The organism is Trichococcus pasteurii (assembly GCF_900112935.1).
Classification (GTDB): domain Bacteria; phylum Bacillota; class Bacilli; order Lactobacillales; family Aerococcaceae; genus Trichococcus; species Trichococcus pasteurii.
The window spans coordinates 420,803-478,473 of the sequence record NZ_FONM01000001.1 but is presented as its reverse complement, the minus strand read 5'-3'; the positions used below and the strand labels follow the sequence as shown (position 1 = coordinate 478,473).

The 57,671-nt window shown below is 47.8% G+C and carries 48 protein-coding genes and 1 tRNA gene (1 of these 49 cut by a window edge); 14 read left to right on the top strand and 35 right to left on the bottom strand.

The window, feature by feature from the left end; all coding sequences use genetic code 11:
• Positions 1-61: 61 nt before the first annotated feature.
• Positions 62-2,215, top strand: coding sequence for an amino acid ABC transporter substrate-binding protein/permease (locus BM184_RS02230; protein WP_177208507.1), 2,154 nt, complete (start codon positions 62-64; stop codon positions 2,213-2,215).
• The gene (locus BM184_RS02225) at positions 2,208-2,942 is read left to right on the top strand and encodes an amino acid ABC transporter ATP-binding protein (RefSeq protein ID WP_086942375.1); all 735 of its coding nucleotides are present in this window, start codon (positions 2,208-2,210) and stop codon (positions 2,940-2,942) included. Before BM184_RS02230 ends, BM184_RS02225 begins: the two co-directional genes overlap by 8 nt.
• Positions 2,943-3,268: 326 nt before the next feature.
• Here BM184_RS02225 and BM184_RS02220 read toward each other — a convergent pair whose 3' ends face one another.
• Complete coding sequence (locus BM184_RS02220; RefSeq protein WP_086942374.1) at positions 3,269-4,468, bottom strand: 3D domain-containing protein; 1,200 nt, start codon at positions 4,466-4,468, stop codon at positions 3,269-3,271.
• Positions 4,469-4,768: 300 nt separating this feature from the next.
• Here BM184_RS02220 and BM184_RS02215 point away from each other — a divergent pair, with 300 nt between their 5' ends.
• Together BM184_RS02215 and BM184_RS02210 are read left to right on the top strand one after the other, a co-directional pair.
• Entirely contained in the window at positions 4,769-6,307 is a 1,539-nt protein-coding gene (locus BM184_RS02215; RefSeq protein WP_086942373.1) for a Ppx/GppA family phosphatase, read from the top strand.
• Between the two features lie 51 nt (positions 6,308-6,358).
• Complete coding sequence (locus BM184_RS02210) at positions 6,359-8,500, top strand: RNA degradosome polyphosphate kinase (protein ID WP_245830612.1); 2,142 nt, start codon at positions 6,359-6,361, stop codon at positions 8,498-8,500.
• A gap of 62 nt (positions 8,501-8,562) precedes the next feature.
• Here the strand turns inward: BM184_RS02210 and brnQ are convergent, their stop codons facing one another.
• On the bottom strand, positions 8,563-9,909 hold the full coding sequence (gene brnQ, locus BM184_RS02205) for a branched-chain amino acid transport system II carrier protein (RefSeq protein ID WP_086942372.1): 1,347 nt from the start codon (positions 9,907-9,909) through the stop codon (positions 8,563-8,565).
• A gap of 299 nt (positions 9,910-10,208) precedes the next feature.
• On the opposite strand from brnQ, the gene BM184_RS02200 reads away from it, so the two are divergent.
• Positions 10,209-11,843: an ABC-F family ATP-binding cassette domain-containing protein gene (locus BM184_RS02200; RefSeq protein WP_086942371.1), complete on the top strand. Its 1,635-nt coding sequence runs from the start codon at positions 10,209-10,211 to the stop codon at positions 11,841-11,843.
• Between the two features lie 513 nt (positions 11,844-12,356).
• Here the strand turns inward: BM184_RS02200 and BM184_RS02195 are convergent.
• The 5 genes from BM184_RS02195 to BM184_RS02175 form a co-directional block, all read right to left on the bottom strand.
• Positions 12,357-13,106, bottom strand: a complete 750-nt coding sequence (locus BM184_RS02195; protein WP_177208506.1) for an acyl-[acyl-carrier-protein] thioesterase — start codon at positions 13,104-13,106, stop codon at positions 12,357-12,359.
• Between the two features lie 80 nt (positions 13,107-13,186).
• On the bottom strand, positions 13,187-13,945 hold the full coding sequence (locus tag BM184_RS02190; RefSeq protein ID WP_086942369.1) for an ABC transporter permease: 759 nt from the start codon (positions 13,943-13,945) through the stop codon (positions 13,187-13,189).
• 1 nt (position 13,946) lies between these two features.
• Positions 13,947-14,600, bottom strand: coding sequence for an ABC transporter ATP-binding protein (locus tag BM184_RS02185; RefSeq protein WP_086942368.1), 654 nt, complete (start codon positions 14,598-14,600; stop codon positions 13,947-13,949).
• Between the two features lie 193 nt (positions 14,601-14,793).
• Positions 14,794-15,561: a carbohydrate deacetylase gene (locus tag BM184_RS02180; RefSeq protein WP_086942367.1), complete on the bottom strand. Its 768-nt coding sequence runs from the start codon at positions 15,559-15,561 to the stop codon at positions 14,794-14,796.
• Positions 15,562-15,601: 40 nt separating this feature from the next.
• Positions 15,602-16,387, bottom strand: a complete 786-nt coding sequence (locus tag BM184_RS02175; protein WP_086942366.1) for an SDR family oxidoreductase — start codon at positions 16,385-16,387, stop codon at positions 15,602-15,604.
• Positions 16,388-16,607: 220 nt separating this feature from the next.
• Here BM184_RS02175 and BM184_RS02170 point away from each other — a divergent pair, with 220 nt between their 5' ends.
• Positions 16,608-17,738, top strand: coding sequence for an exonuclease SbcCD subunit D (locus BM184_RS02170; RefSeq protein ID WP_086942365.1), 1,131 nt, complete (start codon positions 16,608-16,610; stop codon positions 17,736-17,738).
• Positions 17,739-20,798 (top strand): SbcC/MukB-like Walker B domain-containing protein, encoded by a 3,060-nt coding sequence (locus BM184_RS02165; protein ID WP_086942364.1) that lies wholly within the window; start codon positions 17,739-17,741, stop codon positions 20,796-20,798.
• A 77-nt stretch (positions 20,799-20,875) separates the two neighbouring features.
• Here BM184_RS02165 and BM184_RS02160 read toward each other — a convergent pair whose 3' ends face one another.
• Both BM184_RS02160 and BM184_RS02155 read right to left on the bottom strand, forming a co-directional pair.
• Positions 20,876-21,289: a universal stress protein gene (locus BM184_RS02160; RefSeq protein WP_086942363.1), complete on the bottom strand. Its 414-nt coding sequence runs from the start codon at positions 21,287-21,289 to the stop codon at positions 20,876-20,878.
• Between the two features lie 221 nt (positions 21,290-21,510).
• A complete protein-coding gene (locus BM184_RS02155) occupies positions 21,511-22,635 on the bottom strand; it encodes a carbohydrate kinase (RefSeq protein WP_086942362.1) in 1,125 nt (374 codons plus the stop codon).
• A 223-nt stretch (positions 22,636-22,858) separates the two neighbouring features.
• Between BM184_RS02155 and BM184_RS02150 the strand changes: the two genes are divergently transcribed.
• The gene (locus BM184_RS02150; protein ID WP_086942361.1) at positions 22,859-23,482 is read left to right on the top strand and encodes an HAD family hydrolase; all 624 of its coding nucleotides are present in this window, start codon (positions 22,859-22,861) and stop codon (positions 23,480-23,482) included.
• A gap of 82 nt (positions 23,483-23,564) precedes the next feature.
• Here BM184_RS02150 and BM184_RS02145 read toward each other — a convergent pair whose 3' ends face one another.
• The 15 genes from BM184_RS02145 to BM184_RS02070 all read right to left on the bottom strand — a co-directional run bounded on the left by BM184_RS02145 (position 23,565) and on the right by BM184_RS02070 (position 40,185).
• Positions 23,565-24,224 (bottom strand): tetratricopeptide repeat protein, encoded by a 660-nt coding sequence (locus BM184_RS02145; RefSeq protein ID WP_086942360.1) that lies wholly within the window; start codon positions 24,222-24,224, stop codon positions 23,565-23,567.
• Positions 24,225-24,448: 224 nt separating this feature from the next.
• On the bottom strand, positions 24,449-25,627 hold the full coding sequence (locus tag BM184_RS02140) for a CapA family protein (protein ID WP_086942359.1): 1,179 nt from the start codon (positions 25,625-25,627) through the stop codon (positions 24,449-24,451).
• Between the two features lie 346 nt (positions 25,628-25,973).
• Positions 25,974-27,101, bottom strand: a complete 1,128-nt coding sequence (nspC, locus tag BM184_RS02130; protein ID WP_218150971.1) for a carboxynorspermidine decarboxylase — start codon at positions 27,099-27,101, stop codon at positions 25,974-25,976.
• 21 nt (positions 27,102-27,122) lie between these two features.
• Positions 27,123-28,334 carry a saccharopine dehydrogenase family protein gene (locus tag BM184_RS02125; RefSeq protein ID WP_086942356.1) on the bottom strand — a complete coding sequence of 404 codons (1,212 nt, stop codon included), beginning with the start codon at positions 28,332-28,334 and terminating at the stop codon, positions 27,123-27,125.
• A 251-nt stretch (positions 28,335-28,585) separates the two neighbouring features.
• Complete coding sequence (leuD, locus tag BM184_RS02120; RefSeq protein WP_086627076.1) at positions 28,586-29,173, bottom strand: 3-isopropylmalate dehydratase small subunit; 588 nt, start codon at positions 29,171-29,173, stop codon at positions 28,586-28,588.
• Positions 29,160-30,548 (bottom strand): 3-isopropylmalate dehydratase large subunit, encoded by a 1,389-nt coding sequence (leuC, locus tag BM184_RS02115; RefSeq protein ID WP_086942355.1) that lies wholly within the window; start codon positions 30,546-30,548, stop codon positions 29,160-29,162. Before leuC ends, leuD begins: the two co-directional genes overlap by 14 nt.
• A 15-nt stretch (positions 30,549-30,563) precedes the next feature.
• The gene (leuB, locus tag BM184_RS02110; RefSeq protein ID WP_086942354.1) at positions 30,564-31,610 is read right to left on the bottom strand and encodes a 3-isopropylmalate dehydrogenase; all 1,047 of its coding nucleotides are present in this window, start codon (positions 31,608-31,610) and stop codon (positions 30,564-30,566) included.
• Between the two features lie 18 nt (positions 31,611-31,628).
• Positions 31,629-33,185 (bottom strand): 2-isopropylmalate synthase, encoded by a 1,557-nt coding sequence (locus tag BM184_RS02105; protein ID WP_086942353.1) that lies wholly within the window; start codon positions 33,183-33,185, stop codon positions 31,629-31,631.
• Between the two features lie 642 nt (positions 33,186-33,827).
• Positions 33,828-34,826, bottom strand: coding sequence for an ABC transporter substrate-binding protein (locus BM184_RS02100; RefSeq protein WP_086942439.1), 999 nt, complete (start codon positions 34,824-34,826; stop codon positions 33,828-33,830).
• 449 nt (positions 34,827-35,275) lie between these two features.
• The gene (locus BM184_RS02095) at positions 35,276-35,851 is read right to left on the bottom strand and encodes an SOS response-associated peptidase (RefSeq protein ID WP_177208505.1); all 576 of its coding nucleotides are present in this window, start codon (positions 35,849-35,851) and stop codon (positions 35,276-35,278) included.
• Positions 35,852-35,954: 103 nt separating this feature from the next.
• Positions 35,955-36,641, bottom strand: a complete 687-nt coding sequence (locus BM184_RS02090; protein ID WP_218150966.1) for a DUF554 domain-containing protein — start codon at positions 36,639-36,641, stop codon at positions 35,955-35,957.
• A gap of 203 nt (positions 36,642-36,844) precedes the next feature.
• Positions 36,845-37,402, bottom strand: coding sequence for an NADPH-dependent FMN reductase (locus tag BM184_RS02085; protein WP_177208504.1), 558 nt, complete (start codon positions 37,400-37,402; stop codon positions 36,845-36,847).
• Between the two features lie 300 nt (positions 37,403-37,702).
• The gene (locus tag BM184_RS02080; protein WP_177208503.1) at positions 37,703-38,230 is read right to left on the bottom strand and encodes a biotin transporter BioY; all 528 of its coding nucleotides are present in this window, start codon (positions 38,228-38,230) and stop codon (positions 37,703-37,705) included.
• Between the two features lies 1 nt (position 38,231).
• Entirely contained in the window at positions 38,232-39,224 is a 993-nt protein-coding gene (locus BM184_RS02075) for a biotin--[acetyl-CoA-carboxylase] ligase (RefSeq protein ID WP_086942349.1), read from the bottom strand.
• A gap of 130 nt (positions 39,225-39,354) precedes the next feature.
• Positions 39,355-40,185, bottom strand: coding sequence for an aminotransferase class IV (locus BM184_RS02070; protein ID WP_177208502.1), 831 nt, complete (start codon positions 40,183-40,185; stop codon positions 39,355-39,357).
• A gap of 238 nt (positions 40,186-40,423) precedes the next feature.
• On the opposite strand from BM184_RS02070, the gene BM184_RS02065 reads away from it, so the two are divergent.
• Positions 40,424-40,954 (top strand): HD domain-containing protein, encoded by a 531-nt coding sequence (locus BM184_RS02065; protein ID WP_375152981.1) that lies wholly within the window; start codon positions 40,424-40,426, stop codon positions 40,952-40,954.
• Positions 40,955-41,154: 200 nt separating this feature from the next.
• Here the strand turns inward: BM184_RS02065 and BM184_RS02060 are convergent, their stop codons facing one another.
• The 7 genes from BM184_RS02060 to BM184_RS02030 form a co-directional block, all read right to left on the bottom strand.
• Positions 41,155-41,973 (bottom strand): cell wall hydrolase, encoded by an 819-nt coding sequence (locus BM184_RS02060; RefSeq protein WP_086942346.1) that lies wholly within the window; start codon positions 41,971-41,973, stop codon positions 41,155-41,157.
• Between the two features lie 502 nt (positions 41,974-42,475).
• Positions 42,476-42,546: transfer RNA gene (locus tag BM184_RS02055), tRNA-Gly, on the bottom strand.
• Positions 42,547-42,689: 143 nt separating this feature from the next.
• Positions 42,690-42,899 carry a heavy-metal-associated domain-containing protein gene (locus BM184_RS02050; RefSeq protein ID WP_086942345.1) on the bottom strand — a complete coding sequence of 70 codons (210 nt, stop codon included), beginning with the start codon at positions 42,897-42,899 and terminating at the stop codon, positions 42,690-42,692.
• A 38-nt stretch (positions 42,900-42,937) separates the two neighbouring features.
• Positions 42,938-45,403: a heavy metal translocating P-type ATPase gene (locus BM184_RS02045; RefSeq protein WP_086942344.1), complete on the bottom strand. Its 2,466-nt coding sequence runs from the start codon at positions 45,401-45,403 to the stop codon at positions 42,938-42,940.
• Positions 45,393-45,869, bottom strand: coding sequence for a CopY/TcrY family copper transport repressor (locus tag BM184_RS02040; RefSeq protein ID WP_086942343.1), 477 nt, complete (start codon positions 45,867-45,869; stop codon positions 45,393-45,395). Before BM184_RS02040 ends, BM184_RS02045 begins: the two co-directional genes overlap by 11 nt.
• Before the next feature lie 160 nt (positions 45,870-46,029).
• Positions 46,030-46,620, bottom strand: coding sequence for an Ada metal-binding domain-containing protein (locus tag BM184_RS02035; RefSeq protein WP_086942342.1), 591 nt, complete (start codon positions 46,618-46,620; stop codon positions 46,030-46,032).
• Between the two features lie 171 nt (positions 46,621-46,791).
• Positions 46,792-47,466 (bottom strand): deoxynucleoside kinase, encoded by a 675-nt coding sequence (locus tag BM184_RS02030; protein WP_245830632.1) that lies wholly within the window; start codon positions 47,464-47,466, stop codon positions 46,792-46,794.
• Between the two features lie 237 nt (positions 47,467-47,703).
• Between BM184_RS02030 and BM184_RS02025 the strand changes: the two genes are divergently transcribed.
• Both BM184_RS02025 and BM184_RS02020 read left to right on the top strand, forming a co-directional pair.
• Positions 47,704-48,675 (top strand): aromatic acid exporter family protein, encoded by a 972-nt coding sequence (locus tag BM184_RS02025; protein WP_086942341.1) that lies wholly within the window; start codon positions 47,704-47,706, stop codon positions 48,673-48,675.
• A gap of 408 nt (positions 48,676-49,083) precedes the next feature.
• Positions 49,084-50,184, top strand: a complete 1,101-nt coding sequence (locus BM184_RS02020; protein ID WP_086942340.1) for a 5-methyltetrahydropteroyltriglutamate--homocysteine S-methyltransferase — start codon at positions 49,084-49,086, stop codon at positions 50,182-50,184.
• 256 nt (positions 50,185-50,440) lie between these two features.
• Here BM184_RS02020 and BM184_RS02015 read toward each other — a convergent pair whose 3' ends face one another.
• From BM184_RS02015 to BM184_RS02000, 4 genes are all read right to left on the bottom strand, one after another.
• Positions 50,441-51,349, bottom strand: a complete 909-nt coding sequence (locus BM184_RS02015; protein WP_086942339.1) for a patatin-like phospholipase family protein — start codon at positions 51,347-51,349, stop codon at positions 50,441-50,443.
• 210 nt (positions 51,350-51,559) lie between these two features.
• Positions 51,560-52,927, bottom strand: coding sequence for an Nramp family divalent metal transporter (locus BM184_RS02010; protein WP_256212980.1), 1,368 nt, complete (start codon positions 52,925-52,927; stop codon positions 51,560-51,562).
• Positions 52,928-53,085: 158 nt separating this feature from the next.
• Entirely contained in the window at positions 53,086-53,979 is an 894-nt protein-coding gene (locus BM184_RS02005; RefSeq protein WP_086942338.1) for an EamA family transporter, read from the bottom strand.
• A 223-nt stretch (positions 53,980-54,202) separates the two neighbouring features.
• Entirely contained in the window at positions 54,203-54,703 is a 501-nt protein-coding gene (locus tag BM184_RS02000) for a GNAT family N-acetyltransferase (protein WP_086942337.1), read from the bottom strand.
• Between the two features lie 215 nt (positions 54,704-54,918).
• Here BM184_RS02000 and BM184_RS01995 point away from each other — a divergent pair, with 215 nt between their 5' ends.
• From BM184_RS01995 to BM184_RS01985, 3 genes are all read left to right on the top strand, one after another.
• Positions 54,919-55,617 (top strand): response regulator transcription factor, encoded by a 699-nt coding sequence (locus tag BM184_RS01995; RefSeq protein ID WP_086942336.1) that lies wholly within the window; start codon positions 54,919-54,921, stop codon positions 55,615-55,617.
• A complete protein-coding gene (locus BM184_RS01990) occupies positions 55,614-57,044 on the top strand; it encodes a sensor histidine kinase (RefSeq protein WP_086942335.1) in 1,431 nt (476 codons plus the stop codon). Before BM184_RS01995 ends, BM184_RS01990 begins: the two co-directional genes overlap by 4 nt.
• Positions 57,045-57,260: 216 nt before the next feature.
• On the top strand, positions 57,261-57,671 hold the 5' portion of the coding sequence (locus tag BM184_RS01985) for a polyphosphate polymerase domain-containing protein (RefSeq protein WP_086942334.1). Its footprint extends 276 nt past the window's final position; only the first 411 of its 687 coding nucleotides appear in the window; it begins with the start codon at positions 57,261-57,263; the stop codon falls past the right edge of the window.

The window sequence follows — 57,671 nt, the reverse complement described above, 5'->3', positions numbered from 1 at the left end:
GAGGCTTCATCGTAATCTCATGGTTATTCAGAAGGAATGCTGTTTATAAGGAGGAAAAAATATGTTAAGCAAGAAACTGCGACTAAAGTTGCCAATGCTCTTCATGGCTTTGGGCTTTTTTATTTTTGGCTCAGCCCAACACGAAGTAGTCGAGGCGACAGAAACACAAAAGTTTGTCATCGCAACAGACACCACTTTTGCACCATTTGAATTCCAGGATGCGAACGGCGATTTTGTCGGCATCGATATGGAACTCATCCAAGCAATTGCGGAGGACCAAGGATTTGAAGTGGAGATTCGTCCATTGGGATTCAATGCCGCGCTGCAGGCCTTGGAGACCAAGCAAGTTGACGGTGTCATCGCCGGCATGAGCATCACCGACGAACGGAAACAGACCTTCGACTTTTCGGAACCGTATTTTGAAAGTGGCGTGGTCATGGCAGTTGCCGATGACAGCGACATCTCAAGCTACGAAGATTTGGAAGGCCAGAACGTAGCCGTCAAAACCGGTACGGAAGGCGCAACGTTTGCCGAATCCATCAAGGATGAATATGGCTTCACTACCACCGTTTTTGAAGATTCCGCCAATATGTATCAGGATGTCCTATCCGGCAATTCCGTAGCGGCATTCGAAGATTACCCAGTAATGGCTTACGCAATCGAGGACCAAGGTTTGGCTCTGAAATTGGCTACAGACAAAGAAGCCGGCAGTTCATATGGTTTTGCAGTGGCCAAAGATACAAACCCTGAATTATTGGCAATGTTCAATGCAGGCTTGGCCAATCTGAAATCGGATGGCACTTACCAGGCCATCCAAGAGAAGTACCTTGGCGCATCCGCGGATACAAGTTTGGATGTCCCGGCACAGAACGGAAAAACCTACATCATCGCAACCGACACAACTTTCGCCCCATTCGAATTCCAGGATGCGAACGGTAACTATGTGGGCATCGACATGGATCTGATCCGCGCAATCGCTAAAGATCAAGGCTTCGGAATCGAAATCCGCCCACTGGGATTCAATGCGGCCCTTCAGGCGTTGGAAGCTAAACAAGTGGATGCCGTCATCGCCGGCATGAGCATCACCGACGAACGCAAACAGACATTTGATTTTTCCGAACCGTATTTCGAAAGCGGTGTGGTCATGGCTGTTGCCGCAGATAGCGACATCGACAGCTATGAAGATTTGGAAGGCCTGACCGTGGCCGTCAAAACCGGTACGGAAGGCGCAACATTTGCCGAATCCATCAAGGATGAATATGGCTTCACATTAGCGACTTTCGATGATTCAGCCAACATGTACCAAGACGTCATCGCCGGCAATTCCGTTGCGGCATTCGAAGATTACCCGGTTATGGCCTATGCCATCGAAGGCCAAGGCATCGCATTGAAACTGGCTACCGAAAAAGAAGCAGGCGGCTCTTACGGAATCGCGGTCGCAAAAGACACGAACCCGGAATTGCTGAACATGATCAACACAGGTTTGGCAAACTTGCAATCCAACGGTACTTATGAAGAAATCGTCAACGACTATCTTGGTTCCGACACAGAAGCAAGCAACACTTCCTTCTTCGGACTGATCCAAGAAAACTGGAAAACGTTAATGAAAGGTTTAGGTAGAACGATCCTGATCACTTTTGCATCCATCGTGATCGCATTGGCACTGGGTATCGTCATCGGCTTGTTCAGCGTTTCCCCTAACAAGGCATTGAACTGGATCGCAACCATCTACGTTGACATCATGCGCGGTGTGCCATTGATTGTTTTGGCATTCTTCGTATACTTCTCGATTCCGCAATTGATGGGACTCCGGATGAGCTCGACCGTTGCAGGGATCATCACACTGAGTTTGAATGCCGCAGCTTATCTGGCCGAAATCTTCCGCGGCGGTATCAAAGCGGTTGATGTCGGGCAGATGGAAGCAGGTCGCAGCTTAGGTTTGACTTACCAAACGACAATGAACAAAATCATTTTGCCGCAAGCGATCCGCATCATGATTCCTTCATTCATCAACCAATTCGTCATTACTTTGAAAGACACTTCCATTTTGTCGATCATCGGACTTGTCGAGTTGACACAGACCGGTAAAATCATTATCGCCAGAACCTACGCTTCCGGTAATATGTGGATGATCATCGGCTTGATGTACATCATCGTCATCACGATCCTTACGAAGATTTCCAAAAACCTTGAAGGGAGATTAAAGAATGGCTAACGCAAAAATAAATGTCACGAACCTGAAGAAAAGCTTCGGCAGCAACGAGGTTTTGAAAGGGATCAACCTTGAAGTCGCTGAAGGCGAAGTGGTCTGCATCATCGGCCCTTCCGGTTCCGGAAAAAGTACCCTACTGCGCTGTCTGAACAAACTTGAAGATGTCACCGACGGCCACGTGCTGATCGATGGTCAGGACATTACCGAAAAAACGACGGACATCAACAAAGTCCGCGAAGAAATCGGGATGGTTTTCCAACACTTCAATCTTTTTCCGCACCTATCAGTAATGGACAACATCACTTTGGCCCCGGTTGAACTGAAACGTGAAAACAAAGAAGCTGCAAAAGCAAAAGCACTTGAATTGCTGGAAACGGTCGGCCTGTCCGAAAAAGCCGACGCTTTTCCAAGCTCTCTATCCGGCGGTCAAAAGCAACGTGTCGCGATCGCACGCGCGTTGGCAATGAATCCGGAAATCATGCTTTTCGATGAACCGACATCCGCGCTTGACCCTGAAATGGTCGGCGACGTGCTTGAAGTCATGAAAAAATTGGCAAAACAAGGGATGACCATGGTTGTCGTTACGCATGAAATGGGCTTTGCAAGAGAAGTCGGACATCGCGTCATCTTCATGGATGGCGGATATATCGTCGAAGAAGGCACTCCTGCTGAAGTATTCGGTAATCCGCAACACCCACGTACGCAAGATTTCCTGAACAAAGTATTGTAATAGCACAAAAAACAAAGGTTGCCCTTTTTTTGGAGGGTAACCTTTGTTTTTTTGTGAAATGTGGAAAACGAGAATCGCTTGGCAGGAGAAGCATGCGTGAACGGATCGTAGCTCCGGGGAGCCTTTGCTTGGCCGGAGCTAAAAGACGACCGTGATGCGACCTCCGACGAAGGGAGGCTCGCCGGAGAAGCAGCCATTCCACCCCCTCAAATCCGGCCAAGCTTCGCTTCATCGGAGTTGAGGGGGTTGGAGCCTCGCTGACCAATCAAAATTAAAAAGAATCGGGCTGTCTCAATTTTTTCGTGAGATAGCCCGATTCTTTATTTTTATTGCAGGATGGTGATCGTCAAAGTCTGTCTGCCGAAAGAAAGTGCGGCGTTCAGGTCTTCCATGTGCAAGTCGATTTTGTTCCCTACGATCGCTCCACCTGTATCGCCGGCAATCGCGATGCCGTAGCCCGGTACACTGACCAGGCTTCCTAATGGAATCACGGAAGGATCAACTGCAATGACCATCGGATTGACCGACAAGTCGATGCCTGTAGCGGTAAAGTTGGATAGGCCCGCTTCGTGGCGCGAATAGGCTGTTGCCGACACGACCAATGTTTTGCCCTGCGCAGCCGGTGTTTCCGTCACAGCCGGAGTAGTAATGGTCACGGCAGGCGCGGTTTCAACTGATGCAACCGAACTGTCGGTGATTTGGCTTACAGGTGCTGTTGCGGATGATGCGACTGCGCTCTCTTGCACGGACGCTGACGCTGTAGACGATGCAGATTCGGCAACGGCACTGCTCGACTCCGCAATTTGTTGCTCTTCCGCTGCTTTTGCTGCGGCTGCAGCGGCATCAGCTTTGGCTTGAGCCTCTTCGGCAGCCAGACGGGCAGCTTCATCCGCGTACTCGGTCTTCACTTGCGACAACACTGTTTGATTGTCGGACAGAATGCCCTTCAGACTAGTCAACTCTGCCGCCAATGCAGTGGACTCGGATTTCAGACGGCTTTCAGCAGCCTTGACTGTCTGGATTTCCTCAGCCAATTGCTCTTCCAATGCTGTCAGTTTCTCCTCTTCCGAAATGGCAGTTTCAATCTGTTCATTGTCGGCAGCCTGCAATTGGCCGACTACATACGCTCTGCTGATGAAATCGGCAAAATTTTCGGAATCCAGCAACATCAAAATTTGGTTCGTCGTTGCATCCGAAGTCTGCAAGGCAACGAGCCGTGTTTTCAGTTGTTCTTTCCGCGAAGCGATCACTTCTTTTTGCGCTTCGATAGCTGCTCTTGTCTCGATTTGGCTCTCTTCTGCAGCAGTAATCTGCGCCTTCAGGTCATCGATCCCCATTTGTTTCAGGTTGATTGACGCTAATGTTTCACCGATTGTCACTTCCACAGAAGCGATTTGAGCTTCCGTCTGTTTTTCTTCTTGGGTTAAAGTATCTAAGGTGGAACCTTGAACTTGTGTAATGGAAAGGGTCAGACTTGCTGCCAAGCCGGCCAACATCAGTTTCCCTATACGCTTTTTATGATTCAAAATCTCACGCCTCTCTTTTCTCGTTGGAAAATGCTCCTTTATTATATCGAAATTCCCTTAACGAAGGGTTGCATTCCTTTTACTGTTACGTATCAAATGATTCGTTCAAGTCATATTCCGCCTTTTAATGCGCTGTTTTGTAACTTATCCGTAACATAAGTTTCCTCTCTGTAACAGAACTCTGTTTTGGTTATCTAAAACCGGCATCAGAAAAAGATAATTTTATGACAAATTTGCCGAATTCCAGTAAAATGGAAAGTGAGGAATCTTGGACGATCCGGGATTCAGAAGGAGACATTCATGTTACTAGAGAGAATAGGTTTAATCGATATCGGATCCAACACGATCCGTTTGGTCATCTTTGAAATCGATGAACACTTCACGATGTTTCAAGTCCAGAATATCAAGACCCCCGCACGCCTGTTTCAATATTTGGACAAAAAGAAAAAGATGTCCCAAACAGGGATTGACGTACTCATCAAAGTCCTGAAAAGTTTCAAATCTGTCGCTGACCAGTATCAAGTCAGCGTTCTGATGCCGGTAGCGACAGCCGCTATCCGCCAGTCCACCAACCGCGATGACATCATCGCGCAAGTACGCAAGAAAACCGGCATCGAAATGCTGTTGTTGCCGGAAGAAAAAGAAGCCTTTTATGGGAATTATGCCGTTCTGCATACGACCCAATTTCCTAGCGGCATCACGATCGACATCGGCGGCGGCAGCACGGAAGTCACTTACTATGAGAACAAAGAGCTCCAGCAATACCATAGTTTCCCGTTTGGGGTCGTGACTTTGAAGCAGATGTTCTTTGACGGCAAAGAACACAATGACCCGAAAGCGATTAAGAAGATGCAGGAATTTGTGAAGGATCAGTTCAAATCAATCAAATGGCTCAGCAAGAAACAAGTGCCGATCGTAGCCATGGGCGGTTCTGCCCGCAGCATCGCGAATGTCCACCAACGCCAAGTCAATTATCGGTTAGCGGGCGTGCATGGGTACCGCATGTACAAAAACGACCTCCAACGGACATTGGATTTGTTCCAGTCATTGAGCATCCCGCAGCTGCAGAACCTCGATGGGCTGAGCCGAGACCGCACCGATTTGATCATACCGGCGAACGTGGTGTTCAATACCCTCTTCGATGAGGTGAAGGCCCCTGTGTTTTTGTTCAGCAATAAAGGCTTGCGCGAAGGCATCGTGATGGAATATCTAAACAACAAGTACGAAAACAAAGCCTTCAGCGTTTTCAACATAGCGGCTCAATCGGTCAGCAGGATCGCCGCCAGCTACCACACGCTGGCGCATGTCGCGCAACAAAGGGTGAAGTTGGTCGATATGCTGTATGAGGAATTGTGCAGATTGGGGATTTTTGAAAAGAACCCGGAAATGGAGAAACTTTTGCATTTCGGAAGCTACCTTTATTACCTTGGGCAATTCGTCGAGACAGGCGCCAGTTCGCAGCATACTTTCTACATCATCTCCAACAGCGACTTGGATGGTATCAGCCACAAGGAACGGGTAAGCATCGCTTTATTGGCCAGCTTCAAAAACCGGTCGCTCGTCAACCAGTACCTGTTGGGCTTTACGGATTGGTACACTGTGACTCAGATCGATCAACTGCAATCACTGGGCGGCATCATCAAGTTTGCTGACGCCATCAACGACTCCCATATGGAAGTCATCCAAGACATCAAAATCAATAAGACAAAAAATGGTCACAACCTGGTGCTATATTATAAAGGTGACATTCTTGCCGAAGAGTATCGTGCCGAGCGCCAACGCAAACATATCGAGCGTTTGCTGAGCGGTAAACTTAACATTATATTTACAGAAATTTAACAAATATGTGCTATAAATAAAGCTTATAAATCGAATGAACGGATGTGTCATATGATGGAATCAGATAGTAAACCCAATCTTGCTCATGCAGATTATTATTTCAATCGAGAGTTGAGTTGGCTGGACTTCAACAAGCGTGTCCTCGAGGAAGCGAAAGATCCTCAGAACCCTTTGCTTGAACAGCTGAACTTTTTATCCATAGCAAGTTCCAATCTTGATGAATTCTACATGGTTCGGGTTGCCGGGTTACAGGACCAGTTCAAACTCGGCTATCATATCACGGACAGCAAAACCGATATGAGCCCCATTGAACAGTTGTCTGCCATCTCCAAGAAAAACAGCGAGAATATCGCTGTGCAATACAAGTACTATTATGAACTTCTGAATAAATTGGCCGAAAAGAATATCCGCATAAAAAAAATCAGCGATCTTTCCGAAAGCGAACTGGCTGTTATAGAAGAAACCTTCGACGAGCAGATTTTCCCCGCATTGACGCCTCTCGGGATCGATGCATATCGGCCCTTCCCTAACTTGAACAACAAATTGATCCACATTTTTGTCAATTTGGAAAAGAAGGATACGACCCGGGTTGCGATTGTGCCTGTTCCAGCTCCGTTGCAACGGTTCATTTTGTTGGATGAGGACAAAAACGACATCGGCATCGTACTGTTGGAGGATGTTGTGCGCCATTTCATCCATACCTTATTCAAAGGTTTCACTGTCACGAACAGCTTCAGTTGCCGGATCACCCGCAATGCGGATTTGGAATTGCATGAGGATGGAGCGGATGATCTGCTTGTGGTCATCCAGGATTACCTTAAGAAGCGCAAAAATGGTATGGCTGTCCGCCTTGAAGTCGACACACGCGATACGATCGAAACCCTGCAGGGAGACGTGCGCTTTTTGCAGACCGAATTGGATCTCGAGGATCGCGATGTCTATATGATCGATGGCCCGTTGGATCTTACTTTTCTCAGCAATTTGACCCGTCATCTGGCGGTTGCTTCGCCGGATGACGTATACCCTAGCTTCTCACCGGTCATACCAAGTGATCTGTCCGGAAAAAACATCTTTGATGTGGTTGAAAATCAGGATGTCTTCCTGCATCATCCCTATGACTCGTTCGATCCGGTCGTCGATTTCATCAAGAGCGCCGCTGAGGATGAAGATACGATCGCCATCAAACAGACCCTTTACCGGGTCAGCAAAGATTCACCGATCATCGAAGGTTTGAAGACTGCAGCCGAATCCGGCAAACAAGTCACTGTGCTTGTCGAGCTGAAAGCCCGTTTCGACGAAGAGAACAATGTGCAATGGGCGAAAGAATTGGAAGAAGCCGGTGCCCATGTCCTTTACGGGATGACCCATTTGAAGACCCACAGCAAAATCACGATGGTCGTAAAAAAACAAAATAACAGTATCATCCGTTATGTCCATTTGGCTACCGGCAATTACAACGATAAGACCGCCAGACTTTATACGGACATGGCCATCTTCACCGCAAACAAGGAAATCGGAGAGGATGCCACAAACTTCTTCAACTACTTGAGCGGCTATTCTGACCAACCGGAGTACAATCACTTGCATGTTTCGCCTTTCGAAATCCGTGATTCGTTCATTGAATACATCGACGATGAAATCGCCTCGCATAAACAATTCGGGAACGGGCATATCATCGCAAAAATGAACTCCTTGACCGACAAGCGCGTCATCATGAAACTGTACGAAGCCAGTCAAGCCGGCGTCCGGGTGGATCTGATCATCCGCGGCATCTGTGGCCTGAAGCCCCAAGTACCCGGCGTGAGCGAAAACATCCATGTCCGCAGCATCGTCGGCCGCTTCCTGGAGCATAGCCGAGTCTACTATTTCCATCATAACGGTGATGAAAATCTTTTCCTGTCTTCCGCGGACATGATGACCCGCAACATGATCAAACGCGTCGAGATAGAATTTCCGATTCTGGACAAAGCCATCAAGAAAGAAATCCTTTCGCTGATGGATGTCTACCTGGCAGACAATACAAAAGCACGCGAACTGCATCCGGACGGGACCTATCGCTATGTCCGGAACGATAATCCCAAGGTGGATGCACAAAAATATTTCATGGAGTTGGCGAACAAGGAAAAAGAAATCCCGACACTCTCTGAAAAAGATTCCTGGTTGAAAAAAATCCAACGCAGGTTCAAGAAATAACGGCAACAAAAGAAGAAGGCCAAGAGTTGCGTGCTCCTGACCTTCTTCTTTTGTTGCCGTTCTTAGGCTAATTTATTGTATTTTGAAACCGCCAAGCCGATTGCAAAACCGATCAGCGACGGAATCAGCCAACCCATTCCGATGTCGGATAAAGGGATCGCTGAATCGGTCCAGGCGATGACACCGTTCAGGCCGACAGCATCCTTGATTCCTTGCGGCAAAGCTTTCAGGAAATCCACGGTTGCGAATGGCAAGGTGAACAAGGTCGTCATCTGGTAGACAATCGTCCGGTCATTGAACTGGCTGCTCATGATCGACAGCAATATCAAAGTGATCGACAATGGGTAAAGGAACATCAACACTGGGATCGAGAACGCGATGATCTGACTCAAGCCCAGATTCGCCAAACCGAAGGAAATGGCGGTAAACAGATAGACGTACTTTTTGTAGTCCAATGAGCCCGGAAACATGTGGACGAATGTTTCGCTGATGGCCGTTATCAACCCGATTGCTGTTTTCAGACAGGCAACGGTGATGATGACCGCAAACAGGACAGCTCCGAAGATGCCGAAGTACTCGTTCGAGATTTGCGCCAAGGCGATGCCGCCGTTGTCGCTGATTTCAAAGATGCCGCGGCTCGTTGCGCCCAAGTAAACCAGCGAACCGTAAATGACAGCCATCAACAACATGCTGATCGTTCCGGATTTTATCGTGTCTTTGGCGATGGTCGTTGTCTTTGTGACGCCCAATCCTTGGATCGTCGTCACAACGATGATGCCGAAAGCCAAGGAAGCCAATGCATCCATCGTGTTGTACCCTTCCAAAAAGCCTTTGAAGAATGCGCCTGTCTGATAGCTCGCATCCACTGGTATTTCACTCGCAGTACCCATCGGCGCGAAAAATCCGAAGAGGATCAGGATCGAAAGAAAAACGAGGAAGATCGGATTCAGAACCTTGCCTACCCATTTCAATATTTCCGATGGCTTCAGGGAGAACCATAAGACCGCTGCGAAGAAAAGCAACGAGAACAGGAACAGCGTCATTTTTGTCATTGAAGGATCCAAATAAGGCGCAAAGGCTGCCTCGAACGAGACGGTCGCGGTACGCGGCGTCGCAAAGAATGGCCCGATCGTAAGGTAGAGTGCCGCTGTGAAGAAAACGCCGTATTTCGGATGGACCTTGCTCGCCATTTCCAGCAGGCTTTCTTTACCGGACAGCCCCATCGCCACGATGCCCAGAAACGGCAACCCCACTGCCGTCACGATAAACCCTAATATTGCCGGCAACAAATTTTGCCCAGCCAATTGCCCCATATGGACCGGGAAAATCAGATTGCCGGCACCGAAAAATAAGCCGAACAACATGGAGCCGATGTATATATATTCTTTATTCGATAATTTCTTATCCATTAAGTACCAGCCAACTTTCTGTTTCAATTTTGTTCATTCTATCATGGCGTTTCCCCTGTTACTATAATTGGGAGCGCTAACCCAGAAAAACTTACCAATTTCTCATTTTGTCAACTGTCCGGTAATCTATGACTGTCATCCAAAATTAATGGCAACATTACAACAATCTGCAACAAACGATTGCCAACAAAGACACAATCTCACTCGTTTTTTGTAAACACCGTGTTAAAATCCTTTTATTTTTTCAGGAATATGCTAGAATTAATTGACTATAAACAAGAATTGAGGAATGTAAAAAAATGATTACCGTATCAAATGTCAGCCTACAATTTTCCGATCGCAAGTTGTTTGACAATGTTAACCTAAAGTTCACTCCTGGTAACTGCTATGGCGTCATCGGTGCAAACGGAGCTGGAAAATCTACTTTCTTGAAGATTTTATCAGGTGTCATCCAGCCCACAACCGGCGATATCATTTTAGATCCAAATGAACGTCTAGCTGTACTGAACCAGAACCACTATGGTTTCGAAGAACATCAAGTATTGGACACTGTAATCATGGGGCATAAACGCCTTTATGAAATCATGGCCGAGAAAAACGCCATCTATGCAAAAACTGATTTCACTGAAGAAGACGGCATCAGAGCCGGCGAACTTGAAGGCGAATTTGCTGAATTGGATGGATGGGAAGCCGAATCCGATGCTGCAAGTCTGTTGCAAGGTTTAGGAATCGGTGAAGAATTGCACTACAAGCAGATGAGTGACCTTTTGGAGCCGCAAAAAGTTAAAGTTTTGCTGGCGCAAGCCTTATTCGGCAAACCGGACGTATTGCTGTTGGACGAGCCGACAAACGGTTTGGACAAAGAGTCAATCGAATGGTTATCCGAGTTCCTGATCAACTTCCCTAATACCGTCATCGTTGTTTCTCATGACCGTCACTTCCTGAATACGGTTTGTACGCATATGTGTGACGTTGACTTCGGAAAAATCAAACTGTATGTCGGAAACTACGACTTCTGGATGCAATCCAGTCAGTTGGCTGCTAAATTGGCCGCTGATTCCAATGCGAAAAAAGAAGAGCAGATCAAGGAATTGCAGGACTTCATTGCGCGATTCAGTGCAAATGCATCGAAATCCAAACAAGCAACATCCCGTAAAAAGACGTTGGATAAAATCACCTTGGATGATATTCAACCATCATCCCGTAAATATCCTTTCGTCGGCTTCACTCCGGAACGCGAAATCGGAAATGACTTATTGATGGTTTCGAACATCTCCAAAACAATCGATGGCGTCAAAATTTTGGACAACATCAGCTTTGCGTTGAACAAAGGCGACAAAGTGGCATTCACAAGCCGCAAAGATATTGCTACTTCCACCCTCTTCAAGATTCTGATGGGTGAAATGGAAGCTGATGGCGGTACTTTCAAATGGGGCGTCACAACTTCCCAAAGCTACTTGCCGAAGGACCACACGAACGAATTCCCGGTTGCCGACATCACCATTTTGGAATGGTTGCGCCAATTCGCAGGCAAAGAAGAAGACGACAATACCTTCTTGCGCAGCTTCTTGGGCCGCATGCTGTTCTCAGGTGAAGACGTCATGAAGAAAGTCTCTGTCCTATCCGGGGGAGAAAAAGTACGTATCATCCTATCGAAAATGATGCTTTCCAAAGCAAACGTCCTGGTGCTGGATGACCCGACGAACCACTTGGATCTTGAATCCATCACAGCATTGAATGACGGCATGATCGCCTTCAAAGGCGCATTGTTGTTCACTTCACACGATTACGAGTTCATCAACACTACTGCGAACCGTATCATCGAATTGACTCCAAACGGCGTTGTTGACAGAATGGAAACAACCTACGAAGACTTCTTGGCAGATAAAGATGTGCAAGCAAGAATCAACGCACTTTATAAAGAACAAGCTTAAACCAGCACGAAAAAAAGAGGAACAAACCGAGCATTCGGGTTGTTCCTCTTTTTGTTTAATAGAATATTTCAATTCCAAAAGTGCCTCACCTCTGGTGTTTTACAGGGGTGCAAAATATTCCATGCATCCCAAAACGTTGGCTAGCTTCACGGGTTAGCCCTTCTGAAAAGGGATAAAGGAACCCCTTGTCTCTACCGAGCCAAGGATACTATTCGACTAACCTGCTGACGCAGGAAGTCTCTCAGCAATTGCGCTCTACGATGCTCATTTGCATGGGACTCTTAGGGATTCATCCCTTAGACTCCCAGTACAAGGTGACCGTAGGGAACGTTGCAAGGCCAGATTTCCTAAATTGTCATGACTCTTGCGATTTCAATCGCTTAATCCTGTCATAAGGCCATCCAACCGGTCGCGCAGTGAGGCCCTCTGATGTCGCACTGTGACATCAGAGTACTTGACCGATTAGGTCACAGTGTTTCCTTAATCAGGGCTGAACGAACCCGTTCCGCTTTTCTATACTTTTTTCCAGATTATGTGGGCTTCGCAGGCTAGGTCTTCGCCGTTCAGGATGCGGTGCGCGGTGATGATTTCGCCGTTCTCCGCTTCTTTTGTCGACATGACGCTGGTGATGCTGTTGCCGTATTCGACTTCTTTTTCGTACTTGATCGTAACGGCAGCCATCTGGTGATCCATGATGAATTTCGGGTCGATCGTGTTGATGATCCAATCGAAATATTTCGCGTTGTTGACATGGCGATTGTAGTCGATATCCAGGTATCTGACGCGGAAATCCTGTTCCTTGCGGTTATCCGGCTCCAGTTGGATCGGTTTCTGCATGCGCACCATCGTCCGGATTTCATCAGCCTGATAAACGGCCAGCAAGTCTTTTTGGATCTGGACCATCTTACGGGTCTCGATGTCCATCATGACGAAGTTCGTCATGACTTCCACACACAATTGTTCACTTTCATCATAAGCCCGGAAGCGGCGATAGGTGAAGAAGCGGTTATAGCTCATCGCTTCCGTTTCCAGAATGATTTCTTCGCCTTGGTGCGGCATGCGTTCGATCTGCATGTCGTATTGCACGATGATCCAACTGAGTCCTCTTTCGGACATCTGGTCATTCGTGTTCCCGAGTGAATCGCTTTGTTGGCCCGACAGATCCATCATCAGGTTCACGAGCGAAGGCAAGGTGATCTCACCGGTGATGTCGCATTCATAACCTTTGATGCGATGGGTTCTGCGATAGATTAATCCGCTCAACGTTTTCCCTCCAAAATCAATTTTATAATAGAAAGGATACCATACTTTTCAGGGCGGACCAACCGAAAAACTGAGAAGCGTCAGACGCGCAGTTGCTGTCTGTCGTTGTAGAATTCTCGGTATGCTAAGAAAGAGGCGATGTAGGAGGAAATGCTTGTCGCCGCCACCAACATGAAAGTCACCATAATCTGATACATGATGGCCGTCATCGGTACGGTGCCGGCAAACATCAGACCCGACATCATGCCCGGCAAGGAGACGATTCCCACTGTTTTGGCGGAATCCAAGGATGGCTGCATGCCAGATTTGATCGTCTCCCTTAAGATGGTGCGCGAGGCTTGATTCGGAGTCGCACCGAGAGACAGTTTTTCCAGAATCTGTTGGCGCTGATCGCGGAACAAGGAATTCAGGTTACGGTAACACAAGCCGATCGTCGTCATCGCATTCCCGGCTATCATGCCGGTGATCGGCACAATCTGTGAAGGGATAAATTTGACGGACCCGGACAGGACCAAAATGGATAACGTCAAAATCGCTGAAGCAGAGATGGCGATGAGCGAAATCTTCAAAGAATTGGGGATGCTGCTGCTGCGTTTGTGGGCATTCCATGATGCATTGAAGACGATGACCGCAACCATCGCCAAAGTGACGATTGTGTTATTCACATTGAACAGATAGGTCAATACGTACCCGACCGCGATCAACTGCACAATGGCTCTGGCAATGCTGTACAAGATATCTTTGGCCGTTCCTAATTTTTCCTTGTACGAGATGTAGACTCCCACCATTACTAACGAAAAGCTCAACATGAGCGTGATTGGACTGACTTGTAGATCCATATTATTTTGCCTCCTCTTTCACGATTTTCCCTGCAACGATATGGATGTTCTTATCCGCCAAGCTGGACTCTTCCTCGTTATGACTGACCATAATGATCGTCATATCGGAATGATTCCGCATTTCCTGGAGCCATTTCCAGATGATCTGGCGATTCGCTTCATCCAAGGCGCTCGTCACTTCATCGAGCAAGAGGATTTTTGGTTGGAAAAGGACGTTGCGTATCAAGGCGACACGCTGTTTTTCTCCACCCGACAAGGTGTTGATTTCTTTATTCAGATATTCCTTCGGCAGCCCGACCGATTCCAAATATGCGACTGCTTTCTTTTCATCAAATTCCTCTTTGCGGATTTCGTAAGGAAAAGCCAAATTATCGCGGACGGTTTTTCCGAACAAAACAGGTGTCTGGAATGTGTAGGAAACCTCCTTGCGGTATTCGGTAGGTTCATATTCATCCAGCGATTTCCCTTGGTAGCGTATTTCCCCTTCGGTACGCGAAAGAATGGTCGCAATGATCTTCAATAATGTGCTCTTCCCGCTTCCGGATGGACCGGTTATCGAGAGAAACTCGCCTTCCTCCAACGAATAGGTGATGTCATCCAGAATGACTTTGCCATCCGAGACAAAACTCAAGTTTTCCATTTCCAATAATGCCATTTTTAAATTACTCCTTTATCATTCAATATGCAGCCGAAACGGTTTCGGCATCCAAAGGTCATTGTTAAGCTCGACTATGCTTCATCCCTCTATTCTATCACTGTTTTCCGCTTTGCGGTTAATGATAATTATTATAAATTAGTAATAAATACAAAAAGACAGCCCATTACCGGGACTGCCTTTCCTTTCATACTCATTCTTCCAACTCCGCGTACGAAATCAAATTGATGGCATCATCTTCACGGATGCGATCCGCAAAATCGGAGTGCATCAAGAACTCAGCCATGTAGGCCCGGTCCTTCTGAAGACTGCTCACGCGTTCCAGACTGGCATCGACATAGCCCGGATGGACGATTAATTCTACCGAGGTATCCGGCTTTTCCAGGACGGCCATGATGTCATCCAATTTCTCCATCACATCCATCCCCAATTCGGCCTGCGGTTTTTCGGCCGCAAAACCAAGGTCGAATTGACGGTCCGTATGCATCACCCCATGGCTGCCCTCGAAGTGATCCCGGATCGGCAGCTCGTACTGGATCGCCAAGGACAGGATGACTTTGTTGAGCGGCTCCAACATATGGACATGGTGATGCGAATCCAAATGCGTTGGTTTGATGCCTGCCTTCCGCACCTTTTCGATCTGCGCATGCCACTCCGCATAAACTTCGTCCAAATCCATCGAAGCCGCATGTTGCTGCACGTATTCCCTGGTGCGGAAGCGCCCTTCGGCACTGATGGTGGACGCATCAGCCAATAAAGGCTTTCCGAGCGTCAGATTCAGATGGACCCCGATTTCCAGATCTGGATGATCCGATGCCAATTCCACTGCATGATCGAATGCCGCTCCGTTCGCCAGCAAGGTCGTCGAGGTGGTGATGCCGTACAAAAAACTGTCGATGATGCCATAGTTCACGCCATTTGTGAGACCAAAATCGTCTGCGTTGATGATTACTTGTCCCATAAGTCATTCTCCTGTCTGTTTCGGATGAAACGGTTCGGCTTCAAATCGCTTTGACTGCCCCACCATCCACATAAAGTGTGCTGCCGGTGATATACGTATTCGCATCGGAAAGAAGGAAAACGACAGCTTTAGCGAATTCTTCCGGTGTACCGTAACGGCCCAATGGAATACCTGCAATCGAAGCTTTGTCGACTTCCGAAACTGTCAGCTCTTTCGCTTTGGCGTTTGCTTCATTCAGATATTTCAGGCGATCGGTTGCAATTTTCCCTGGCGCAACGACATTCACCAGAATATTATCAGGCGCCAATTCATCGGCAAGCGTCTTGCTCAAGCCGACGATGCCATTCCGGAATGTATTGGAAAGCACCAGATTCGGCAACGGAGTCTTCACAGAGATCGATGCGATATTGACGATGCGTCCGCCCTCTTTGCGAAGATCAGGCAGCACTTCACGGATGATCCGGATGTAGCTCAGCAGATTCAATTCGAACGCCTGTTGCCATGCTTCATCGGAAAAGGAATCGAATTTTCCGCTTGGCGGACCACCTGCATTATTCAGCAAGATATCAATTTTCCCGAATACTGCATGGGTCCTTGCCACCAGCTTCTGGATGTCATCAACTTTGGTGATGTCACATGGGAAATAAGCGACCTTTCCGGCATGCAACGCTTCCAGCTCTTCTTTCGCCTCAGCCAATTTGTCCTCGCTTCTGCTGGTGAGCATGACGTGCGCACCTTCTTTGACGAGTTCCTTCGCCACCGCCTTGCCCAATCCTTGACTCGAAGCGATGACCAATGCCACTTTATTCTTTAGCCCCAGATCCATTTCGGTTCCTCCTTCAACTGCTCACTTTTTGAATCCCATTACTTATACTATAGCCCAAAACCGCTGATGTCACTAGCATTTCCACTCGCGGCCCGCCGATTGTCCCTGATTTCCGGTGTGAGAATCTGTTATAATGTAAAATGAACTTATTTATCTGAACAAATAGAAACCCACAACTTTTTTATTACAAATACTAACCCGATCGACAGGAGACTTTCCCATGAGAATACTGCATACAGCTGATTGGCATCTCGGCAAAATCGTCAATGATTTTTCCATGCTGGACGATCAGCGCCATTACTTGATGAACCTGATTGAAACACTCAAAGACAAAGAAATCGAAGCAATCATTATGGCCGGGGACCTTTACGACCGCGCGTTGCCGCCGAAAGAAGCGGTGGCGCTGGCCAACCGGACACTGACCCGGATGGTGAAGGAGTTGGGTGTGCCCGTGTTCGTCATCGCCGGCAACCACGACAGCAACGAAAGGATCGAATACGCAGCCGATCTGCTGGCGGACAGCCATCTCTATATAGAAGGGACGATGAAAGAGGTCGTCCGCAAAGTTGCCTTCCAGAGAACCAATTTTTATCTGCTGCCCTTTGCGGATCATGTCTATGTCCGGGAAACGCTACACGACGACAGCATCAAAAATATGGAGGATGCCGTTCGGGCGCAGTTGGCGACCATCAAGGCAACAATGAACCCGGATGAAGTGAACATTCTGATAGCGCACGGCTATGTGATCCAGACCGGAAACGACACGAGCGAACCATCCGATTCCGAACGTCCGCTCAGCATCGGCACTTCCGAATACGTGGATGTGTCCCTGTTCGAGGACTTTGATTACGTCGCTTTGGGCCATCTGCACAAGGCCCAGAAAGTCAAAAACGACAAAGTCCGCTACAGCGGCTCGATCCTGAAGTATTCCAAATCGGAAACCCCACACCAAAAGCAGGCGACTATCGTAACGATAGAAAAAGGAAAACTCGAGATCGAACCGCTACGCATCAAGCCTTTGCGCGATATGCGCACAATCAGGAGCACGTTTTCCGAGTTGATGAACGGCCAATCCGACGATTACCTGTTCTTTGAACTGGAGGATACGGAATATGTGCTGGATGCGATGAACCAATTGCGACGCCGCTATCCGCAAGCGATGGGCCTCGAGTACGTCAGCCGGAGGGAAACCGAATCAGTGGCCCTGCAGCATAACCGGGAGGATCTCCAACAGCTATCGTACCCGGACTTGTTCAAGGACTTTTATGAGCAATACCGCGCCATGGAATTGGATGAATCCGGTCAAAAAATCGTTGCGGATATCTTTTCCGCTTTGGGAAGGAAGGATTAGATGAGACCCTTAAGATTAGAAATATGTGCCTTCGGGCCATACAAAGAAAAAATCGTATTGGACTTCACGCAATTCCAGAACCAAACGTTGTTTCTTGTGAGCGGGCCTACGGGTGCAGGCAAAACCACGATTTTCGATGCCATCGCTTATGCACTTTACGATGTCGCCAGCGGCAGCAGCCGGGAAAAGGATACGTTCAAATCGCAGTTCGCAACGGAAGAGTCGGTCTGCTACGTCGATTTGGAATTCGAATACAACGGAAAAGCTTACCGCGTCAGACGCTCCCCTGCCCAGACAGGTCCCGGGAAGAGCGGGAAAATCATCAATCTTTTGGCTGATGTCGCCTTTTATCACGACGACACCGTGACGACGAAAGCGCGCGATGCCAATGCAGAAATAGAGCAGTTGCTTTCCTTGAACTATGAGCAGTTCAAACAGATCGTCATGCTGCCGCAAGGGGAATTCAAGAAGCTGCTTGAATCGAACAGCAACGAAAAAGAGACCATCTTCCGGAATATCTTCGGGACCGAAATCCTGAAAAGTTTCCAGGAGGAACTGAAGGAAAAAGCCAAATCGCTCCAAACCCAAGCGGCTTCCGCTCAGGATTCCCTGCAGACCGCCTACTCCTTTGCCTCAGGAATTTCCGATGACTCCCTGCAGGAAGCACTCACATTACAGGATACCGAGCGCGTCCTCGTTCGGACCGCGGAACTGTTGGCGGCGCTCGAAGAAGGGCGCAACGCCAAAGAACTGCAGCTCACGTCTTTGCGATCACAAAGCCAATCCGCTTCCGATACCATCAAATTGCTGGAAGACATCTCTCAGCTGGAAGCCAGACTGAAGGTTCTTGAGGAGGAGGAAGCTTCTGTTGCCGGATGGAAAGAGCAATTGGAACGCCATGAACAAGCCGTCAAGTCTGAGGAAAAAAGATTGCTGTGCGTCACTGCAGCCACCAACAAGGACGTAAAGCAGGAACAAGCCAAACTCAATGACGGTCTCTTGGAACAATTGAATCAGGCTTCACGCGCTAAAAAGCCAGCGTTCAAAGCAGCTGAGCTTGCATTTTCCCTGATCCCTGGCTTGCGTGAGCAGGTCGACGCCGTGAAGGAGCAGGAAAAACAACTGATCGCATTGGCGAAGAAAGAGAAAGAACTGACCGGTTGCCAAAAAGCGTGCGACGCTGCCAGGCAAGAACTTCAGAAACATGCGGATCTAAAACAAGCGCAAAAAGAAAACCAGGAACATTGCCGGCAGAAGCTTGCGGAGGTGAAGCAAGCCCAAAAGGATGTTGCCATCATTCAAGATCAATTGAGTGCGTGCAGAATGAATGTGCTGCAATCCGAGCAGATCCACAAAAGGATCGTCCAAACCCAAAAATTGCTGGATGAACAACTTGCAAAAGGTGCGCGATTCCTGATCCTGGAAAAAGAATACAGGGCGATCGATCAACAGTTCAAGGACGAAACCCTCCTATACAACCGCAACATCGCCGGCATCTTAGCCGAACAATTGGTTGGCGGAGAGGCTTGTCTTGTCTGCGGTTCAACGGACCATCCCGCACCCGCGCAAAAAACGGCGGAGACCCTCTCCGATCAGGACCGGGAGCAGCTGGAGAAAAAACGGAATCAGGTATATGCGGATTACCAGCAAGCGACTGCCCAACTTTCCGGCATCCGAAAACAACTGGCCGATCTCTTCGATGAGTTCGCTGTCCCGGCTGAAAATTTCGAAATATACAAACAGGAACAGAAAGCAAAACGCGATCGCGAGATCGCGTCAGAAAAAACGCTGCTGTTGGAGATGACAGCTCAGCAGAAGGTTATTGACGAAGAAGAGGCCCTCATCAAGCAGCAAAACAACATCGAAGCGAATCTGCAGGAGATCGACCAGAACTGTCTTGCGCTTCAGAAAACATTGCATTTGAACGAAACTCTTTCCAGGGACCTGCTGGCCGATATCGAACAGGAAAAACAAGTTTTGGGCGACAAGGACCTCGCAACCGTGCAAAAAGAGATCCTGCAGCTCAACGAAAACATTGAGACCTGCACAAATGAATACAACAAGCTCAACAGCGAGCTGACTGAACTCGAAAAACGGATTGCAGTCTGCCTTGCCAACCGGACCACCTATGCGGCTCAAGTCGAAGAAGCCACAACGGCTTTGCTGGAAACTGAGACTATATACGCAAATGTGCTGGCTGCTGCCGGTCTGGAAGAACCTTTCAACCAGCTGATATTGGATAAGTCACTGTGTCTGGAAATCCAGAAACGGATACGCAGTCATGAAGACGATCTGAATGTCACCCTGACTCGCTTGCAAGATTTAAGAATAAGCGCAGCAACGTTGGATCCAAATCAAACCATTGTCTCCTGCTCCGATCAAAAAGTGCTTCTGGACAACGCCATCCGCGAGTCGGAAGAGCAAAAAGATCAGCTCGCTGGCGACATCCAAATGCTCAGAAAAGCGGCGCAAGAAATTGCTGCAATCTACAAAAAGCAGCAGCAGATCATTGCCGATTACCAGAAATACAGGACCTTGTCGGACATCGCCAACGGCACGAAGGAAACCGACTACATTTCCTTCGAACGCTATGTGCTGGCGATCTACTATGAAGAAATCATCGAAGCCGCCAACCTTCGCTTCCAACAGATGACGAACAACCGTTACCTGTTGTTGCGGAAGGAAGATAAAGGAAAAGGTTCTGGAGCCAAGGGTCTGGACCTGGATGTATTCGACCATTACACTGGCCAAACCCGCAGCGTCAAAACGTTATCGGGTGGTGAAAGCTTCAAGGCATCACTTGCGCTTGCTCTTGGCCTCAGCGATGTGATGCAAAGCCGCAGCGGAGGCATCCAGATCGATACGCTGTTCATCGATGAAGGCTTCGGCTCGCTGGATCCCGAATCATTGGATACCGCAATCGAGGCGCTGTTCTCCCTGAACAGTTGCGGCCGTTTAGTCGGTATCATTTCGCACGTCGAAGAACTGAAGACGCGGATACCTGTCCACATCGAAGTCGACCGCACCGCAGAAGGAAGCTGCGCTAAAATTATATTGTAGAAAAAAGGAAAGCCCAGCTACGGTTTCGTAACTGGACTTTTTTGCGTCTCCTGATTCGTTTGTTCAAAAGCGTCTGATTAATTTTCCCTTACAATTAATACATCACACGGCGCATGTTTGATGACATGATTCGTCACCGATCCGACCACCAATTTTGCGATGGTGCCCTTACCGGTCGCCCCCATTACAATCAAATCACAATTCCATTCTGCCACCAGCGTCTTCGCAATCATTTCCTTAGGATTGCCCGTGCGCATTTCCTTGTGCACCGCGACCCCATTTGCCCGTGCATATCTGTCAAATTCATCGAATAAAGAGTCCTTATCCTTCTGCAGCTGTGCGGCTTCTTCGGCATTGTCCAGTTTATCCAGTATCGCAACAAGATATAGCGCGGCATCGTTCCTTTCAGCAATATGGACCGCCTGTTTGAACGCCTTGATCGAAGCCTCCGATCCGTCCACTGGGATCAATATGTTTTTATACTGAACCATTCAAACTCACTCCTTTGGAATAATCAACCAGAAAACGCTTTCCTTACTCTTATTTTACTATACTTACGGAAGAAACAAAAGATTGGCCGCCCTTCGGTTGATAAATTTACAAACCAAAAAAGAGCCCAGGTGGCAGGCTCTTTTTTTGTTATTTCGTTACTCCAATGAAAATCACCTTGGTCGACTGCCGATTTTCACAACAGTTGAAAGCTCTTATACATCTAAATTTCTCTGCTTTCCAACTTGCCAATTTCTTTGACATCCTTGCGCAAAACTGCTTGGGATAGGTTCGGACGGACTTTATAGGCTGATTTTGATGACATTACTGCATTCACCAAGCCGGTCTGGATCATTTCCGTAATATCATCCGTCCTTAAGTAGGAGTAGACGATACCGGCACAAAGCGCTTCGTTCGTTCCCCAGATATAGGTGTCACTATCGTTGTTCTTCAGGTCATATACGTGCATGCCGTATTTTTCGCTGGCATAGCCGACGCTTTGACTGTTTTTGGTGATGATGACATGCTGCACCCCTTTATCCATCCAAAGCTGCAAAGCTTCCCGCAAGGATGCATCATCCTTGATTTCGATGCCGAAGTGTTTCTCGGTTTCGTCATGCTTCGTGATCAGCAATTTCAATCCCTTCAGATTTTCCGGGATATTATACAACTTCAGCATGGATGCGCAAATCAGGACGACAGGGATATTGTACTTAGCACCGATCTCAAGCAAGTGCTCTACGCTTTCTTTCGGACAATTTGAATCGATTATGATCGTCTTCGCCCGCTTCAAAGTCGCCAGATGTTTCAACAACCATTTCGGCTGCATGTATTCATAGATATCCATTTCTGCTAGTCCGATGATCATTTTACCCGATTCATCGATGACTTCCATAAAGGTACCGGTCGAAAAACCAGGGACCATTTCCACTTCGGAGGTCTTCATCAATGGGCGCATGGATTCCTCGATTGTATGCCATTCTGCATCGTCACCGACTAAAGATAGCATAACGACATCTTCCTGCAGCCTTCCCAGATTCTCAGCAATACTGAGCGCAACACCCCCGATTGACGTCTGTGAAGTGACATTGTTTGATTGTCCATGAACCAGACCGCCTTCCACAAAATAACGGCGATCGATGCAGGCAGCGCCGATGCAGACGATCGGTCGCGTGTCATTGATGACATAGGCTTTTCCCAAAAGGTATCCCCGTCTCACCAAGCCGGAAATGATATTCGCCACCGCGGGACGCGACAAGCCGATTTTTGTAGCCAAATCTTGCTGCGAAATGAAAGGATTTTCCTTTATGTAGCTCAGTATTTTTGATTCTTTTTCGTTTAAAGCCATGTTTCAATTCCCCTTACTTTATGAAAACTCGGCAATGCCGAAATTATTCTTTTAGCAACATTTCATGCTCCTAAAGGTATAGTATATAACCAATGGACCCAGTTTCCAAACGAACACGGCATATTGTAACCTTATTTTAATGCCTTTGCATCAGTCAGGGTAGTTTTATTACAATTCCAAGCTGTGTTATAATGACATGGACTATTTTAAGGGAGCTGTTAATATGATTCATACATTTATTTTTGACGTCGACGGTACGATTGTGGATACCGAAGATTCGATCTTCAGAGGTCTGGATGATGTCCTTCAGGAACACGCCGGCCGACCTGCCACACCAGAAGATATGCGTACGATTTTCGGCATACCGGGCATGGAAGGCTTGCAATCTTTAGGCTTCACACCCGAACAAGCTGCGGATCTGCATCCGAAGTGGAGTGCGCAGTCGAAAACTTATGCGGACAGCGTGAGTATCTTTGCCGGGATGGAAGATACGCTGCGCTATTTAAAGGAAAACAATCACCTGCTGGGCATTGTCACCTCCAAGACAAAAGAGAGTTACGAGCTGAACATCACACCCTACGGTTTGGATGACTATTTTGACGTCATCATCACATCAAGCGATACCGAAGAACACAAGCCTTCCGGACAACCTTTGACGGAATGTTTGCGCAGATTAGGCGTTTCCGAAAATGAAGCCATCTACATCGGGGATTCCATTTACGACAACCAGTGCGCACGCAATGCCGCAGTCGCTTTCGGTTTGGCGGAATGGGGATCGCATACGTCAGAAGGATTCGATGCGGATCACATCTTCAAGACACCTTCGGATATCTTATCGATTTTATAGAAAATGAAAGCAACCTGAAAACGGGTTGCTTTTTTCGTTTGAAGAATGGATTTGTGGGATAATAAGCCTTATATTGCAGTGCTCACCCTGCGTCCTCAACACGCTTCAGCTTTGTCAGCAATTCATCAGCAGCTTCTTCATTTTTATTTTTCATGTACAAGGCATGGCTTTCCAGATAGGAATCCCGGGCTCTTTCCAATTCATTGAGGGTGAAATGATAATCGCCCAGCCCGCGCATGATGCCGGCTTGGCATTCCTCGTCTTCGGATTTGTCGGCATACTGCTTCGCCTTGTCCAGATTAATTTTGCCCTTCATCGGATTCCGTTGCAGCAATGATAACACAGCTGCTTCATGATAACTTCGCGCTAATCCGCAATAATCGTCTGGAAAATGTGTCAGCCGAAAAGTGATTTCTTCCTCACACATCAGTGACGCCAAGTCGTATTCTTCCATGGAACGGGTATTCACCGCCAAAGCATGAAGATACTCAGCTTCCTTCTCCAAGTCTTTATTTTTTTTCGAATAAAACAGCAGCTCCTCGAGACATTCTTTAGCTCCAGCAAAATTTTCCTGCGCAGCATAGCACTTCGCAAGCTTATTTACGACTTTTTGGTATTCTTCCGATTCAGGATCATCCAATAAATATAAAGCATCGATGTATTTTTTCTCAGCATGAGCATAGTCGTTCGCCTGCATCGCAATTTCAGCGATTTCGATCAGTTGATGAACTTCTTTATCCATAGCGCATCCCCCTTATATCACAAAGAAACTGTCATCGCTTTCAAACTCATCTTAACATCATTCAGGTGGTTTCACAAAGGATAACTTCGGCAGCAAAAAAAGACGCCCTAAGCAAGAGCGCCTTTACATTCACGTGGTTTCAGGCAAAAGACTCCCAACCGAAATTTTGTTTGAACAATTCAGACCTCAAATATAAGTAAGGACCGTTTACTGTACTTCTTTGATTACTCCAACATTTCTGCGGGGATGACATTCTTCGCGAATGATAGATAATTATCCGGTGATATTTCCAGGCCTTCATAGCCGTTCAAGCCATGCTCTGAGGCCAACTGTTCCGAGTAGTCTTCCAATTTATAGATTTTGAAATCGCGCCTTGTGTTCTCTACATTTCCCGGATCCGCCACATAATGCGAAACGGTAGGCTCGAATTGGACATTTTCGACTGTCACCGTATCATCATCGGCAACAACAAAGTCGAAAGTGACCATGCCGCCGAGCATGTTGTAATCCGTCAGCGAATGTGCGATGAAATTTCCGAGTGAATAGACTACCAGGGTTTGATTTTGATTCGTTCCTGTAACCCACTCGATCGGCTGCAGGATGTGCGGATGCGTCCCGATAACGACGTCGACCTCCAAATCGGCGAACAGTTGTGCATAGGTGCGCTGCATCTCATTGACTTCCTGCGTGTTTTCGTCACCCCAGTGCGCTGAAACAATGACGGCATCACTGACAGTTTTGGCATTTGCGACATCCTGGCGAATCTGCTCTTCATCAAAATAGGCGACACGATAAGTGGTGTCGGGCTGGATGCCGTTCGTTCCGTAGGTATAGGTCAAGAAAGAGAACGTGACGCCTTCCCTTTTGATTGTCCGGATTTCATCCCGGTCCGCTTGACTCTCATAAATGCCCGCGTAGATGATATCCTTCTGTTCATTCCAGACCGCCAGGGAATTGAGGGCGCCGGGATAATCGTAATCCAAGGCATGGTTCGTAGCGCCATTGACCAAATCAAAGCCTAAATCGTGCATATCCTGCGCGATTTCAGGAGGCGTATTGAACGCGGGATAGCCGGAATAGGCGTAGTCATCCCCGGCACTGATTGTCTCTTGGTTAAGGAAAGCGATGTCGGCTTCTTCGATGTCCTCTGCCACATTTTCGTAGATAGGTTTAAAATCATAGGTGCCGTCCGCTAGTTCCGCATCCCGGAAGATGGAATCATGGATCAGGTTGTCCCCGACTCCGATGAAAGAAATGACTTTTTTCTCCTCATTTTCGGAAACTTCATCATTTTGTTCGGAAGCGGCTTTCAATGATACAACTTCAGAAACCGCATCCGGACCATCCGCGCACCCCCATAAACCCAGTACTGCCAACGACGTAATTAACATTTCTTTCCTCATGTCATTCCCCTCTCAATAGGAGTTCTGCGCAATATTCGACAATTTGATTATACCGGACCCTATCGGCCTTGTCACTTGAGGCAAATTCTTCGCAGCCATACTGTTGTTTTTAATGTCCGTGCATTTTTTCCCCGCAACTCCGGCGAGGCTTCTTTCGCCGGAGCAGACCGGTAATATTTGGTCTCTTCTTCGAGGAGACTTCTGCCTATCGGAGGAGACCAGCAGAATGGGGATCGCTCCTCCGGTCAAGCTTCCCTTGGCCGGAGGAGCGATTCGCCCCGACCAGTGCTGCTCGCCGGAGAACAGCAAAAAAGCTGCCTCATCAGAGACAGCTCCTAATTAAAATCTATAGTCGTGATTTGAAATCTTCGTATCCGAAGGTTTTGATGACTTTCGTGCCGCCTTTGACCGTATGGGCCGCGATGGCCGGCAGTTGGATGCCGTTGAATGTCGTATTCTTCACCATGGAATAGATAGCCATATCCGTGAAGATCAAGCGGTCGCCGGGCTGAAGCGGCTCATCGAAGGAATAATCCCCGATGACGTCCCCTGCCAAGCAAGTCTGTCCGCCCAAACGGTACGTGTGCGCCTTCTCATCCGCTTCGCCGGAACCGATGATGAACGGACGGTACGGCATTTCCAATACGTCAGGCATGTGGCAAGTCGCCGATGTATCCAGAATGGCCAGATTCATCTGGTTGTAGGTCGTCTCAAGCACACTCGCAACCAGAAAGCCCGCATTCAATGCGATCGCTTCGCCAGGTTCAAGGTAGACTTGCACAGCATATTTCTCTTTGATGTAGTTGACGATTTTCACCAATTTGGCGATATCATAGCCTTCTTTAGTGATATGGTGCCCGCCTCCGAAGTTCACCCACTTCATGCCGTGCAGGTATTTTCCGAATTTCTCCTCGAATGCGACCAAAGTCGCTTCCAAGGCATCGGAACCCTGTTCGCAAAGGGTGTGGAAATGCAGACCGTCCAACAGCTCGACTTGGCTTTCATCGAAATTGACGGCCGTCGTGCCCAGACGGGAAAACGGACTGGCTGGGTCATAAAGAGCATGGTCCTGAGTGGACAGCTCCGGATTGACGCGCAGCCCGATTTCGATCGGTCGGTCGCTGTTTTTCACCATTTCAGCATACAGCCTCACTTGGTTAGGGGAATTGAAGACGATGTGATCCACTATCGGGAGCAGCGCCTCCATTTCTTCCTTCTTGAAAGCCGGCGCAAAGACATGCGTCTCCTTGCCGAATTCCTCAAAACCCAGTTGTGCCTCGTGGACAGAGCTGGCGGTCGTGCCGTCCAGATACTCGGCGATCAACGGATAAAAGTGATACATCGAGAAGGCTTTCTGGGCCAACAAAATCTTGCAGCCCGTCTGATCCTTCACCGATTTCAGGATTTCCAGATTGCGGCGCAATAAGGTTTCATCCACCACATAGCTGGGTGTCGGCAAGGATTGAAAATCGATTGTTGTATCCATTCGTTCCTCCTAATCGACCAATGTCGGATTGAAGTCCTCTTGCCAAGGCAAGCCATAGACGTTCAATGCTTCCATGAATGGATCCGGATCGAATTCCTCGATGTTGTACACGCCTGGTTTCTTCCATTGTCCGGTCAAAACCATAGCCGCCCCGATCATCGCTGGGACGCCGGTTGTGTAGGAGACGGCTTGCGAGCCGACTTCTTTGTAGCATTCTTCATGATCGCAGACGTTGTAGATGTAATAAGTCTTCTCTTTGCCGTCTTTGATCCCCGTGAAGATGTTACCGATATTCGTTTTCCCTTTCGTGCGTGGTCCCAATGAAGCCGGATCAGGCAGTACGGCTTTCAGGAATTGCAGCGGCACGATTTGTTTGCCTTCGAATTCGATCGGCTCGATAGAAGTCATGCCGACGTTCTCCAATACTTTCAAATGCGTCAGGTAGCTTTCGCCGAAAGTCATGAAGAAACGGATGCGTTTGATGCCTTTGATGTTCAAAGCCAACGATTCGATTTCTTCGTGGTGCAGCAAGTACATGTCCTTCTTGCCGACCTGATCGAAATTGTACTCGCGTTTGATTTCCATCGGTTCGGTTTCGATCCACTTGCCGTTTTCCCAATAGCTTCCGTTCGCGGTCACTTCGCGGATATTGATCTCCGGATTGAAGTTGGTTGCGAAAGGATAACCATGATCGCCGCCGTTGCAGTCCAGGATATCGATCGTATGGATCTCATCGAAATGATGTTTTTGGGCATAGGCAGAGAATACGCTTGTTACGCCCGGGTCAAAGCCTGATCCCAACAACGCGGTGATGCCGGCTTTTTCGAAACGCTCGCGGTAATCCCATTGCCATTTGTATTCAAATTTTGCTGTATCTTCCGGTTCATAGTTCGCTGTGTCGACATAATCAGTTTTTGTTTCAAGACAGGCATCCATGATGGTCAAGTCTTGGTATGGCAAAGCCACATTAATCACGATATCCGGTTTGTATTCATTGATCAGCGCCACTAATTCAGGAACATTGTTCGCATCCACTTGGGCTGTCGTGATTTTGGAACGCCCAGCATAAATGCCGCTTTCGATCCGATCTTTGATTTCATCGCATTTTGACTTGGTACGACTAGCAATCATAAATTCTTCGAACACTTCTGAATTTTGGGCACATTTATGGCATACGACGTTGGAAACGCCACCGGCACCAATAATTAAAGCTCTACTCATCTTATTCATTCCTCCTGTAGGGAAAATTCATTCATCCATCCTGCGGGCCTTTTTCTGCAGATATCCTCAAATAGGGGCTTAACGACAGACAAGATATTATAACATAAAGCAGTATAGGATAATGTTTTTTTAGCGACAACGACAACATATCGTCATATTTGATAGACCTTGACGCAACTCCATCTTACCTTAATTCAAAAAAACAAGCGAGAACTTCCCTCCAATTGAAGGAAATTTCTCGCTTCTTTCATCTATGCGTAAATATTGTCCCATTTTGCTTCATACGCATCAATCTCATCTTTGTAGGCCATCGTTTCGGTGATGTCGTCGATGCCGTTCTCCAATTTGTGCTTCCAAGTTGGATCGATGGCGAAAGGATACTCTGCAGTGCTGGTTCTGACCACTTGATTCGGCAAATCGATTTGGATGGTTTCGTCTGCAGACAACTGCGCCAAAGCGTCGCGTTGCTCTTGCGGCAATTCGATCAACAACAGACCGTTTTTCAAGGAGTTCATATAGAAGATATCGCTGTAGCTGCCGGCGATGATGACGCGGAAACGGTAATCCTTCAACGCCCATGCGGCATGCTCACGGGAAGATCCGCAGCCGAAGTTATCCCCGGTCACGAGGATCGTTGCTTCTTGGCGGTCGGCATCGTTCAAAGGGAACTCCGGATTCGGATCGCCGTTTTTCAGGAAGCGCCATTCATCGAAAACAAAAGCGCCGAAGCCCGTTTTTTCAATCCGTTTCAGGAATACTTTCGGGATGATTTGATCGGTGTCGATGTTGTTGTTCATCAAGGCAACGGTCTTACCGTTATGTACTTTAATTGGCTCCATAAGTCACTGCTTCCTTTCTGATATCCACAAATTTACCGTTCACTGCAGCAGCTCCAGCCATGGCTGGGCTGACCAAGTGCGTCCGCGAACCCTTGCCTTGCCGGCCTTCAAAGTTACGGTTGGAGGTTGAAGCGCAGTGTACCCCTGCAGGCACTTTATCCGGGTTCATCCCCAAACAAGCCGAGCAGCCTGGTTCACGCCATTCAAATCCTGCATCGATGAAAATCTTGTCCAAGCCCAATTCTGCGGCAGCATCCCGGACTGTCCGGCTGCCCGGAACGACCATAGCTTGGATGTGATCAGGCACTTTTCCGCCTTTGACGTACTTCGCGGCTTCGATCAGATCGGACAGACGCGCATTCGTACAAGAACCGATGAAGACAAAGCCCAATGGAATCTCTTCAGCCGTTTGGCCGGGTTGCAGGTCCATGTAGTTATACGCGCGCTCGTCATTCTTATCCTGTATTTCAGGGAATTTCTCGCCGAATTGCACGCCCATGCCGGGGTTTGTTCCCCATGTTACATAAGGAGCCAAGTCGGAAACATCGATAGCGATGGAAGTGTCATAGACAGCATCCGGATCGCTCTTCAGGGTCTCCCAATCAGCGATGGCTTTCTCCATGTTTTCTGGTGCATAACGGCGGCCGCGCAGATAATCGTAGGTAGTCTGATCCGGCGCCATCATGCCGATTTTGGCACCGAATTCGATGGACATGTTACAGATCGTCATCCGTTCTTCCATCGTCAAGGCTTCCACTGTATCCCCGTAGAATTCAATCGCATAGCCGCTCCCGAAGGCTGTCCCGTAAGTAGCGATCAGGTGCAGGATGATGTCTTTGGCATAGACGCCCGCAGGCAATTTTCCGGTGATTTTGACGCCCATCGACTTCGGTTTCTTCTGCCAGATGGACTGCGTTGCAAAAACATGCTCAACTTCCGAGCTGCCGATTCCGAAAGCCATCGCTCCGAAAGCGCCATGCGTAGCCGTATGCGAATCTCCGCAGACGACAATCTTTCCTGGTTGGGTTGCGCCCAATTCCGGTCCGACCATGTGCACGATTCCTTGGTTGGCTGTGCCGATGTCCATCAACGGGATGTTGAATTCTGCGCAATTCTTCTGCAGCGCTTCAATCTGTTTCTTCGAAATAAGGTCTTTGATGTTGAAGATATCTTCCGTCGGCACATTGTGGTCGACCGTTGCGATCGTTTTATCTGGGCGTCGGACTTGGCGGTTGGTTTCGCGCAAGCCGTCGAAGCCTTGCGGTGAAGTCACTTCATGGATCAAGTGCAGATCCACATACAACAATTGCGGTTCACCTGCTGCTCCTGTAATGACGTGTCTGTCCCAAAGTTTATCAAAAAGTGTTCTGCTCATACTATGTACTCCCCTTCACTTTTCCAAAATGGCTTTCACTTGTTCAGTAAATGCTGTCGTTGTCGTCGTGCCGCCCAGATCAGCCGTCAGGAAACCGGCATCCATCACCTCGGAGGCTGCTTTTTCAAGCGCATCCGCCTCTTCATGCAGCTGGAAGCTTTGACGCAGCATCATGGCAACGGATAAGATCATCGACATCGGATTCGCGATGTTTTTACCGGCGATGTCCGGTGCGGAACCATGGATCGGTTCATATAAGGATGGACCGGATACTGCATGGCTTCCGGAAGGCAGCATGCCTAATGAGCCTGTGATGACGGATGCCTCATCGCTCAGGATATCCCCGAACATGTTTTCCGTTACGATAACATCGAATGAAGTCGGATCTTGGATGATTTTCATCGAAGCCGCATCGACATACAAATGATCAACGGTAACTTCCGGGTATTCTGTTGCGATTTCATTTACTGTTTTACGCCACAGTTTGCTGCTGGCCAATACGTTCGCTTTATCGACGGAAGTCAGCTTTTTGCTGCGCGTCATCGCGATGTCAAAAGCCTGGCGTACGATCCGATCGATTTCGCTCTTCTTATAGAAGAGTGTATCAGTCGCTTCCTCATCGTTCCAATGCTTCGGCTGGCCGAAGTACAGGCCACCTGTCAATTCACGGACAACGATGAAGTCAGTGCCTTTTACCCGCTCCGTCTTCAACGGGGACAGGTGGGCGATGCTGTCGCTGACCGCAATCGGGCGGATGTTCGAGAAAAGTCCCAACGTCTTACGCAATTGCAAAAGGCCATCTTCCGGTGTTTTCTCGGCTTTTTCCCATTTCGGTCCGCCGATTGCGGCCAACAGGATTGCATCAGCTTCAGAACAGCCTTTGATCGTTTGTGGTGGAATCGGATCGCCGGTTTCATCGATGCCGGCTCCTCCGAATGGGTAAACCGTCACGTTGAATTCATGATGAAATTTTTTGCCGAGTGTTTCCAGCAAAGTCAATCCGCTTTCCATTATTTCTGGTCCAATGCCATCTCCGGGCAATGCTGCAATCGTATAATTCATCTTACTTTTTCCCCCTCATCAGAAATGTGCTGATACTTTTTCTATTGTCTGTTTATTTTTTGCTTTCCCGCTCGCTTGGATATACGCTTTCGCGGATGCCGTCAGGACGTCGAAGTCGATGCCTGTGCCGTTATAGCTCTTGCCGTCCTCATCCTCCACGACCACGTGCACTTCTGCTTGCGCATCTTTCCCGCCCGTGATGGCTTCGATATTGTATTCCTTCAAAATGATTTCTTGCTCCATAATGCGGTTTATGGTGTTGTAGATTGCTTCGATGCTTCCCGATCCGGTCGCGGAATCCTGCATCTTCGCATCTTTATTGCCCTTGTCCTGGATGCCGACGATTGCCGCTTGAATGCCATCCTTCACAAACTGCACTTGCAGACGTTTCAGCTCGTAAGCAGATTCGTCCTCGATCGACTTGCCGACCATCAGCGCATGGATGTCCTCTTCGGTCACGTTCTTCTTCTTGTCAGCCAACTCCTTGAAGCGTGCGAACAATATTTTGATTTCTGCCGGATCGGTGATTTCATAACCCATTTGCGCAATCCGATCCACGAAGGCGTGACGGCCGGAAAGCTTGCCCAACGGCAACGAATTATGCTCCACGCCGACCAATTGCGGTGTGATGATTTCATACGTTTCAGGATTTTTAAGCACGCCATCCTGATGGATCCCGGACTCGTGTGCGTAGGCATTGCCACCGATGACGGCTTTGTTGCGCGGGATCGGCATGCCGGAAAGACGGCTGACCAAATCGCTTGTGCGCTTCGTTTCCTTCAGTACCATACCCGTTTCTTTTTCATAATAGTTTTTGCGGATGTGAAGAGCGACTGCAACTTCCTCAAGTGCCGTATTTCCTGCGCGCTCTCCGATCCCGTTGATGGTGCCTTCTACCCGAAGAGCGCCATTTTCGACTGCAGCCAAAGCATTTGCTGTTGCCATACCCAGATCATCGTGGCAATGGGAGGAGAAGATGACGTCATCAAAGCGGGTTACGTTTTGCTTCAGGTATTTGAACAGATTGCCGAATTCGGTCGGATTGGTATAGCCAACGGTATCAGGAATGTTGATGACCGTTGCGCCCTTTTCGATAGCCAGATTGACGACTTCAACCAGGAAATCCCAATCACTCCTTGTTGCATCCTCAGGGGAGAACTGGACTTTCTCGAATTTTGATTTGGCGTATGCCACATGATGTGCAACAGAGGCTAGCACTTCTTCTTTGCTCATTTTCAGTTTGAATTCCATATGGACGGGACTGGTTGCAATAAAAATGTGGATCTGTGGATCTGTTGCATCCTTCAAGGCTTCATGAGCCGCATCGATATCCTTTTCGTTGCAACGCGCAAGTCCTGCTACCGTCATGTTTTTGACAGCGCCGGCAATTGCTTTTACTGCTTCAAAGTCGCCTTCTGAAGAAATCGGGAACCCTGCCTCGATAACATCGATCCCCCATTTTTCCATCTGCAAGGCAATCTGCACTTTCTCTTTCGTGTTGAAGTTCACGCCAGGCGTCTGTTCCCCGTCGCGCAGGGTCGTATCAAAGAATTGAATGTACTGTTTTTCGGTCATGGTCTTTTCCTCCGGTTCATTTTTCGTTTATTGGTTTCATTAAAGAATCATAAGAGTAAATTTCGAAAAAAAATGCATCCACAAATAATGGATGCATTTCGAAGGTCAATAAATAATCGCTTCAGCCCCATTATTTGTCAATGCCAAGCAGGGCTCAAACGACTGATATTCCAGTGTCCAAGCCCTGCTATAATAATAAGCCGTTGAAAGAAGGGGTAGTCCCCATGATTACGTTAGCTGATACGTTTGCATCTTCCATGACGATCCCCTCCTCTTTTTTTGTAGCCTTCTAATTTTTCATTAAGTTTTATTATCGTATTCTCATTTTATGCAATGTGTCTTCTTTTGTCAACCCCTTTTCCCATTTCCTTACAAAATCATGTGACACCCCGCGGAACCGGAAGAGCGCTGTGGTTTGCGATGGATTGTGGTCCTCAACTCCGGTCAGGCCCCTTTCACCGGAGTTCGCCGGTAACTTTCGGGCTCTCCTCCGACGAAGCCTCGCTCATCGGAGGAGGCACCCTAAATATTAGGCGAACTTCGGCGAGGTCCCCGTTCGCCGGAGCAGAGCGCTTATATCCTGGACAGCACAAAAAACGAGGCTGTCCCGCTAAGTGGGCAGCCTCGTTTTTTGTGCATAGATTATTCCGGCAATTTGATGCTGTCCGGATCGATGCCCAGTGCTTCAGCCATCTCTTCATTTATTACCAATTGAAGTGTCTCAGGGAATTGGACAGGCAATTCGGAAGGAAGCTTGCCTTCTTCCAAAATCTGCAAGGCCATTTCTCCTGTCTGGCGACCTAATTCTTTGAAGTCGATTCCGTAAGTTGCCAATCCGCCAGCTTCCACCATTTCAGTCGCACCAGGAATGACCGGTATTTTGGCTTCCATAGCGATTTGGCCGACAGTAGCCATCGTGCTGGATAAGGTATTGTCCGTTGGGATGTAGATTGCATCCACTTTTTGTACCAATGACTCCATCACTTGTTGGACATCATTTGTGGAAGTTACAGTCATGATTTCAACGTTCACGCCTGCTGCTTCCAACAAGGCTTTCGCTTGATCGCTCTGTACAATGGAATTCATTTCGCTCGAGTTAAAGATGATGCCGACTGTTTCCGCACTAGGTACGATCGACAACAACAATTCGATCTGTTTGTCCATCGGTGCTTGGTCGCTTGTTCCGGTGATGTTCGCGCCTGGTTCTTCGGCACTTGCCACAAGTCCGGCATCGATCGGATCAGTTACGGCAGTGAACAGAACCGCATTTTCTTTTTCAGCGTTCGCTATTGCTTGTGAAGCTGGTGTCGAAATCCCTAAAATGAGGTCGTTGCTGCCGGCCAAACGCTCGGCCATACTCTGCAGGTTGGCTTGGTCTCCTTGGGCATTTTGATAATCCACAATCAGATTGTCGCCTTCGACATAACCGGCTTCCTCCAAAACTTCCAAGAAACCAGTGCGTGCGGCCGACAAGGATTCGTGCTCAAGGATCTGCAGGATACCGATGCGCACAGCATCCGCTGATGCTGTTGAGCTTGCTGCGGAAGAATCCGTCGCTTCATCTGTACCGCTGGCGCATGCACCAAGCAATAAGGCAGAAGTCAGCGCCAATGTTGTCGCTACTTTCTTTTTCCAATCCATTCCAATCATTTCATTTCCCCCTATTTTTTAATTTGTGCGAGAACTGCTTATGCAAGCAATTGTTTGTTCCGAATACGCAAAAACCCATTCAGATACGATTATCCAAATGGGCTTTTGCTATGGTAAGTTTATGGAAACTCAACAGCCCAAATAGATTTTTTCATCTATCTATGGGGCTTGTCACATCACGCAAAAATGCTTCAGCCATCATAGATACAAACAAATTTTTTGTTCATTGTTTGCATCCATGTCTGGCATGTCTACAAACAGCACCTAAAGTAGCTAAAGTCAAAGCTGAGAATGTGATTGTGTTCTGTTGATTGCGTTTGCATAAATTCTCCTCGCACGTCATTTATTTGTTGCTTTCAGTTTATAAGAATCAGATAAGGATGTCAACGGTGAAATTAAATTAAGATGAGTATATTCTCATTTTGAAATATTATGAATGGTCATTGCAGCAGCAACAGGTGTGCAGTTGGTTTCAGCAATTTCCATACCTGTTTCGGATCGGCCTTCTGATCCAGATATAAGGCTTCATCTTCAGGATCCAGTATCACCGGCATGCGATCATGGATGGCACGCATCTGATCGTTGGCGGCAGTGGTGATGATGGAAAAAGCCGTAAAAGGTTTCCCATTTTCATCCTGATACGTCTTCAATATACCTGCCATCGAAAAAATCGGGATATCCGATACGGAAATTTTTCGTTTCAGCTTTTCTTCGCCAACTTTTTCCCATTCGAAAAATGCAGTCGCCGGCACCAAACAGCGCGCTGTCCGGAAAGGTTGGCTGAAAGTCGGCTTTTCGAGTATGGTTTCTGCTCTGGCGTTGATCAGAGGGCGCTTAGCGAAAGGCTCCACAAATCCCCAGCTGTGATGAACAAGCTCGTTGCCCGGCACTATCAGCGGTGTGCTGTTGGTCGGAAATATTTCCCCACGCACTTCGACGTCCTCTGCCATCTCCCCCAACAGGTATCTTTCCCATAACTCCCTCTTTGTCGCTTCAAGCGCATAACGTCCGCACATAGTCCAGTCTCCCTTCCGTTGGCTTTCCTTGATACCGATTATAAGGGAGACAGAGGCGTTATACAAAAAAGACGCCCCATTGGGAACGTCTTTTTTCAGTCGATCACATAAAAAATCCGAAAAGGATCGGGAAAAAGACCGCGGGCGCATAATTCATGATTTTCAGATCAGTCAGTTTCAACATATTCAAAGCCAGACCGACAATCAACAGAGAGCCAACACACGTCATTTCATTGATTACAGAATCATTCAGAAGCGGCGCAAGAACATTGGCAAAAAGCGAAATGCCGCCTTCATAAACGAGAATCAAGCCGGCTGAAAGGAGAACACCGACGCCCAAACTGGATGCCATCACGATGGCTGCGATACCGTCGATCAAAGCCTTCGCGAAAAGCGTATCATGGTTTCCTGTCAGACCGCTCTGCAAAGCGCCGACAATCGCCATCGCGCCCACACAGAACAACAAGCTTGCCGTCACAAACCCTTTTGAAACCGAAACCCCTTCGTCAGGTGAAGCAACCTTCTGCCCGATCGTATCCCCGAGCTGATTGATTTTTTTATCCAAATCGAGCCCGTCGCCGACCAAAGTGCCAGCAACCATCGACAGAATGGTGATCAGAATATTTTCGCCTTTCAACATACCACTGATCCCTATGTATAATACGCACAGCGCCAAAGCGTTCATCACCGCGCTGGCTAATCTATCCGATAAACCTTTCTTCAAAACCAACCCGATGCCGCCTCCCAAAACGATGGCAGCGCTGTTGACCAAACTTCCCAACAAAACCACTTTATCCCCTCCAATTGTTATTGCATGTATCTTGATTACGTGATCCAAAGGCTTGCGTGCCCGCAAGCTCAGTACGTATCAGTATAGACGCTCGCTTTCAGAAAATCAATGGACGAAAGGTGAAGGCTGCATTTATCCGAAATGCGAAAAGACCGCCATGCACGCATGGCGATCCCCTCTCATCATTCTTATTCAGCTTGCTATTAACGGATTGTTTTCAGTGCTCCGGACCATTTGATCAATTCGTCCAACATCGCTGTTGCATTTCCTGCATGATAATCATTCGGCACAAAATTGCTCATGTTCTCGAAATCAGTCATCAATGAAAAGTTTACTGTTGTGTGCACTGTTGCTACGCTCAACTCGCCTAGGATAACGCGCATGTTTTCGTGTGCGCGGGCCCCGCCCAAGCTTCCGTAGCCTACAAATCCGGCTGCTTTATCGGCAACTTCAGGCTTCAGGAAATCCAATGCATTTTTCAAAGCGCCACCGACTGCATGGTTGTATTCAGGAGTCACAAACACATATCCGTCGAATGAAGCCATTTTTTCCGACCAAGCTTGGATCGCTGCGCCAGCTGCTGCTTGGCGGTCTTCCGGTAATTTAGCGCCCAATAAAGGCAAGTCATAGTTTGCTAAAGCTACGATTTCATATTCGATGCCGCCGTCATTGCGTTTTTCGGCAAATTCATGGATCCATTCTGATACAGCTGCTGAGTTTCTTCCTTCACGTACGCTTCCTGAGATAATTCCGATTTTCATAGTTGTTTTCCCCTTTTCGTCTGTTGTTATTGTTGTATTTTTATTTCCAAATAAAGCATTACTAATTCGAGATATTATAGATGTGTTTTCCAATTTTTTTCCTCCATGCACTTGTTTTTCAATGAAGGACTCTCCTTCACCTCTCTTACATTTCGTAAGCTTGATATCATTATGCCACATCCCGGAATGTATTTCAAGTTATATATTCACGAATTCGAGATATTCTTTCAAATAAAAACATCCAATCCCGTCAGACAGCGGTGTTGGATGTTTTCTTAGTTATTTATTTTTTAATCTAAATCAATGTTGGAATGCGCGGACACGACCCTTTAAGCGATCTGCAAGGATGACTGCCAACAGTCCCTTCGCGATATCCCCCGGGATGAACAACAGCATTCCCATCTCGAAGATTTCTTTCACTCCGAACGAATTACCCATGAAGCCATTCAAAATCATCGCAAGGTAAGGCAAGCCGATTGCATACATCACGATTGTTCCGGCTATGGCCGCAGCGCCGTACGAGAACTCATTCCCGTCTTTTTTGTGGACAAGATAGGAAATGAGTGTAGCCGCGGCGATGAAACCGAAGACGAAACCGAAGCTCGGGCTCACGAAAGATTGGAAGCCGCCCAACAATACTTTCATAATCAGATGCAGCGTTTGCGCAAAAAAAGCAGCTCGTGGGCGCAGAAAAAAGCCGGTCAGCAAAACCAACAATGTCTGCAACGTAATCGGAACAGGCCCTACCGGTATGCTGATGAAGTAGCTGACGAATGTCAAAGCCGCGAATATGCTGATTTGGGTCAAATCTCTTGTTGATAATTTCATGTTATTTTCCTTCTCTCTTTTTGATTTTGATGCTGATTTCGCCATATGTCAGGGTTTTTGTTTCCCCATTCGGCAATGCCACAACCAGTCCGCCGTCATCGTCGATTGCGATCGCTTTGGCTTCGATTGTTTCAGTTCCTTGTGGGAAAGTGACCTGTTCACCCAAAACAAAACAGCGTTTGCGGTACTCGTCCAGGTAGGAACGGGAAGCCAATTCCGGGTAAAGGACATAAAAACGATTGAGTATTTCAGCGGCCATTTGGTTCCGTGTCACCGCGGCATTTTTTGAATCGAACAACGTGCCGGCGATCGACTGGATTTCATCGGGAAAATCCGTTTCAGGCGCCCGGAAATTCAAGCCGATTCCTAAAATGATCGTTCCGATTGTCCGCGATTCCATGTCCATGATCCCTTCGGTCAGGATACCGCAGACTTTCCTGCCATCCAGGAAAATGTCGTTTACCCATTTGATCTGCGGATTTTTTCCCGTCAATATTTCAATCGCTAGGCAGACGGCGACGGCAGCGGCTGTCGTGATTAAGGTGGCGTTATCCATATCCGCAGCCGGCTTTAAAACCAAACTCATGTACAGGCCCGATTCGCTCGGCGAGTAGAAAACTCTCCCTAAACGGCCTCTGCCCTTTGTCTGCTCTTCCGATAAGATCACGCCTTCGAAAGTGGGATCTTCATTAACGATCCGTTTGGCCTCCAGGTTGGTCGAATCGATCGTTTTGTGCGCGATGATCCGGTGGCCTTTCAGCGCTTCCGACAGCAGCGGTACGATGGCCGCCTCCGATAATAGGTCAGTATCAATGGATAACTGATACCCTTTATTCGTAGTTGCTTCTATTTGATAGCCTTCTTTTTTCAGGCCATTGATCGCTTTCCACACGGATGTTCTGGAAACTTCCAATTTATCAGCCAAATCTTGGCCGGAAATGCTTTCGCCTTTATGCTGCTCCAGAAACTGCAGGACTTTCTCCTTTGTTGACATCCTTTCCCTCCATTCTCTTCTATAAAAAAACCACCACTTGAACCGAAGTGATGGTCTCAATGCTGTATTCAGTTTAAACGCTAGCCAGCTCTTTGTCAACCCGTTCACACCAAAGGGTAACAATGTTTTTTTAGTGTTTATTTTCTTCCTTATATGCTCTGACCATTTCGGCATAATCCGCCATGATCATCTGCACGACCGGATTGTCCATTGTCGGAATCGCAACCGCTCCGATTTTCGATATCGGCAGCACATTGTTGCCTGTGCCGGAAACGAATGCTCCTTCCGCATCCTTTATCCATTCGACAGGGATAGACGTTTCATTGATTGGAATCTGCCGTTTCCCACAGATTTCGAACACTTTCTTGCGGACGATACCCAGCAGAACCGCCTTTGCTGGAGGTGTGTACAACTCTTTCCCTTTCACAAAAAAGACATTCGTGCGGCTGCCTTCCGTGATTTCCTCATTTCCATCCACAAGCAGCAGTTCATAGACCCTTTTATCTGCCCGTTCTTGCAGTACCGCTTTTTGATAATCCGACCGTACAAGCTTGATGTTCGGGTCCAACCGTTCGATACGGAAGAGGCTCGTCGCGATACCCTCTTCATAATAGTTTTTTGGAGGATAGACGCTCTGGGTGAAAAAGATCCACAACATACTCTCGCCTTTTGCCGTTTTACCAAGGATGAACTTGAGGTTCTGCTCCCCAACTTGATTGGCGGCTATCAGGCGATAGACGCGGTCCTCGATAGATTCTGCAGTCGCAGGCAACGGCAGGTCCAGATAAGCCGCGGACCGGAAAAAACGATCCAAATGATCCTCCAAAAATATCGCAATCCCATCTTGGACACGGATGACTTCATATACTGTCCGACCTTCAAATTCCGGATATTTTCCGCCGTCCTCATTTTTGATGAGGTCATCGTTCAATAAGTAAAAAGGTCCTTCCACTTTCTCCACATTCATTGCCCCTTCCTGTTCTTATATCCCCTATTCTACTCCGGAATCCCAAAAAGTACACGTCCATTCGCAAAAACGCGGATGTGACAGCAAAATGACAAAGACTTTAAAAATTGGTAAAAGTGAAGAAAAACACAACGAGTCCCTTCCTTTTTTTCTGTTGTGGGTGTATAGTATGGGCATCATGAAAAATACAAACAAATCTACTAACATAAAGGATGATAGAATAAGCATGCAGATGCCACAATCCCATTGGAAAAATGATGCTGAATATGTTGCTTTGGTCGAAGATCTCATCTATCACGAAGAATTATTGCATATGGAGACCATTACCCACCACCACTTCACCAATCGTTTGGAGCATTCTATCCGCGTATCCTATAAGAGTTATCAGCTTGCAAAAAAATGGAATCTGGATGCCCGATCCACTGCGCGTGCCGGTCTGTTGCATGACTTCTTCCATGAAGACCGCGATGCTGTCGCACAGCTGAATATCGGTTCCCATGCAGACGCCCATCCGAAAATTGCCTGCGAAAATGCTTGCCGCATCACTGAAATCAGCTCATTGGAGCGCGATATCATCCTCAAGCATATGTTCTTGGTAAGCCGTTGCGGCCTGCCACGTTACAAAGAAAGTTTTGTCGTAACCTACGTGGACAAATATGTCGCGATCAGAGAGGTTGTCGAGCCAATCAAAGAAATTGCAGGTTCTCGTATCCGCAACCTGGTTTCCAAATTGAGTCCGGTAAACCTGAACATCAACATTTAATTGCAAACACAAACAGAAGGCCAAGAAAAATTCCGCTTTATCGGAATTCCTCTTGGCCTTCTTTCTATATACTATATCAGTAGATTAACCATCACAAAGAGATTGTGATTCGGTTGTAAGTATAGAGCTGTCGCACCAAAAAAGCTGAACCCGCAAAGGGTCCAGCATTCTATTTGTACTATCAGTACTGTATATATTGTTTAGAAGAATACGTTTGTTACGCCATCGCCTGAAGCGCGGAAGCTCTCAGCTGAGGTTGAACGGTAACCGTTCAATACTTCGTTAACTGCTTGGATTGTTTCAGCAGAAGGCACTTGTGCTGCAGCTGATCCGTTGGAAACTACTGAGAACTGACCTGATGCGTACAAGACAGCATCGATTGTAGTTCCGCCCCAGATTCCGGAATCAACACGGTTCATGATAACAGAAGCAACGTTCAATTTTTCTTGGTAGCTTGGGCCTGCTTCAGCTTGGACTACTTGATACAAGAAATAGCTTGCTTGATAAGTCGTTGCTGCCGTTTGTGCTACTGGAGCTGGCTCAACATATGTTTCTTCAGCTGGTGCAGCAACTGGTTCTGCAACTGGTGCAGCTGCTTGGACTTCTTCAACAACTTCAAGCGGTGTTTCGACTTCAACTGCTTCTTCGGAGCTGACATCGTAGCTCTTCACTTCTGAGTCTTGTTCAACAGTCACGATGTTGTGGTCCGCTGACAATACGATTGAGTTGCCGGCAATGATTAAGTCTGCATTTCCGATGCTGTTGACATCGACTAAGGCATTCACTGATACGTCAGTAGCCAATGCGATTGCTGATAAAGTATCGCCCCATTGGAAAGTGTATTTGCTGCCGCTCTCCAAGTTTTGGATATCCGCTTTGATTTGATCTGCCGTACGTGCTGTCCAAGTGGATGAAGTATATTCTGTTGCGTTTGCTTGTGTAGGATTCGCTGTTGCCATAAAACCGATGGCTGCTAAAGTTGCGCTCGTTACGAATAATCTAGATTTGAAGTTTTTCATGTGTTTTGTCCCTTTCTTCTCTTCGCAATGTTTTCGTATTGCAATTTATACTCTTCATGACCTTTTTTATTTGATAAATGAAGTATTTACCCAGGTCTCGATCGGAGTTCTTTCAACAGAGACAATCCTATCACGAATCAAACAGCTAAAGTTAAAAATCCCTTCTTTGTTATTCCATCTTAACGTCACTGTCTCAAATAAGTGTTTATCTTACAAACATAAGTCAAATATTACGCTGTCGTAATATAGAAAATCAACTTGTAACAATTGAGATGATAGATGTCAATTTTCACAATCTCTATGTCAAAAAACATGTAGACCTTTGATTTATCAACTATTCCAGCTGTAACATTCCCCTCAATGTGTGTCATTTCTCAAGCGGTTCCAGCCCATTCTCCTTATACTGGCTAAAAATTATTACAAAACATTTGCTTATTGTAAACAAAAATAAAAAAACCTTACCGAATTCATCGGTAAGGTTAAGATACATGCAATATCAGAAAGCGGGCGACGGGAATCGGACCCGCGACATGACCTTGGGAAGGTCGCATTTTACCACTAAACTACGCCCGCATGCTGGTCTGTTCGACCGGACTGCATGTTCCATTCTACTCCTAAATTGTGCTCACGACAATAGCTAAACAGAAAAAATGTGCAAATTTGTGCGAAAAAAACTCCCTCAGCAATCGATGAGGGAGCCCGTGCATTATTTCAGCTTATTTGCTGCCGGTTACTTTGAATTTCGTATCGGCCAACACTTCATTAAAAGTTGCTTCGGAAATATCTTGGTTCATTTGTACTGTCGCTTTCTTTCCTTCCAAATCAACGGTTACCTTTTCCACACCTACAATCGCAGAAAATTTCTCTTGGACTGTTGCTACGCAACCATCGCACTTCATTCCTTCCAACATCAATTCTTTTTCCATAATCGTTTCCTCTTTTCTATATAATATAATATTTTCCCTTACCGTTTTGAAACGGAAGGTTTGAACCCTTTCAGACGTAATGCATTCAACACAACCGACACCGAGCTGAAACTCATCGCTGCTCCGGCGATCATCGGATTCAGCAAAGGTCCTCCGAAGACGTGCAGGATTCCCATCGCGACAGGAATGCCCAGGACATTATAGGCGAATGCCCAGAACAGATTCTCCTTGATGTTTTTGATGGTGGCTTTGCTGAGTTCAACGGCTGTGGCAACTGCCATGAGGTCGCTCTTCATCAGCACGATATCCGCTGATTCGATGGCGACGTCCGTCCCTGACCCGATGGCGATCCCGATATCGGCTTGGGCCAATGCCGGTGCATCATTGACGCCGTCTCCGACCATAGCAACTTTACGGCCCCCCTTTTGCAGCTTCTTTACTTCTTCCGCTTTGTCTTCAGGCAACACCTCACTCAAGACACGGTCGATGCCTACCTGATTGGCGATGGCTTGCGCCGTACGCTTATTATCGCCGGTGATCATTGCGATTTCGATGCCCATCCCACGCAGTTTTTTGATTGCCGCAGCACTGCTTGCTTTCACCGTATCGGCAACAGCGATGATGCCGGCCAATTCCCCATCCATTGCGATGTACATCGGTGTTTTGCCTTGTTCAGCCAGTGTGTGGGATGTTTCAGCAAATGAACCGAGTCCGATTGCATGTTTCAGCATCAACTTTTCATTTCCAAGCAAAAGCTCTTTCCCATCGATTGTGACTGCAATACCGAAACCTGGCAGCGCATTGAAGGCGGATGGTTTCAATAGAGACAACTCTTTCTCCTCAGCATCGCGAACGATGGCTTCTCCGAGCGGATGCTCCGATCCTTTTTCGGCCGATGCCGCCAGCAGCAACAGTTCATCCGGATCGATCCCATCACGGACCAGCACATCCGTCACTTTTGGTTTGCCTTCAGTGATCGTCCCCGTCTTATCGAAAACGATTGTCTGGATTTTATGCGTCACTTCCAAAGCTGTCCCGCTTTTGATCAGCACACCGTTCTCGGCCCCCTTACCGGTACCCACCATGATGGCAGTCGGAGTCGCCAAGCCCAAAGCACAAGGACAGGCGATAACCAAGACCGATATCGTGATGGTGAGCGCGAAAATCCAGGATTCTTGTCCCAAGAAGTACCAGGCAAGCCCAGCCAAAACAGCAAGCAGGATGACGATCGGAACAAAGTAGCCCGAAATCGTATCAGCCAGCTTTGCAATCGGTGCTTTTGAACCTTGGGCATCTTCCACCAATTTGATGATTTGCGCAAGGGCAGTATCTTTCCCGACTTTTTCGGCCCGGTACTGGATGGTTCCGTTTTTGTTGATGCTGCCACCGATGATGGCATCCCCAGCTTTTTTCTCCACCGGCATGCTTTCGCCTGTCAGCATCGATTCATCGACGGACGTCAGGCCTTCCGTCACTTTCCCATCGACAGCCATTTTCTCGCCGGGACGTACGACCAAAATGTCGCCAACCATGACGGCCTCCAGTTTGATTTCCTGCTCATTGCCGTCACGGATGACACGGGCTGTCTTAGGCGCCAAGCCCATCAATTTTTTGATGGCCTCAGAGGTCTTGCCTTTTGAAACGGCCTCGAAGTACTTCCCGAGCGTGATCAGCGTCAAAATGACGGCTGCCGATTCGTAATACAAATTCATGACAAGCTCATTGTTCCCTCCGATTGCTGCAAAGGTGCCATACAGGCTGTACAGAAAGGCCGCGCTTGTTCCCAAAGCCACCAGCGAGTCCATATTCGGGTGTCCTTTGAATAAGGACTTGAATCCTACTGTAAAAAATTTCGTCCCGAGCACCATCACCGGAATCGTCATCAAGAGCTGCGTGAGCGCGAACGTGACCGGATACATAGTCGGATGGAGGCTCATCGGCAATGGCAAGCCCAACATGTGGCCCATCGCGAGATACAGAAGCGGAACCGTGAATACAGCTGAGAGCCAGAAGCGTCTCCACATATTTTTGATGTGCTTTTCTTTTTTTGCTTGGTTTTGGTCGCTTTCTTCTACTGTAGCATTCTCTTCGATTGCCTTGTAGCCCGCTTCAGCCACTACTTTTTCGATATCCCCAGCATGAAGTACTGTCGGATCGTAGGAAACGACCATTTTTTCGGTAGCCAAGTTCACGGATGCATCAGCGACACCGGCAACTGCTCTGGTCACTTTTTCCACGGTTTGGGAACACGAGGCGCAACTCATGCCTTCGATCAGAAAAGTCTTTTCTTTCTTGTTTGCCACCAAAACGTAGCCAGCGGCATCGACTGCATTCTTCAGAATTTCTTCGGAAAAATGGCTTGCATCAACAGCAACCGTCAGTTTTTCGGTCGCCAAGTTGACTGTAGCTTCCTTCACGCCTACGACTTTGGCAGCCGCTTTTTCCACGGCTTGTGAGCACGATGCACAACTCATGCCTTCTATGTCATAACTTTTATTTTCCATCTGGCGATTCCTCCTTGTGTACGCAACCGTTTTGTTTACAGTTGCACTGTCCTGGCGTGCACATGCATTTCACTTCGGCGACTGCCGTCAGTTTTTTGGCGGCGATAACCTGTTCCAACAGCGCAACATCGGCATGGCTCAGTGTTGCCCTTTCGATCAGTTCCGCTATCGTGCTGCCGACTTTTTTCGTGCAGACGTGCGCCAAAAGATCTTCGGTGGCACCGCCGACGCTTTCCTGTTCGGAAACGTTTGCGCTGTATATGAATTTATTGCCGATCGGTTCTGTTGCCAACAACCCTTTGTCGACGAGTCTTCCGATCAACGTTTTGACGGTGGCTTGTTTCCAATCCATTTTTTCCTGCAAAACCGAGATGATCTCCCGACTGGTAGCTTGCCCGTTTGTCCAGACAACGCGCATGACTTCCCATTCAGCATCGGTAATCTTCTTCTGCGTCAGTTCGGCCATTTCTTTCACCCTTCCATTGTTGATTCTTGCTTCTGAAATAAGTTTACATCTGTAGACGTTTTATGTCAAATGATTTCCACCAAAAATAAAAAACAGCCGGTTACCGTTGCTCGGTTAACCAGCCGTTTTGCTCTGAAATATTTTTTACTTTAGCAAGCCGTCAGGGCTGTTGAACTCTGTCGCGATTGCGCACGCGTCTGCGGTACAAAGTCGGTGCCAAGCCTTCCTTTTCCTTGAACTTGCGGGAAAATTCCGCTGCGGATGGCATTCCGACCAGGTCGGCTATTTGCTTAATGAAGAGTTTTGTATGAATCAACAAGAAGCGCGCTTGATCCATCCGGACGCGATCCAAATAATCCATCAGCGAAACACCATAGATCCGGATGAAAACCTGCTGCATTTCCGATGAGGGACCATGACAGGCTTCAGCAATGCTATTCACGCTCAGCGGGTTTGGATAATGGCTGTGGATAAAGCGCTCGGCCTGACCGGCCCACTCCAGATCCGTAACTGCCTTCCCGTTCGGCCTGCATCTGCGGCAAGGACTGTAGCCGTGCATCTCCGCAGCCTCAGCTGAAGTAAAGATGCAGACATGATTGAATTTCGGAATCCGGTTAGGACAGGACGGCTTGCAGTACAGTTGCGTATTCCTGTCCGCATAATAGAATTTTCCATCAAAATGTTCATCCCGTTCATTGATTGCTTGCCATTGCTCCACGTTCACTGCTTGTTCTGCCCTATCCGCCGCCATCGTCTGGTTCCATCCTCTTCAACCGTCATTTATATCCGCTTCCCATTATAGTACAGAAAGCTTGGATATGCTTCAGTCCGCCGCAAAAAATTTATGCCGTTGCGCGCAAAAAAAGCAGCCGCACCGACATCGGCACTGCTGCTTTTGATGATGACTTATGCGATTGGTCGCTTAGCCCTTGCTGCTTCCGGCACAAGTCAATTCGGCCTCTTCGCCGCGGGCTTCCAAGAGTGCTTTTTCGATGATGCTCATGACCTTCTCTTCATCGCCGCTGTTATTGACGATGTCAAACGTATCGATGTTGATCCTGATCTTAGGACTTTGATCGTATTCCTGATACCATTGCTCATAATTTTTGAAAAGTAATTGATAGTAGGCCAGCAATTCTGAATCATCCTCGATCTGCTCAAACTCTCGGCCGCGCTTGCGGATACGCTCCAAAATCGTTTCGAAGGCCCCATCCAGATAGATCAACAAATCCGGCGCTTTTTTGGGCATGCCTTCCAGTTCTTCCATCATGTTCGCCAACAGGTCATTGTAGATATCCATCTCTTCTTTTGAGATATTGCCTTGCAGATGATTGACCCTCGTGAACAGAGCATCCTCATAAATGGAACGATCCAGGACATTGTTGTCATCAGTCAATGCAGCCTTGATGCTGCGGAAACGCGTATTCAAGAAGTATATTTGAAGGCTGAACGCCCATTTTTGCGGATTATCATAAAATTTATCCAAGATCGGGTTGTAATCGACGCTTTCGAAAAAGGCCTCCGTCCCCAATCTTCTTGAAATCATTTCAGTATAAGTCGACTTTCCAGCACCTATCATTCCAGCCATTACCAGCACGCTCAATCATATCCCTTCCTTTTATGTTATCTGATTATTTCCGTATTTTTATGCAACTTCCAATCCGCTGATTCGCGGAACAACATTCAGTATCATACCATGCCCGCAAATCAAGATATAGTGTTTCTTTGATTAGAAAATCTATTATTGACGTAATAAAGCCAAGGTTTTCCTGCTTCCGAAAACACTGGTCAAAATCATCAAAATCCACTATCCTAGAAGAAAGGAGTGTCGCCCATGAGTTTGAACCATCGCACCATTAAAATCGCTTTTGCGACCGTCATCGCCATTCTGATTGCGCAATTTTTTCAGTTGAATTATTCCGTTGCAGCCGGGGTCATCGCGATCCTCAGCGTGCTGGACACCAAAAAATCATCCGTTCTCACGGCACTGCAGCGAATTGTCTCCACAGTGTTGGCATTGACGATCGCCACGATCCTGTTCCGCCTCTTCGGCTTTCACATCGTCGTGTTCGGCGTCTATCTGCTGTTTTACGTACCGTTGGCCTACCGTTTCAATCTTCAATCCGGCATCGCGCCGTGTTCGGTGCTAGTGACGCATCTGTTGCTGGAAAAGCAGACAAGCTTTCCTTGGCTTCTGAACGAACTCGCCCTGATGATGATCGGCGCCGGCGTTGCTATTTTGTTCAATCTCTACATGCCCTCCAAAGCGAGCCAGATCATTTTGCTTCGGGAACAAGTGGAGACGCAAATGAAGGAAGTGCTGCATAGTTTCAGCGTTGCCCTTCGCGAGGGGGAGGACCGCAACCAAAGCAAGTTATTGGACGAATTGGATGATCAATTGGAAAAATACAGGCAAGTCGTCTATGCCGAATTCGACAATCAGTTGCTGGACCAATCGACCTATAATATCCGCTACTTCGATATGCGCAGTGAGCAAGTCACCATCCTCAAGTATATGGCCACCAACCTCGGCTTGTGCGCGCTGCCGACTAGCGAAAACAAGATTTTGGCTGGCCTGTTCTTCCTGACTGCAGCCCAGTTGCATGAGCAGAACACCGGTATCTATCTGATGGAGGACATCGATTCCTTGCTGCAATCGTTCCGCGAAAGCGAGTTGCCGGCCACCCGTGCGGAGTTCGAAAACCGTGCCATCCTGTTCCAGTTGCTGAACGACTTCAGACGCTTCATCCAGACGAAAAAAATATTCTACGAAGAGTACGCAGCGGAAATAAAAACAAAAAAATGAATTTATCATGAGAAATCATTTGACACTTACTAATCGTATTGTTATTATGTGTATAAATTCAAACAACCTCACGGTGAAAAGAAGAGTACGGATAACGGAAATGCACAGAGAACCTCGGCAGCTGAGAAGAGGACAGGAAAGTCATCCAGAAAATGGTCTTAGAGTGATTGGTTTGCGAACGCCATCCGGCCTCAGCAAGCCACGTCCGCATACGTTACAATGCCGCAGTATAACAAGACTATCGGTCGTCTTGCGTACTGACTGAGGGGGCATGCGCGAGCGTACCCCGAACCAAGGTGGTATCACGATGAGCAATCATACGTCCTTGCACAGCAATGTGCAGGGGCGTATTTTTTTACTTCATTATCTTGTTTGATAAAAAATAGTAATGGAAAGAAGGAAATCAACATGACAACAGCAGAAAAAACAACAACTTTACCATTCAGAGCCGACCACGTAGGGAGCTTTTTGCGCACCGAACCATTGAAGGAAGCACGCTTGAAATTTGCAGCCGGCGAAATCGACGCAGCCGCTTTGGACCAAGTGGAAACGGAAGAAATCACAAAATTGATAAAAGATCAAAAGGAAAACGGTTTGAAAGGCTTCACTGATGGCGAGTTCCGCCGCTCTTGGTGGCACATCGATTTTATCGAAAACCTGAACGGATTTGAAGGTTATGTGCCGGAACACGGCTATGATTTCGGGGATGTTGAAGTCCGCAAGTACGCTTTCCGCAACGTCGGCAAAATCTCCTTCAACCCGAATCATCCTTTCCTGGCTGCTTTCAAATCATTGAACGAAATCGTCGGTGACCAAGGCGTGGCGAAATTCACGATCCCCAGTCCGAACGAAGTTTTCTATCCAGGCTACCGCAACGAAGAGATCTATCCTTCGGTCGAAGCGTACCAGGCGGACGTGCAGCAAGCCTACATCGACGCTGTCCAGGCTTTCTACGACCTGGGCTGCCGCTACCTGCAATTGGACGATGTGCACTGGGGCTTCCTTTGCAACTTCGCGGATGATTCGGAAGAGTACAAAGCTTCCAAACGCGTCGCCGCTGAGAACGTCCAAGCCATCATCGAAGCGAAACCTGCCGATCTTGTCTTGACGACGCATGTCTGCCGAGGCAACTACAAATCCCACCATTCATTGGAAGGCCCATACGATCCGATCGCAGAAGAGCTGTTCGGACAAACAAGCTTCGACGGTTACTTCCTGGAGTATGATACCGATCGTTCCGGCGGTTTCGAGCCACTTGCGTTCTTCAAAGGCAAAGGCCGCATCGTATTAGGGCTGGTTACTTCGAAAACAGCGGAACTGGAAGACAAAGAAGAAATCAAAGCCCGCATCAAGGAAGCCAGCAAATATGTGCCTTTGGATCAATTGGCGTTGAGCACGCAATGCGGATTCGCCTCCACCGAAGAAGGCAACTTGCTGACGGAAGAAGAACAATGGGCTAAAGTACGCCACGTTGTGGAAATCGCCAAAGAAGTTTGGCCGGAAGACTAATCGTTACAAGCGAAAACGCACAATCGGCCGATTGTGCGTCTTTTTTTGATTTAGCGCCAGCGGACGGTCGGCAATCGGGAGCCTGAACTCCGGCGAGGCATTGTTCGCCGGAATTCAGGCTGGTTTTCTTCCGCGTCCTCCGGTGAGGCGTTGTTCGCCGGAGTTCAGGACTTCCCGCTCTCCTGATACTCCGGTGAGATCGCTCCCGCAGGAGTTGCGGTCCTCCTCCCTACTGGCTGCGCACCTCATTTGGTTTTTAGCCTTGCCGCCGATGCTTTTCCAGCAGATCGTAGTCGATCGGATTGTCCAAAAGCATTTCTTTCGCCGCTGCGATGACTTCCCGGCCAGCTCCCACTTTGAAGACAAGGTGCGGCTCGATTGGGAAATTCACCTGGATGTCCGCTTGTTTCGTCATCTGGCGATCCAACTGGCGGATCAGGATATCTAGACTTTGGATCGCAACATTGAATGGTGACGCCAACTGCCGATCGACTGCATCATAAATCATTGTAACGGACATAAGGACGCTGAAATGCTCCCGATTGAAAAGCGGCGTCGGCAGGTTCATCATCACGCCCCCGTCCACTAGCTGCCGCTCGTCGATGCATGCGGTGGAAAAAACTAGCGGAAAGGCACAGGAAGCCGCCACCGCCAGCCCCAGTTCGATATCGTGCGGATAGATGATCCAATCACCAGTGGCACTCTTAAAAAATTCCGGCTTGTTGGTGAACACGACCAATTCGCTGGTATGGATGTCAACACTGGTGATTGCAAGGGGGATAGGGCAGTCGGACAACATTCTGCATCCGAATTTTTCATACAATCCGCAAGCCATCTGGTGCAAATCCTGCAGCGCTACGAACCCGTTATTATGTTCCCGCACATGTTGGATGATTTTCTGAGCGGGCCTGCTGAAAATCCCGCTTTCCGCAAATTCCTTTTCCGCTTCCAAAAGGGCATCTTCAATTTGTTGCGCACTAAGCCCGCAGGCAACCAGAGCAGCGATTACCGCCCCCATCGACGTGCCTGCGACAGCATCGATAGCCACATGGTGTTCCTCCAGATCACGCAGGACTGCGAGCTGCGAAAATGACTTCAGGCCGCCGCCAGCCAGGCTGAGTCCGAACATCTCCTTCGGTATTTCATGGTTCCGGGATTTTTCCATATTTGATACCTTCTCTCAACTTCTCTCGCCATCATTATCCCTCAGAATGTCGATTTGCACAAAACAAACGAATGACGGAAATCTAGTGACCGTTTTGCATCTTTCGTTTAATCGATATATCGCGCTTGAATCGGTTGCACGGTATTGAGAGGTTAACGGAAGCAAAAAAACAGGGGGAGCAGATGACGGCTCTCCCTGTTTTGCACTGTTCTATAATTTGGAAAGGATGCTGACAACCAAAAAGATGTTCAGCACGATTATGACACAGGTAGCTGCCCAAGATAGCACCTTTTGCAGTCGCGAATTGACCAAGGACCCCATTTTATTTTTATCACTTGTGATCTTCAGCAACGGAATAAGCGCAAATGGCAACTGCAGGCTCAGGATGACCTGACTCCAGATCAGTAAACTTTCGGTTCCTGATTCGCCCGCCAACAAAGTGACGATGAAGACAGGAATGATGGCCAAGATACGGGTAATCATGCGCCGGAGCCAAGGTTTCATCCTCAAATGGATAAAGCCCTCCATGACGATTTGGCCACTCAGAGTGCCGGTGATGGTCGAATTTTGCCCTGAACAAAGTAAGGCTACTGCGAAAAGGCTGCTTGCGGCAGCCGCACCCAATGTCGGGCTGAGCAATTTGTACGCATCTTCAAGCGCCCCTACATTTTCGTTCAATCCATGAAAAGCGGCTGCCCCGACGATCAAAATAAGCGAGTTGATAACGAAGGCTCCACTCAAAGATAGAACAGAATCAATTTTTGCGAATTTGACTGCTTCCTTCTTGCCTGCTTCTGTCCGTTCATAATCCCTGCTTTGGATAATCGAAGAATGCAGATAGAGATTGTGCGGCATCACCGTTGCCCCCAAAATGCCCAAGGACAAGAACAGCATGCCATGATTCGATATGATTTCCGTAGTCGGTAAGTACCCTTGCAGTAATGGACCCCAGTTCGGCGAAGCCATCAACATCTCATAGAAAAAAATTCCAAAAATGGAGAACATCAGGACACCGACGATGGATTCGATCCAGCGGAATCCCTTTTTTTGCAGCAACAGCAACAGGAACACATCCGCTGTGGTGATCACGACCCCCACAATCAAAGGGATACGGAACAAAAGATTCAAAGCCAACGCGGAACCGATGACTTCGGCTATGTCCGTCGCCATGATGGCCAGTTCCGTCAAGATCCAAAGGAAAAAGGCGATCGGTTTTGAGACAGTGGCGCGAGTCGCTTGGGCGAGATCCATATTCGTGGCTATCCCCAATCTAGCGGATATCTCTTGGAACATCATCGCCAGTACGCTGGATAAGAGTACGACCGCCAACAATGAGTAGCCATAACGCGAACCTGCCGCTATCGAGGTCGCCCAGTTTCCGGGATCAACATACCCGACGGCAACCAAAGAGCCTGGTCCCATGAAAGCCAATAATTTTTTTAAGAAATTTGCATTTTTAGGAATTGTAACAGAGCTGTTTATTTCTTCAAGGCTGACATTATGCGCTTTGCTTATGAACCCTTTTGGGATAGCATCTTCCATTGTTTTCAATTTTGGAACAGCAGTTTGCTTTTCCATAGTGTACCCCTTCTCTCTTCCTGATATTATACATCTCATTCTACACTTTTTTCGGATTAGCACAAACGTTTTTTTGGCATACCTAACATTTTTTCGGGGTTAACCAACAAAAAAACTCTTCTCACTTTCGGTTGAGGAGAGTTTTTTCTGAAATGTTACTATTCAAATCCCAAGATAAAGATCCCTACCATAATCATCGCGATGACCGCGTATTGTTTTGCGGTCAGTTTTTCCTTCAGGAAGATGCGCGAAAGGATGACGGATACCATACTATAGGAAGAAATCAGTGGCGCAACGATGACTGCATTCGCGCTGATCGCAAACACATAGAAGAATTGCCCCAATGTTTCGAAGATGGCTGCCAAGCCGCGTTCTTTCTGGTCACGCAAGGCGAAGGTTTCCTTCTTGAACCAGACAAGATAGACCCAAGCCACAACGGCAACGATCAGCCATGTCAATTCATAGGAAATGTTCGCCTGCATCTCATCCATCCCTCTGTCGAAGACCCAGGCATCCGCGAATGTCCCGAGTGAATCGATCAATGCATATCCCAATGGGAACAACAAAGCGATTGCGCCATATTTATACTTACGGTCAACCATTTCCTTGTTCTCTTTCCGTTCCGCCTCGGCAAAGCGTTGCTCGAATACCGACAGCAGGATGACTCCGGCCGTGATCAGGCCTACCGCAAAAAACTGGATCCCGGTCATGGACTGACCCAGGAAAATGAAAGTCAACAAACCGGATATCGCGCCGGACGAGTTCTGTACCGGTGAAGAGATCGACAGTTCCAGAAAACGCAGACCGGCGTAGCCGACCGCCATCGATAAAATGTACAGCGCCGATACCGGCAGATACGTGATCATGTTTCTGGGATCGTAGACCACTCCCGAAGTCAGCATGACGTAGACTGCATGAATCCCCATGACCGCACCGACCATAATGACAATCTTCAGATAACTATATTTGTCTTTCGGATCGCTCCCTTTTTTATAAAACAAATCCGCTGTGCCCCAGGCCAAAACGGAAACTATCGCAAATATAAACCACATGCTGCATCCATCCTTTATAAAATAATTTCAAAAACTAACTTACTAATTATACTAAAAGGATAGAGGTTGCAATAAAAATAACGCAATGTTAACAATATATCAACAGACTTATCGTAAGCAAGACTCAATTTAGCCGCTTATGCTAGATAACGGATACGTGTTTCTGTATCTGCAAAACGGTAGCTCAAAAGACCTCTAATCCTTTGAGCTACCGATTCAAGGGTCAGTCGCGCACTCTTTTGCCCATGTAGACGAGGTCGCGTTCGATGCCGTCGAGTTCAGCCACTCTCGGTAAATATCCCCATTGTTCGAAACCGAATTTTTTCATCAGCCCGATGCTCGGGGCATTGTGGCCGAAGATGAGGCAGACCAGATTCGTGATGTCCAGCTCGTCGCAGGCAGCCAATACTGTTTCCATGATCTGCGTGCCCATTTTTTTGCCGCGGTAGTCTTCGTGGATATAGATGCTCAACTCTGCTGTCTTATCGTAGGCGGCGCGCTCGTGGAAAGCCTGAAAGCTCACCCAAGCGCAGATTTTCCCATCCTCTTCAAAAACCCATATCGGTCTGTAGCTGGGCGAATGGTCCAGGAACCAGCCCATTTTTTGTTTGACGGTCACCGGCTCCAGATCGGCCGTCACCATCCGGCTGGGGATCGTCTGATTGTAGATGGCGACGATGTCTTCCACATCGTCCAAAGTTGCGTTTCTATGTGTAAGGGTCATTTTTTATTCCTCCAAAAATCAAAGATTCACAGCCCGACTTCTCGAAGGACTATACGCTATTTTACCAGTTTGTCCCGACGATGTGCCATCTATTTTCAGAGGGATGGAAAAATAGTGTTTGCCTGCCCCCAATTTCTGCAGGATTGCCGCAGTTTTTCGTAATCTTCCAATTGAAAATCGGTTATACTGGATACAAGAATGAGGTGGAAATAATTATGAATGAAGAAATATATATCGCAGAAGATGAAGATGGCATCCGTTTGACGGTGAAGACGTTTCTGGAGAGCGAGGGCTATGCGGTATCCGACTTTCCCAATGGCGACCTGCTTTACGATGCTTTCCTGGATAAACAACCGGACCTGGTCATCCTGGATGTGATGATGCCGGGATCTAGCGGTTTCGAAATCACCAAAAAAATACGCGACATCAGTTCGGTGCCGATCATCATCCTGACCGCAAAAGACAGCGACATGGATTACGCGACGGGCATCAACTTGGGCAGTGATGATTACTTCACGAAGCCCTTCAGTGCCATCGCCCTGAATATGCGCGTAAAAGCGATGCTTCGCCGCATCAAGATGGATCAGGAACGCCTGCCGACCCGTCAGGAAGAAGCGACGCTGCGGATCGGTGATATCGAAATCGATCTGGCCGCCATGTCCGTCAAACAAAATGGGGTCTCCCTCAACCTGACACCAAATGAATACAATGTTTTCGTTTATCTAATCGAAAACAAAAACCGTGCCGTTTCCAGGGACGAGCTTTTGGATTCGATCTGGGGATACGGCAAGGACATCGAGACGCGGGCCTGCGATGATACAGTAAGACGGCTGCGCAAAAAACTTGCCGGCTCCACAGTCGAGATCGAGACCGTTTGGGGATTCGGCTTCACCGTGAAGGAGTCGTCTGCATGATGAAGATGAAGACATCGAAAAAAAGTTTGAAGATCCGGCTTCTGACGACCATCACCTTGTTGTTGGCGGCCGTCTTTGCCTTCATTTATCTGGTGTTCAATTTTTTCTTTACCCAGTACATCGAAACAGCCGCGGCCTCGCTGCTTGCTGAAGCGAGACAAAATTACATCGATCGCCCCTTCGATGAGGACAAAAAATTGGACCCGGAACCTGCCGCATCGGATGCAACCGTTGTGAATGAGCCCCGGGACAAAAATCCAGAGCCGCATACGGCCTTCGCATCCAGTGTCCAAAAGACAATCATTTCCGAAGATTTTGAAATCCTGTTCCCGCAGATTCAGGACACGGGGTTCAGTGATGATGATACCTTGACGAATTTCGTTTCCGGACTGGAAAGTTCCGACATCACGCTGGAATTGACGGCCGATGGGAAATTGGAATTGGAGGATAATCTCTACTACTATTCCATCGCTCCCAATGCCGAGGAGGAAGGGACCTACGCGGTGTTCTTCCTGAACATGTCCGATTTGTTCGTCTTCGAGCAGAACCTGAATCAGATCCTGTTGATCATCATGCTGATCGGACTGGTGACCATTGCCACCATCACCTATCTGCTCGTTTCAAGGATCACGAAACCGTTGCAGACGCTGGCTTTGTTCGCGAAAGAGATCGGTGAAGGGAACTATCAGACGATCGATGAGGAATTCATCGATCTGGAGCTCCATGAACTGAAGACGACCATGAACGAGACCACCAAAAAGCTCAAGCTGTACGACGCCGATCAGCGCACGTTCTTCCAGAACGCTTCCCATGAACTGCGGACACCGTTGCAGATCATCAAGACAAACGCGGAAGGCATTGAGGTAGGCATCATCGATGACAAAAAAGGTGCCATCGCCATCAAGAACGAGACCGACAAATTGGGCACGCTCGTGGAGGATATCCTCTACCTGTCGCGACTGGAGACCCGTTCATCGGACCGATTGACCAGCACAAATGACATCCGCGAGACGTTGGCCTATACCGCTGAACGCTACGCCAGCGTCAGCAATCAACAAAATCTGCAAGTGCTGTTCGACTTCCAGAAGGATCCTGTCCTGTTCCATTACGATGAGCGGGATTTTGAACGGGCCTTCCAGAATCTCATCTCCAACGCCCTGCGTTACGCAAAAGGCATCATCCGCTTGGGCTGCAAGGAGATAGACAACCGGATCATGATCACCATCCACAATGATGGCGAACCGATTTCCAAGGCAGACCTGCCGCATATTTTCGACCGCTTCTATAAAGGCAACAAAGGCGTGCACGGCATCGGGCTCTCCATCGTCCAATCAATCGTGCATACTTACGGCGGACGCATAGAAGTCATGTCCTCCGCAAAAGGAACAACTTTCACGATCATCCTGCCGCAAAAAAACAATTCCTGAATAAAATAAAACTTGGACCGAAACGCTGCCCGCCCCCATAGGCTAGCGTTTCGGTCCTTTTTGCGCTGGTATTCGGTCCGCTATCGAATTTACGCATCTTTCCGCTCATTTTGCTCCATTTTTGCAACAACTCTCCGCTCTGTTTACGGAGAATTGTTTTCCGGATCGGCATAGAATAAGGACATCAAGAGAAACAAAGAAACGAGGTCGAGCGTTATGAGCGAAATATGCTACCGAAACGAATTCAAACACGAAATTTCCCAAAAAAACAAAGTCATCCTCACAAGTCGGCTGAGAAAGGTCCTGAAACATGACGAGAATTCAGTAGGCAACAGCTATAGCATCAGGAGTCTCTATTTTGACACGATTTATGACGATGCTTATTGGGACAAAGAGGATGGCCGAAGTTACCGCGAGAAGTTCCGGATCCGTTATTACAACAATGACGCTTCCTTTATCCGCCTGGAGAAGAAAGTCAAGGACGGAGCAGTCGGTTACAAACAGAGCGCCTGTATCACGAAAGACATGGCCGACCAGCTTATCCAAAAAAAATATGACTGCCTTGCTGATGCGAGCCATCCGTTGCTGCAGGAATTTTATGCAAAGTGCAAAAGCCAGTGCATGGAG

Bases quoted from the DNA above. Each gene is read 5' to 3' on its own strand.
- BM184_RS02230 (WP_177208507.1), top strand. From the start codon at position 62: ATGTTAAGCAAGAAACTGCGACTAAAGTTGCCAATGCTCTTCATGGCT.
- BM184_RS02225 (WP_086942375.1), top strand. From the start codon at position 2,208: ATGGCTAACGCAAAAATAAATGTCACGAACCTGAAGAAAAGCTTCGGC.
- BM184_RS02215 (WP_086942373.1), top strand. From the start codon at position 4,769: ATGTTACTAGAGAGAATAGGTTTAATCGATATCGGATCCAACACGATC.
- BM184_RS02210 (WP_245830612.1), top strand. From the start codon at position 6,359: ATGATGGAATCAGATAGTAAACCCAATCTTGCTCATGCAGATTATTAT.
- brnQ (WP_086942372.1), bottom strand. From the start codon at position 9,909: ATGGATAAGAAATTATCGAATAAAGAATATATATACATCGGCTCCATG.
- BM184_RS02200 (WP_086942371.1), top strand. From the start codon at position 10,209: ATGATTACCGTATCAAATGTCAGCCTACAATTTTCCGATCGCAAGTTG.
- BM184_RS02190 (WP_086942369.1), bottom strand. From the start codon at position 13,945: ATGGATCTACAAGTCAGTCCAATCACGCTCATGTTGAGCTTTTCGTTA.
- BM184_RS02185 (WP_086942368.1), bottom strand. From the start codon at position 14,600: ATGGCATTATTGGAAATGGAAAACTTGAGTTTTGTCTCGGATGGCAAA.
- BM184_RS02180 (WP_086942367.1), bottom strand. From the start codon at position 15,561: ATGGGACAAGTAATCATCAACGCAGACGATTTTGGTCTCACAAATGGC.
- BM184_RS02175 (WP_086942366.1), bottom strand. From the start codon at position 16,387: ATGGATCTGGGGCTAAAGAATAAAGTGGCATTGGTCATCGCTTCGAGT.
- BM184_RS02170 (WP_086942365.1), top strand. From the start codon at position 16,608: ATGAGAATACTGCATACAGCTGATTGGCATCTCGGCAAAATCGTCAAT.
- BM184_RS02165 (WP_086942364.1), top strand. From the start codon at position 17,739: ATGAGACCCTTAAGATTAGAAATATGTGCCTTCGGGCCATACAAAGAA.
- BM184_RS02160 (WP_086942363.1), bottom strand. From the start codon at position 21,289: ATGGTTCAGTATAAAAACATATTGATCCCAGTGGACGGATCGGAGGCT.
- BM184_RS02155 (WP_086942362.1), bottom strand. From the start codon at position 22,635: ATGGCTTTAAACGAAAAAGAATCAAAAATACTGAGCTACATAAAGGAA.
- BM184_RS02150 (WP_086942361.1), top strand. From the start codon at position 22,859: ATGATTCATACATTTATTTTTGACGTCGACGGTACGATTGTGGATACC.
- BM184_RS02145 (WP_086942360.1), bottom strand. From the start codon at position 24,224: ATGGATAAAGAAGTTCATCAACTGATCGAAATCGCTGAAATTGCGATG.
- BM184_RS02140 (WP_086942359.1), bottom strand. From the start codon at position 25,627: ATGAGGAAAGAAATGTTAATTACGTCGTTGGCAGTACTGGGTTTATGG.
- BM184_RS02125 (WP_086942356.1), bottom strand. From the start codon at position 28,334: ATGAGTAGAGCTTTAATTATTGGTGCCGGTGGCGTTTCCAACGTCGTA.
- leuD (WP_086627076.1), bottom strand. From the start codon at position 29,173: ATGGAGCCAATTAAAGTACATAACGGTAAGACCGTTGCCTTGATGAAC.
- leuC (WP_086942355.1), bottom strand. From the start codon at position 30,548: ATGAGCAGAACACTTTTTGATAAACTTTGGGACAGACACGTCATTACA.
- leuB (WP_086942354.1), bottom strand. From the start codon at position 31,610: ATGAATTATACGATTGCAGCATTGCCCGGAGATGGCATTGGACCAGAA.
- BM184_RS02105 (WP_086942353.1), bottom strand. From the start codon at position 33,185: ATGACCGAAAAACAGTACATTCAATTCTTTGATACGACCCTGCGCGAC.
- BM184_RS02100 (WP_086942439.1), bottom strand. From the start codon at position 34,826: ATGGATTGGAAAAAGAAAGTAGCGACAACATTGGCGCTGACTTCTGCC.
- BM184_RS02095 (WP_177208505.1), bottom strand. From the start codon at position 35,851: ATGTGCGGACGTTATGCGCTTGAAGCGACAAAGAGGGAGTTATGGGAA.
- BM184_RS02085 (WP_177208504.1), bottom strand. From the start codon at position 37,402: ATGAAAATCGGAATTATCTCAGGAAGCGTACGTGAAGGAAGAAACTCA.
- BM184_RS02080 (WP_177208503.1), bottom strand. From the start codon at position 38,230: ATGAAATTATCAACAAGAGATTTGACCCAAATCAGCATATTCGCGGCT.
- BM184_RS02075 (WP_086942349.1), bottom strand. From the start codon at position 39,224: ATGTCAACAAAGGAGAAAGTCCTGCAGTTTCTGGAGCAGCATAAAGGC.
- BM184_RS02065 (WP_375152981.1), top strand. From the start codon at position 40,424: ATGCCACAATCCCATTGGAAAAATGATGCTGAATATGTTGCTTTGGTC.
- BM184_RS02060 (WP_086942346.1), bottom strand. From the start codon at position 41,973: ATGAAAAACTTCAAATCTAGATTATTCGTAACGAGCGCAACTTTAGCA.
- BM184_RS02050 (WP_086942345.1), bottom strand. From the start codon at position 42,899: ATGGAAAAAGAATTGATGTTGGAAGGAATGAAGTGCGATGGTTGCGTA.
- BM184_RS02045 (WP_086942344.1), bottom strand. From the start codon at position 45,403: ATGGAAAATAAAAGTTATGACATAGAAGGCATGAGTTGTGCATCGTGC.
- BM184_RS02040 (WP_086942343.1), bottom strand. From the start codon at position 45,869: ATGGCCGAACTGACGCAGAAGAAGATTACCGATGCTGAATGGGAAGTC.
- BM184_RS02035 (WP_086942342.1), bottom strand. From the start codon at position 46,620: ATGGCGGCGGATAGGGCAGAACAAGCAGTGAACGTGGAGCAATGGCAA.
- BM184_RS02025 (WP_086942341.1), top strand. From the start codon at position 47,704: ATGAGTTTGAACCATCGCACCATTAAAATCGCTTTTGCGACCGTCATC.
- BM184_RS02020 (WP_086942340.1), top strand. From the start codon at position 49,084: ATGACAACAGCAGAAAAAACAACAACTTTACCATTCAGAGCCGACCAC.
- BM184_RS02015 (WP_086942339.1), bottom strand. From the start codon at position 51,349: ATGGAAAAATCCCGGAACCATGAAATACCGAAGGAGATGTTCGGACTC.
- BM184_RS02010 (WP_256212980.1), bottom strand. From the start codon at position 52,927: ATGGAAAAGCAAACTGCTGTTCCAAAATTGAAAACAATGGAAGATGCT.
- BM184_RS02005 (WP_086942338.1), bottom strand. From the start codon at position 53,979: ATGTGGTTTATATTTGCGATAGTTTCCGTTTTGGCCTGGGGCACAGCG.
- BM184_RS02000 (WP_086942337.1), bottom strand. From the start codon at position 54,703: ATGACCCTTACACATAGAAACGCAACTTTGGACGATGTGGAAGACATC.
- BM184_RS01995 (WP_086942336.1), top strand. From the start codon at position 54,919: ATGAATGAAGAAATATATATCGCAGAAGATGAAGATGGCATCCGTTTG.
- BM184_RS01990 (WP_086942335.1), top strand. From the start codon at position 55,614: ATGATGAAGATGAAGACATCGAAAAAAAGTTTGAAGATCCGGCTTCTG.